This window comes from Nocardioides zeae, from assembly GCF_030818655.1.
GTDB lineage: Bacteria > Actinomycetota > Actinomycetes > Propionibacteriales > Nocardioidaceae > Nocardioides > Nocardioides zeae_A.
In genome coordinates this window covers 2113248-2169341 of the sequence record NZ_JAUTAN010000001.1, presented here as the reverse complement: position 1 = coordinate 2169341, position 56094 = coordinate 2113248, and the positions used below count along the sequence as shown (strand labels likewise).

The 56094-nt window shown below is 74.9% G+C and carries 56 protein-coding genes and 3 riboswitches (2 of these 59 running past the window's edge); of the genes, 26 read left to right on the top strand and 30 right to left on the bottom strand.

Annotation, left to right across the window (positions count from 1 at the left end; all coding sequences use genetic code 11):
- Both QE405_RS10350 and QE405_RS10345 read right to left on the bottom strand, forming a co-directional pair.
- On the bottom strand, positions 1-2112 hold the 5' portion of the coding sequence (locus QE405_RS10350; protein ID WP_307200387.1) for a right-handed parallel beta-helix repeat-containing protein. 60 nt of this gene lie to the left of the window's left edge; the window shows 2112 of its 2172 coding nt (coding positions 1-2112); its start codon is at positions 2110-2112; its stop codon lies off the left edge, out of view.
- The gene (locus tag QE405_RS10345; RefSeq protein ID WP_307200385.1) at positions 2109-3323 is read right to left on the bottom strand and encodes a glycosyltransferase; all 1215 of its coding nucleotides are present in this window, start codon (positions 3321-3323) and stop codon (positions 2109-2111) included. Before QE405_RS10345 ends, QE405_RS10350 begins: the two co-directional genes overlap by 4 nt.
- Before the next feature lie 154 nt (positions 3324-3477).
- Between QE405_RS10345 and QE405_RS10340 the strand changes: the two genes are divergently transcribed.
- The 9 genes from QE405_RS10340 (at position 3478) to QE405_RS10300 (ending at position 9365) form a co-directional block, all read left to right on the top strand.
- A complete protein-coding gene (locus QE405_RS10340; RefSeq protein WP_307200382.1) occupies positions 3478-4509 on the top strand; it encodes a right-handed parallel beta-helix repeat-containing protein in 1032 nt (343 codons plus the stop codon).
- Positions 4502-5347 (top strand): response regulator transcription factor, encoded by an 846-nt coding sequence (locus tag QE405_RS10335; RefSeq protein WP_307200380.1) that lies wholly within the window; start codon positions 4502-4504, stop codon positions 5345-5347. The genes QE405_RS10340 and QE405_RS10335 overlap by 8 nt, the downstream gene beginning before the upstream one ends.
- Positions 5348-5413: 66 nt before the next feature.
- Positions 5414-5905, top strand: a complete 492-nt coding sequence (locus QE405_RS10330) for a hypothetical protein (RefSeq protein ID WP_307200378.1) — start codon at positions 5414-5416, stop codon at positions 5903-5905.
- Positions 5902-6426, top strand: a complete 525-nt coding sequence (locus QE405_RS10325; RefSeq protein ID WP_307200376.1) for a hypothetical protein — start codon at positions 5902-5904, stop codon at positions 6424-6426. The genes QE405_RS10330 and QE405_RS10325 overlap by 4 nt, the downstream gene beginning before the upstream one ends.
- A 36-nt stretch (positions 6427-6462) precedes the next feature.
- On the top strand, positions 6463-7158 hold the full coding sequence (locus QE405_RS10320) for a hypothetical protein (protein ID WP_307200375.1): 696 nt from the start codon (positions 6463-6465) through the stop codon (positions 7156-7158).
- Positions 7155-7850, top strand: a complete 696-nt coding sequence (locus QE405_RS10315) for a hypothetical protein (protein WP_307200373.1) — start codon at positions 7155-7157, stop codon at positions 7848-7850. The genes QE405_RS10320 and QE405_RS10315 overlap by 4 nt, the downstream gene beginning before the upstream one ends.
- Complete coding sequence (locus QE405_RS10310; protein ID WP_307200371.1) at positions 7847-8329, top strand: hypothetical protein; 483 nt, start codon at positions 7847-7849, stop codon at positions 8327-8329. Before QE405_RS10315 ends, QE405_RS10310 begins: the two co-directional genes overlap by 4 nt.
- Positions 8326-8805, top strand: a complete 480-nt coding sequence (locus QE405_RS10305; protein WP_307200369.1) for a hypothetical protein — start codon at positions 8326-8328, stop codon at positions 8803-8805. The genes QE405_RS10310 and QE405_RS10305 overlap by 4 nt, the downstream gene beginning before the upstream one ends.
- A 56-nt stretch (positions 8806-8861) precedes the next feature.
- Positions 8862-9365, top strand: coding sequence for a hypothetical protein (locus QE405_RS10300; RefSeq protein WP_307200367.1), 504 nt, complete (start codon positions 8862-8864; stop codon positions 9363-9365).
- A gap of 16 nt (positions 9366-9381) precedes the next feature.
- Here the strand turns inward: QE405_RS10300 and QE405_RS10295 are convergent, their stop codons facing one another.
- Complete coding sequence (locus tag QE405_RS10295; protein ID WP_307200365.1) at positions 9382-10341, bottom strand: glycoside hydrolase family 26 protein; 960 nt, start codon at positions 10339-10341, stop codon at positions 9382-9384.
- A gap of 140 nt (positions 10342-10481) precedes the next feature.
- On the opposite strand from QE405_RS10295, the gene QE405_RS10290 reads away from it, so the two are divergent.
- Positions 10482-10856: a putative quinol monooxygenase gene (locus QE405_RS10290; RefSeq protein WP_307200363.1), complete on the top strand. Its 375-nt coding sequence runs from the start codon at positions 10482-10484 to the stop codon at positions 10854-10856.
- A 3-nt stretch (positions 10857-10859) separates the two neighbouring features.
- On the opposite strand, the gene QE405_RS10285 is transcribed toward QE405_RS10290, so the two are convergent.
- On the bottom strand, positions 10860-11198 hold the full coding sequence (locus tag QE405_RS10285) for a hypothetical protein (RefSeq protein ID WP_307200362.1): 339 nt from the start codon (positions 11196-11198) through the stop codon (positions 10860-10862).
- A gap of 286 nt (positions 11199-11484) precedes the next feature.
- Entirely contained in the window at positions 11485-12243 is a 759-nt protein-coding gene (locus QE405_RS10280; RefSeq protein ID WP_307200360.1) for a VWA domain-containing protein, read from the bottom strand.
- Positions 12244-12410: 167 nt separating this feature from the next.
- Here QE405_RS10280 and QE405_RS10275 point away from each other — a divergent pair, with 167 nt between their 5' ends.
- Complete coding sequence (locus QE405_RS10275; RefSeq protein ID WP_307200358.1) at positions 12411-13532, top strand: hypothetical protein; 1122 nt, start codon at positions 12411-12413, stop codon at positions 13530-13532.
- A gap of 15 nt (positions 13533-13547) precedes the next feature.
- Here the strand turns inward: QE405_RS10275 and QE405_RS10270 are convergent, their stop codons facing one another.
- The 7 genes from QE405_RS10270 to QE405_RS10240 all read right to left on the bottom strand — a co-directional run bounded on the left by QE405_RS10270 (position 13548) and on the right by QE405_RS10240 (position 21406).
- Complete coding sequence (locus QE405_RS10270; protein ID WP_307200356.1) at positions 13548-13967, bottom strand: VOC family protein; 420 nt, start codon at positions 13965-13967, stop codon at positions 13548-13550.
- Between the two features lie 68 nt (positions 13968-14035).
- Entirely contained in the window at positions 14036-14857 is an 822-nt protein-coding gene (locus QE405_RS10265) for an ABC transporter ATP-binding protein (RefSeq protein ID WP_307200354.1), read from the bottom strand.
- Entirely contained in the window at positions 14854-15675 is an 822-nt protein-coding gene (locus QE405_RS10260; RefSeq protein ID WP_307200352.1) for an ABC transporter permease, read from the bottom strand. The genes QE405_RS10265 and QE405_RS10260 overlap by 4 nt, the downstream gene beginning before the upstream one ends.
- The gene (locus tag QE405_RS10255) at positions 15672-16667 is read right to left on the bottom strand and encodes an ABC transporter substrate-binding protein (protein WP_307200350.1); all 996 of its coding nucleotides are present in this window, start codon (positions 16665-16667) and stop codon (positions 15672-15674) included. The genes QE405_RS10260 and QE405_RS10255 overlap by 4 nt, the downstream gene beginning before the upstream one ends.
- Positions 16668-16839: 172 nt before the next feature.
- Positions 16840-17397 (bottom strand): hypothetical protein, encoded by a 558-nt coding sequence (locus QE405_RS10250; RefSeq protein ID WP_307200348.1) that lies wholly within the window; start codon positions 17395-17397, stop codon positions 16840-16842.
- A gap of 46 nt (positions 17398-17443) precedes the next feature.
- On the bottom strand, positions 17444-19096 hold the full coding sequence (locus QE405_RS10245) for a DNA repair helicase XPB (RefSeq protein ID WP_307200346.1): 1653 nt from the start codon (positions 19094-19096) through the stop codon (positions 17444-17446).
- Positions 19097-19120: 24 nt separating this feature from the next.
- Positions 19121-21406 (bottom strand): helicase C-terminal domain-containing protein, encoded by a 2286-nt coding sequence (locus QE405_RS10240; RefSeq protein ID WP_307200345.1) that lies wholly within the window; start codon positions 21404-21406, stop codon positions 19121-19123.
- A 57-nt stretch (positions 21407-21463) separates the two neighbouring features.
- On the opposite strand from QE405_RS10240, the gene QE405_RS10235 reads away from it, so the two are divergent.
- The 5 genes from QE405_RS10235 to QE405_RS10215 are packed head-to-tail and all read left to right on the top strand — an operon-like array spanning position 21464 to position 27693.
- On the top strand, positions 21464-22288 hold the full coding sequence (locus tag QE405_RS10235; RefSeq protein WP_307200343.1) for a PP2C family protein-serine/threonine phosphatase: 825 nt from the start codon (positions 21464-21466) through the stop codon (positions 22286-22288).
- Positions 22285-24135 carry an FHA domain-containing protein gene (locus QE405_RS10230; protein ID WP_307200341.1) on the top strand — a complete coding sequence of 617 codons (1851 nt, stop codon included), beginning with the start codon at positions 22285-22287 and terminating at the stop codon, positions 24133-24135. The genes QE405_RS10235 and QE405_RS10230 overlap by 4 nt, the downstream gene beginning before the upstream one ends.
- Positions 24135-25421: an RDD family protein gene (locus tag QE405_RS10225; RefSeq protein WP_307200339.1), complete on the top strand. Its 1287-nt coding sequence runs from the start codon at positions 24135-24137 to the stop codon at positions 25419-25421. Before QE405_RS10230 ends, QE405_RS10225 begins: the two co-directional genes overlap by 1 nt.
- A gap of 29 nt (positions 25422-25450) precedes the next feature.
- Entirely contained in the window at positions 25451-26956 is a 1506-nt protein-coding gene (locus QE405_RS10220) for a cobyric acid synthase (RefSeq protein WP_307200337.1), read from the top strand.
- Positions 26953-27693 (top strand): cobalt-precorrin-6A reductase, encoded by a 741-nt coding sequence (locus tag QE405_RS10215; protein WP_307200335.1) that lies wholly within the window; start codon positions 26953-26955, stop codon positions 27691-27693. Before QE405_RS10220 ends, QE405_RS10215 begins: the two co-directional genes overlap by 4 nt.
- Before the next feature lie 108 nt (positions 27694-27801).
- On the opposite strand, the gene QE405_RS10210 is transcribed toward QE405_RS10215, so the two are convergent.
- The 6 genes from QE405_RS10210 to QE405_RS10185 all read right to left on the bottom strand — a co-directional run bounded on the left by QE405_RS10210 (position 27802) and on the right by QE405_RS10185 (position 35380).
- Entirely contained in the window at positions 27802-28809 is a 1008-nt protein-coding gene (locus tag QE405_RS10210) for a cobalamin biosynthesis protein (RefSeq protein WP_307200333.1), read from the bottom strand.
- Positions 28809-29705, bottom strand: a complete 897-nt coding sequence (locus QE405_RS10205; RefSeq protein WP_307200331.1) for a CbtA family protein — start codon at positions 29703-29705, stop codon at positions 28809-28811. Before QE405_RS10205 ends, QE405_RS10210 begins: the two co-directional genes overlap by 1 nt.
- Before the next feature lie 14 nt (positions 29706-29719).
- The gene (locus QE405_RS10200; RefSeq protein WP_307200329.1) at positions 29720-29938 is read right to left on the bottom strand and encodes a CbtB domain-containing protein; all 219 of its coding nucleotides are present in this window, start codon (positions 29936-29938) and stop codon (positions 29720-29722) included.
- Positions 29939-30114: 176 nt separating this feature from the next.
- On the bottom strand, positions 30115-32646 hold the full coding sequence (locus tag QE405_RS10195) for a cobyrinate a,c-diamide synthase (protein WP_307200327.1): 2532 nt from the start codon (positions 32644-32646) through the stop codon (positions 30115-30117).
- A complete protein-coding gene (gene cobO, locus QE405_RS10190) occupies positions 32643-33257 on the bottom strand; it encodes a cob(I)yrinic acid a,c-diamide adenosyltransferase (protein WP_307200326.1) in 615 nt (204 codons plus the stop codon). The genes QE405_RS10195 and cobO overlap by 4 nt, the downstream gene beginning before the upstream one ends.
- Positions 33257-35380 carry a magnesium chelatase subunit D family protein gene (locus QE405_RS10185; protein WP_307200324.1) on the bottom strand — a complete coding sequence of 708 codons (2124 nt, stop codon included), beginning with the start codon at positions 35378-35380 and terminating at the stop codon, positions 33257-33259. The genes cobO and QE405_RS10185 overlap by 1 nt, the downstream gene beginning before the upstream one ends.
- 27 nt (positions 35381-35407) lie before the next feature.
- Positions 35408-35579, bottom strand: a riboswitch (cobalamin riboswitch).
- 155 nt (positions 35580-35734) lie between these two features.
- Between QE405_RS10185 and QE405_RS10180 the strand changes: the two genes are divergently transcribed.
- Positions 35735-36151 carry an NUDIX hydrolase gene (locus QE405_RS10180; RefSeq protein ID WP_307200322.1) on the top strand — a complete coding sequence of 139 codons (417 nt, stop codon included), beginning with the start codon at positions 35735-35737 and terminating at the stop codon, positions 36149-36151.
- A gap of 91 nt (positions 36152-36242) precedes the next feature.
- Here QE405_RS10180 and QE405_RS10175 read toward each other — a convergent pair whose 3' ends face one another.
- From QE405_RS10175 to QE405_RS10140, 8 genes are all read right to left on the bottom strand, one after another.
- Positions 36243-37712 (bottom strand): HNH endonuclease signature motif containing protein, encoded by a 1470-nt coding sequence (locus QE405_RS10175; protein ID WP_307200320.1) that lies wholly within the window; start codon positions 37710-37712, stop codon positions 36243-36245.
- A 268-nt stretch (positions 37713-37980) separates the two neighbouring features.
- Complete coding sequence (locus QE405_RS10170; protein WP_307200318.1) at positions 37981-39243, bottom strand: glycosyltransferase; 1263 nt, start codon at positions 39241-39243, stop codon at positions 37981-37983.
- Positions 39240-39809 carry a hypothetical protein gene (locus QE405_RS10165; protein ID WP_307200316.1) on the bottom strand — a complete coding sequence of 190 codons (570 nt, stop codon included), beginning with the start codon at positions 39807-39809 and terminating at the stop codon, positions 39240-39242. Before QE405_RS10165 ends, QE405_RS10170 begins: the two co-directional genes overlap by 4 nt.
- The gene (locus QE405_RS10160; protein ID WP_307200314.1) at positions 39806-40954 is read right to left on the bottom strand and encodes a glycosyltransferase; all 1149 of its coding nucleotides are present in this window, start codon (positions 40952-40954) and stop codon (positions 39806-39808) included. Before QE405_RS10160 ends, QE405_RS10165 begins: the two co-directional genes overlap by 4 nt.
- Positions 40951-41931: an NAD-dependent epimerase/dehydratase family protein gene (locus tag QE405_RS10155; protein ID WP_307200312.1), complete on the bottom strand. Its 981-nt coding sequence runs from the start codon at positions 41929-41931 to the stop codon at positions 40951-40953. The genes QE405_RS10160 and QE405_RS10155 overlap by 4 nt, the downstream gene beginning before the upstream one ends.
- Positions 41928-43223: a F390 synthetase-related protein gene (locus QE405_RS10150; RefSeq protein WP_307200310.1), complete on the bottom strand. Its 1296-nt coding sequence runs from the start codon at positions 43221-43223 to the stop codon at positions 41928-41930. Before QE405_RS10150 ends, QE405_RS10155 begins: the two co-directional genes overlap by 4 nt.
- Positions 43224-44117, bottom strand: coding sequence for an MBL fold metallo-hydrolase (locus QE405_RS10145; protein ID WP_307200308.1), 894 nt, complete (start codon positions 44115-44117; stop codon positions 43224-43226).
- On the bottom strand, positions 44108-45109 hold the full coding sequence (locus QE405_RS10140) for a 3-oxoacyl-[acyl-carrier-protein] synthase III C-terminal domain-containing protein (RefSeq protein WP_307200307.1): 1002 nt from the start codon (positions 45107-45109) through the stop codon (positions 44108-44110). The genes QE405_RS10145 and QE405_RS10140 overlap by 10 nt, the downstream gene beginning before the upstream one ends.
- A gap of 75 nt (positions 45110-45184) precedes the next feature.
- On the opposite strand from QE405_RS10140, the gene cbiE reads away from it, so the two are divergent.
- Both cbiE and QE405_RS10130 read left to right on the top strand, forming a co-directional pair.
- Positions 45185-46417 carry a precorrin-6y C5,15-methyltransferase (decarboxylating) subunit CbiE gene (cbiE, locus tag QE405_RS10135; RefSeq protein WP_307200305.1) on the top strand — a complete coding sequence of 411 codons (1233 nt, stop codon included), beginning with the start codon at positions 45185-45187 and terminating at the stop codon, positions 46415-46417.
- A complete protein-coding gene (locus tag QE405_RS10130; protein ID WP_307200303.1) occupies positions 46414-47190 on the top strand; it encodes a cobalt-precorrin-4/precorrin-4 C(11)-methyltransferase in 777 nt (258 codons plus the stop codon). The genes cbiE and QE405_RS10130 overlap by 4 nt, the downstream gene beginning before the upstream one ends.
- Before the next feature lie 10 nt (positions 47191-47200).
- Here the strand turns inward: QE405_RS10130 and QE405_RS10125 are convergent, their stop codons facing one another.
- Positions 47201-47803, bottom strand: a complete 603-nt coding sequence (locus QE405_RS10125; RefSeq protein WP_307200301.1) for a TetR/AcrR family transcriptional regulator — start codon at positions 47801-47803, stop codon at positions 47201-47203.
- A 102-nt stretch (positions 47804-47905) separates the two neighbouring features.
- Between QE405_RS10125 and QE405_RS10120 the strand changes: the two genes are divergently transcribed.
- The 4 genes from QE405_RS10120 (at position 47906) to QE405_RS10105 (ending at position 49514) form a co-directional block, all read left to right on the top strand.
- The gene (locus tag QE405_RS10120; protein WP_307200299.1) at positions 47906-48337 is read left to right on the top strand and encodes an organic hydroperoxide resistance protein; all 432 of its coding nucleotides are present in this window, start codon (positions 47906-47908) and stop codon (positions 48335-48337) included.
- A 171-nt stretch (positions 48338-48508) separates the two neighbouring features.
- A complete protein-coding gene (locus QE405_RS10115; protein WP_307200297.1) occupies positions 48509-48763 on the top strand; it encodes a ribbon-helix-helix domain-containing protein in 255 nt (84 codons plus the stop codon).
- Entirely contained in the window at positions 48750-49184 is a 435-nt protein-coding gene (locus QE405_RS10110; protein ID WP_307200295.1) for a TA system VapC family ribonuclease toxin, read from the top strand. Before QE405_RS10115 ends, QE405_RS10110 begins: the two co-directional genes overlap by 14 nt.
- 30 nt (positions 49185-49214) lie before the next feature.
- Positions 49215-49514: a hypothetical protein gene (locus tag QE405_RS10105; RefSeq protein ID WP_307200293.1), complete on the top strand. Its 300-nt coding sequence runs from the start codon at positions 49215-49217 to the stop codon at positions 49512-49514.
- 12 nt (positions 49515-49526) lie between these two features.
- On the opposite strand, the gene QE405_RS10100 is transcribed toward QE405_RS10105, so the two are convergent.
- From QE405_RS10100 to bluB, 3 genes are all read right to left on the bottom strand, one after another.
- On the bottom strand, positions 49527-51077 hold the full coding sequence (locus QE405_RS10100) for a precorrin-2 C(20)-methyltransferase (RefSeq protein WP_307200291.1): 1551 nt from the start codon (positions 51075-51077) through the stop codon (positions 49527-49529).
- The gene (locus QE405_RS21065; RefSeq protein WP_309630604.1) at positions 51074-52639 is read right to left on the bottom strand and encodes a precorrin-8X methylmutase; all 1566 of its coding nucleotides are present in this window, start codon (positions 52637-52639) and stop codon (positions 51074-51076) included. Before QE405_RS21065 ends, QE405_RS10100 begins: the two co-directional genes overlap by 4 nt.
- Before the next feature lie 59 nt (positions 52640-52698).
- Positions 52699-52878: riboswitch (cobalamin riboswitch) on the bottom strand.
- The gene (gene bluB / locus QE405_RS10085; RefSeq protein ID WP_307200289.1) at positions 52874-53551 is read right to left on the bottom strand and encodes a 5,6-dimethylbenzimidazole synthase; all 678 of its coding nucleotides are present in this window, start codon (positions 53549-53551) and stop codon (positions 52874-52876) included. It overlaps the preceding riboswitch by 5 nt.
- An 81-nt stretch (positions 53552-53632) precedes the next feature.
- A riboswitch (cobalamin riboswitch) is annotated at positions 53633-53781 on the top strand.
- 81 nt (positions 53782-53862) lie between these two features.
- Between bluB and QE405_RS10080 the strand changes: the two genes are divergently transcribed.
- The 3 genes in view from QE405_RS10080 to QE405_RS10070 are tightly spaced (each overlapping or abutting the next) and all read left to right on the top strand, a layout consistent with a single transcriptional unit that may run on beyond the window.
- Positions 53863-54960 (top strand): ABC transporter substrate-binding protein, encoded by a 1098-nt coding sequence (locus QE405_RS10080; RefSeq protein WP_307200287.1) that lies wholly within the window; start codon positions 53863-53865, stop codon positions 54958-54960.
- Positions 54957-56012, top strand: coding sequence for a FecCD family ABC transporter permease (locus QE405_RS10075; RefSeq protein WP_307200284.1), 1056 nt, complete (start codon positions 54957-54959; stop codon positions 56010-56012). Before QE405_RS10080 ends, QE405_RS10075 begins: the two co-directional genes overlap by 4 nt.
- On the top strand, positions 56009-56094 hold the 5' portion of the coding sequence (locus QE405_RS10070) for an ABC transporter ATP-binding protein (RefSeq protein WP_307200282.1). 694 nt of this gene lie beyond the right edge of the window; only the first 86 of its 780 coding nucleotides appear in the window; its start codon is at positions 56009-56011; the stop codon falls past the right edge of the window. Before QE405_RS10075 ends, QE405_RS10070 begins: the two co-directional genes overlap by 4 nt.

Below are 56094 nucleotides of genomic sequence, written 5' to 3'. Positions count from 1 at the left end.
GGACCGGGCCACGTCGCTGGCGCGGTAACCCTGCTGGACGACGGCGTCGACGGCCAGCTCCTGCATGCTCGCCGCCGGACCGGCCGGCACGGGGACCCGGACGACGGGCTCCTCCGCCGGGACGGGCTCCACCGCCGGGACGGGGACCGGCCCCGCGGGAGCCGCCTCGACGGTCGCGGGCTCCGCCGTCGCGGCGGCGACGGCCTGGACAGGCTCGGCGGCCTGGACGGGCTCGGCGGGCCGGACAGGCTCGACGGCCTGGACAGGCTCGGCGGGCCGGTCCTCGACGACAGCGGTCACGGGCCCGTAGGACGGGGCGGACTCGACCGCCCAGGTCGGGACCGGCGGCACGTCGGGCACGAGCACGGGCTGCGGCGCCGGATCCGCGGGGCTCACCGGTGGCCTCGCGGGCTGCTCCTCGGCGTACTCCGTCAGCCGGGCGCGACCGAGACGGGTCATCTCGTCGGCGAACAGCCGACGCAGCTCGCGCTGGCTGCGGCGCCGCCGCACGATGAACAGGAGCCCGAGCAGGGGCACGGGGAGCAGCAGGAGCAGCAGCAGCGCGTGCACGTTGCCGAGGGCCCACGACACGAGCACGGGGCGGTAGGTCCAGTCGGCGGCATCGACGTCCGCGTCGGTCGCCTCGGCGCCCGACCGGGCGACGACGGCGCCGGGTCCGAGCCCGACGACGGAGCCCCCGGTGACCGCGAGGGTCGTGTCGGCGCCCTGGGCCACGGCGGCGTGGCCCTCGTCGACGGTCATGGTCGATCCGTCGACCTCCACCTCCGCGCCCTGCTCCGCGAGCACCGCGGTCGCCGGGGCCGACGCCGTCACGTCGGTGACCCGCACGTCGGTGGCGGCGGCCACCCGGAGCGCCCGCGTCCCGCCGACGAGGTCGGAGTCCGCGACCGTGGTGCCGGTGGAGCCCCCGCGGAGGTCGAGCGCGGTGCCCGGGGCGTCGACGTCGAGGTGCGCGAGGGCGACGTCGTCCATCCCGTCGATCCGCAGCCCGCCGCGGGTCGCGTCGCGCACGCTGAACCCGTCGACGTCGAGACCGGCGTAGTGGTCGGTGCTCCAGCCCGCCGAGTTCGGGCCGTCCGCGAGGGGGGCGCCGTCGACGCGCGCGCCGTACCCCGCAGCGCCGTCCACCGTCACGTCCGTCGCGGTGACGGTCGAGCTGCCGCGGGAGACGAGCACGCCGTCGCGACCGACGTCGGCGAGGCGGACGGAGCGGAGCAGCACGTCGGTGGACCCGCTCGTCACCTCGATGCCGTCCTGCTGCGTGCGGCTGAACGAGCTGCCGTCGACGACGGCCTCGCTGACGCCCGACAGGAAGAGCCCCAGGTGGGTGTCGCTCACGGTCAGGCCGGTCACGAAGGCCCGCGTGAGGGTCTCCGAGGTGCCGGTGAGGGCGATCCCGCCGGTGCGGCCGCTCCAGAAGCCGAGGTGGTTGGCCGCGACGTGGGCGACGTCGAGACGGCCGTCCTTGACCCGGATGTAGGCCCGGCCGTCGCTGGTGGTGCTGTCCGGTGCGACCTCCGTCGGGTCCCAGCCGACGATGCGGAGCGGCTGGCCGGCGGTACCGGCCAGGCGCAGGTCGCCGTCCCAGGCCACGATGCTGACGAACCCGTCGGCGTCGCTGCGCATCCGCAGGGTCCGGCCGGGGGCGATGATGTCGAGGCGGGCGCCGCGGGCGACGACGACGGAGGTCGTGAGGGTCGGCACCAGGGCGCCGCCGGTCACCGCGCCGTAGGCGACGAGGTCGTCGAGCGTGTACGGCGTGGGTCGCGCCAGCAGCACGAGCGTCCCGGCCGGGGGAGCGAGGTCGACCGACGACCGGAGCCGGGCGTCCTCCCGGCGCAGCGCCTCGACCTGGGAGGTGGCGGCGGCCGTGTCGGTGCCGGCCTCCGCGTCGTCGTCCTCGGCGGTGGCGGCCGCGGCTTCCGTGCCCGAGCCGATGCGCTCGCGCAGCGCGTCGTTGCCCCACACGACACCCGCCGTGGCGCCGAGCAGCACGACGAGGACGGCGAGGCGCAGGGCCATCCGCACCCAGCGCGGGACCGTGTCGCCGCGCTCCTCGGCGGAGAACAGGTCGGAGCCGTCGGTGCTCACGCGCTCGCCTCCGTCCGCAGGCTCTTCTCCGTCTGCCCCTCGCCGCCGACCGAGTCGGCGGAGCGCGTCAGCCAGCCCTGCTTGTTCATGGTGAAGAACGCGTAGGTCTTGATCGGCCAGGCCACGAGGACGACCACGGCGGTCACCAGGGGCAGCAGCCACAGGTCCTCGGGTCGGCGCTGCAGGTGGGAGATGCCGCGGATGCCACGTCCCACGACGAACCAGACCACCGCCAGCACGAGCGCCGTCGCCGGGTCGCTGGACCGCAGCGTCAGCGCGATGAAGATGACGGCGGTGCCCATCGTGACCGGGGTGAGGAGGATCTGCATGATCGTGACCTGGGAGATCAGCGGCGCCCGGAACACCCAGCCACGCGCGACGGCGGTCAGGTAGCAGCGGTAGGAGTTGCGGCTCCACCGCACCCGCTGCTTCACGAACGCCCGGAACGTGTCGGGGAACATCGACAGCGCCCGGGCACTGTCCTGGTGGGCGACGCGGAACCCCTGCGACAGCACGAGCCAGGTGAGCCGACCGTCGTCGCCCGCCACGCACTGCCGCCCGAGGAAGACCTCGTGCTCGAGGTCGTGGATCCGGTGCCCGATCACCGACATCCGGTACGCCGCGGTGCGGCCCGACGCGCAGATGACGCCGCCGTACCGGCCCATCGCCGGGGCGTAGTCGTGGTAGCGCAGGTCGATGATCCAGTCGGCCACGCGCCGCCAGATGCTCGACTTCGGCAGGTAGACGTTCTGCCGGGTGCTGACCGCGCCGACGGCGGGGTCGACGAACGGCATCTGGATGGCCTCGTGGAGCCCGGCCTCCCAGGAGGTGTCGGAGTCGACGAGCAGGACGAGCTCGGTGTCGACGAGACGGAGACCAGCGCCGAGGGCGGAGCGCTTGCCCGTGTGCTTGAAGAGCAGCGCCTCGACCGCGGGGTCGTCGAGGGCCTGGATCCGCTCGAACGCCTCCGTGTCGGCGAGGTCGAGGACGACGATGATCCGCGACGGCCCCTGGCGGCGCCAGGTCTCCAGGCACCGCAGCAGGACGTCGGGGTCCTCGCGGTAGGACGGCACCACGACCGTCGTGGTCGTGCGGAAGTCGTTGACGACCGGGCGGGTGATGGCGGACAGCACGCGGCGTACCAGCCACACGCCCCACGAGGCGATGCCGACGAGACCGAACGGCAGCAGCCAGGGCACGTCGAACGGCACCGCTCTGTCTCCTCGTCGGATGCCCGCCCCCGGTGGGCCACGCAGCGGACGTGGCGCTCGGACGTGGGTAGGGTACGGCGCGGCGGAGCCCCGAGGAGGGCGCTGCCGCGCAACCTTGCCCGGCTCGGTGGGCCGATCTGGAGGGTTTCTTGAGATGCCGACCGCGCCCACCGCGCTCGCGCGCCTGAGCGGCCTCCTGGCCTGCGCCGCGGTGGGGTCGTCGGCAGTCGTCGGGTGCGGCCTGCTGGGCGGTGACGGGGCCGGTGACGGGACCGGCGAGGGGGCCGGCTCGCCGACCGCGACCGACGGGTGTCCGGCCGACGCCACCGTGGTCGGCACCGCCGACGAGCTGCGCGACGCGCTCGCTGCGGCGCGGCCGGGGGACACGGTCGCCCTCGCGGACGGCACCTACGCGGGCACGTTCACGGCGACGGCCTCCGGCGCGGTCGACGCGCCGATCACCCTCTGCGGCAGCGCGTCGACGGTGCTCGACGGGGGGAGCGTGGACGGGGGCTACACGCTGCACCTGGACGGGGCGTCGTGGTGGACCGTGAGCGGTGTGACGGTGACGGGAGGCAAGAAGGGCGTCATGCTGAGCGGAGCCAGCGACAACACGCTCCGCGGGATCACGGTGCACGGCACGGGGGACGAGGCCGTCCACCTCCGCCAGGGCTCGTCGCGCAACAGGCTGAGCGGCAGCACGGTCTTCGACACCGGGCTCCGGGAGGCCGACTTCGGCGAGGGGGTCTACGTGGGGAGTGCCGAGAGCAACTGGTGCGACCTCACGGACTGCGATCCCGACCGCAGCGACGACAACGTCATCGAGGGCAACGTCATCCGGGCGACGACGGCCGAGGCGGTCGACGTCAAGGAGGGCACGAGCGGCGGGCGGCTCTCCGGGAACACGTTCGAGGGGCCTGTCGGCGCGGCCGTGGACGCGCTCGTCGACGTCAAGGGCAACGACTGGGTGGTCGACGGCAACACGTTCGAGGCGGACGGGGTCGCCGTGCAGGTGCACGAGGTCGTGGACGGCTGGGGACGGCGAGTGACGGTGCGCGCCAACGTCTTCGACGGCGCCGCCGACCCGGCGGTCGAGGTCGTGGGCGCGGCCCGGGACGGCGGGTCGACGGTCGCGTGCGGACAACAGGTGAGGAGCGGGGAGCTGAGCGATGTGCCCTGTGGGTGAGACAGCGCTGGAGCGGAGCGGGCCGGTCGCCCTCGTCGTCGACCCCGACGTCGAGGACGCCCTCTGGGTGGCCGGCGTGCTCCAGGCGTCGGGCTTCGAGGTGCTGCGCGCGGACGATGCCGTGTCCGCGCTCGTCGTGGCGGAGGCGCACGCCCCCGACCTCGTCATGGTCGACGCCCAGCTCGGGGCCGGTGCCGACGGGATCGAGGTCGCTCGTCGTCTGCGGGCCCGCAGCACCACCTTCATCGTGCTCCACTCGGACCGCGACGACGAGCTGGACATCGTGCGGGGACTCAGCGCCGGCGCCGACGCCTACCTGCTGCGGCCGCTCAGCGGCCGCGAGCTGAAGGTGCGCATCGCCGCCGTCATGCGGCGCCCCGCCGACCGCTTCGTCCGTCCCGCCGTCGACGGCGGCCCCGTGCCGGCGTCCACCGCGGTGGCGGTCCCCCCAGCCCCGTCCGCCGCCCCGTCTGCTGCGGTCCCGGCCGCAGCGGCGGCGGTGCCCGTCGAGCCGGTCGGTGTCGACTACGAGGACGGCTGGGTGGTGTTCGGGCCCCTGCGGGTCCATCCCGACGACGCGGTCGCCGTCGTGGACGACCGTCCCGTCGCGCTCAACCCGCGGGCGTTCGACCTCCTCGAGGTGCTGCTCTACGCCGACGGCCACCCCCGCACCGCGGCCGACCTCTCGATCGCCATCCACGACGACCCGGAACGCGCCGCGGACCTCTCCCGCGTCGAGCTGCTCATGCGGGGCCTCACCCACACGCTCCGAGGCGACGGCAGCGGTCGCCGCTGGATCGAGCACGACGAGCACGGCTACCGGCTCGTGCGGGACTGAGCGGTCCGGCCGACGAGTCGGTGCGAACTGGACCCACGCAATCCGTTGTTTCGCTAGGTTGCTGGCGTGGCGGGGACCAACGAGCACGGCGTGCCGGTGCACCCGTGGTCGTGGGTGCCGTCGCACGCGGGGTTCCTGCTGATCGGCGTGCCGCTCTTCCTCGTCGCGATCGAGGTCGCGGCGTGGCGTTCGCCGTGGGTGCTCGGTGCCATCGCCGGCGGACTGGGGTCGTCGGCGGTGGCCTGGGTGCTCGACCGCGAGTCCTCGCGCCAGACGAGGGTCGTGCGGGCGCACCTGGGGATGCGGTGGGGCGAGACGACGCAGGACTGGAGGGCGCACCGGACGGATGCGCTGTGCTGGACGTTGTCGCTCGCCGCGGCCTGGCCCGCCCATGCCGCCGGTGGGCCATGGTGGGTCGTGGCCTTGATCCTGTTGCTCAATGGGAGGCTGGCTGCGAGCAACGGTGTGAGCGCGCTGCAGGGGTGGCGTCGCGAGCGCGAGGATCGCAGCCTCCCTCCAGCGCCCGCGCCGCTCGTGTCCGGGGAGTCGGTCTCGTGAGGAACCACCTCGGCGTACCGGTGCCCGGGTGGACCGTGCTCGCCACCGGCTTCGGCGGGGCTTTCGTCATGCTGTCGGTGATCGCGGCGGCGGTGGGGGACTACGAGCCGGTCGTCCTGCTCGTGGTGGGACCGGTCGCGCTCCTCGGTGGGGGGCTCGCGGTCCGCGCGTACCTCGCGACCGCGGAGTCGCGACGCCAGACCGCGGTGGTCCGCGCCGTCTTCGGGTACGGCCGCGGTGAGCTGGTCGCGTCGTGGCGGTGGCACGGGTGGCGGATCGCGTTCTTCTCGGTGGCCACAGCCTGGTACGTGGGGCTCGCGCTCACCGACAGCTCCGGCGTTTCCTGGCTGGGCGCCGCGTGCTTCGGCCTCAACTGGCTGGTTTTCACGGTGTCAGCGGTGCAGAAGTGGCGAAACGAGCGTCGACCGCGGGGGATCTACCCCCGCCCCGAGCGCATGACGGTGCCCACCACGACACCGCCGTTGCCAACGCTGCCGCCGAAGCCCGTGCGTGGCGCGTGACGGTGCGTCGTTGGGCAACTTCGCTAGGTTGCTCCGATGGGTGAAGTGACGACGGCGCGGCGCATCGGTGGGCTGGTCCTGTTCGTCCTGGGTTGCGCCGTCGTCACTGGTGCGACGACCCCGGTGGTCGCGGCCTCCGACCGCGGTGACCTCCCTGCGTGGGGGCTCCTCCTGGCCGTCGTGCTGTTCGCCGCGGCGGTGGCGCTGCTCGCGCTGCTGGCGGGTCGGTTGGCTGGCTGGCGGCTGACGAGCAACGCCATGAATCCCTACGGTCTCTCGGAGCACCGGGGACTGGCGCGCGCGGGTGGAGCCTTCTTCGTCGTGACGATGAGCCTGCTGCAACCCCTCATCGTGCTCGACCTCTCGAGCCGGACACGGTGGGCGATCGGCGGGTTGATCGTCGTCGTCTTCGTGGTGTTCGGCGGGGTCGCGTGGCCGGCGGGGCGAGCACGACGACGCCGGGTGCGCGAGGTGCGCAGGGAGCGTGGATACCGCCTCGGTGAGCAGCCGTGGTCGTGGGGGATGCACGTGACGTCCGGCGTCGGCTTCGCCGTGGTCGGCCTGGTCAACCTCGGCAACACACTCACTGCAGATGGCTGGGAATTCTGGGTGTACGGCGCGGGAGCCGCGATCGGTCTCGGCTTCGCCGCTAGCGCGGGCTGGTCGGCCGTGCAGAAGTGGCGCCGCGAGCGCATCCAGCCCCTGCCCCCACCGCGCGAGGAGGCGGCATGACGCCCGAGGTCCGAGCCGCCCGCCGGCGCAAGATCAGGTTCATGGTGGTGGCGGGTGTCGGCGGCGCAGTGCTGGCGGCGCTGGCCGCCGTGGCATCCGACCTCTACGCGGACGACCGCGTTCCGCCGTGGGGCCTCGTCGCGGCCCTCGGCCTCATCGCCCTCGTCGCCGTCGTGCTCGTCGTCGTGGGTGTGCGTGAGTTCGTCGCCGTCATCCAGGGGGAGGTGCTGGCTCCGTACGGGGTCGAGGCGCCGGCACGTGCGGCACCGCTGGCGGTGGCCTCGATCCTCGTCGCCGGTCTGTTCGCGGTGGTGCTCCTCACGGACCTGATCACGGGGTCGGCCCGCTGGATCGTGGCGGCTGTGCTCGCCGTCGTCGTGGGGGTTCTCTACCTCTTCGCCTTTCGCGCAGGGTCCGAGAGCCGCCGACATGTGAAGCAGGCGCGGCGCGACCGTGGCTACCTGCCGGGCGAGCAACCATGGTCGTGGTGGGTCCATGCCGGGTACGGGGCGTTCTTCGCGGTCATGTTCCCTCTGCAGATCGTGAACGCGGTCCGCTCCGAGGCGTCGAGCTGGTTCTTCTGGGCGGGCTCCGCGATGTTCGCCGCGATGCTCATCAGCATCGCGTGGTCGGCGACGCAGAAGTGGCGCCGCGAGCACCGGGGCGTGACGCGCGCGGGGAAGGCGGCATGAAGACGGACCTGGGCGTCGAAATCCCGCGGCGGGTGCACGCCGTGGGCATCGCGGCCGTCGTCCTCATCGCCACGGGCGGCCTCCTCGGCGGTGTGACCACGAGCGGACGCGTCCCGGTCGCTGTCGGCGCACCGGCCACGGTGGCCCTGCTCCTGCTCGGTGTCGTGCTGCTCGTGGTGACCATGCGGCCGGGGGCCGAGCTGCGCCGTACCTCGGCGGTCGAGTTCGAACGGCGGGGCCACGCGCGCGGCGAGATCGTCGCGTCGTGGCGGTTGCACTGGTGGCAGCTCGGCATCGCGGCAGGGGTCATCATCGTCGCCGCGCTCCTGCTCGTGTTCGGTGAGGGTCACTGGGGGAACGTCCTCGTCATCGTGGGGTCCAGCGTCACCTTCACCATGTACGCCCGGTCGGCGTACCTCCGTCGCCGCCGGGAGCAGCGTCAGCGCGCGGGAGGCAGCACGGCGGGGGAGGCGGAGTGAAGACCGAGCACGGGGTACCGATCCCGCGGCGCGCGGCGGTGCCGCGCGTCGCCGGCTACGTCGCCGGCGCAACGGCATGGCTGACCCTCATCTTCGAGCCTGTGCCGCATCGGCCGGTCGTGGTGTCGGTGGCCGCAGGACTCGCCATCGTCCTCTTCGGCATCGCCTACCGACGCATGGGCGAGACCCGCCAGCAGACCCGGGTGCTCCGCGCAGCACTCGGCTACCGACGCGGCGAGCGGCCGTGGACCTGGACCGAGCACTTCGTCCACGGAACTGTCCCTTTCTCCGTCGGGCTCGCCTTGGGCTCGACGCTCGACGGTGCCGACGCACGCATGCTGGTCGTCGGCGGGATCATCCTCGTGTGGGCCGCCGCCGTCGCCGTCTCCGCCCTCCAGAAGCGCCGCCACGAGCGCAGCGATCGGGAGCGGTTCGGGTCGCCCGCGGCGTACGAGGCCGCTCGACGGTTTCACTAGGAGGTCCGCCGGGCAGATCGGGTGCTCCCTGCTCCCGCTCCCCGAGGACCCCTCCCATGGCTCGGTTCAACGCCGTCAAGCTGCTCGATCCACGCACGTTCACCTCTCCGCTCCAGTGGGCCGCGGCCGCCGCGCTGGTCGCGGGCCTCGTCCTCGGTCTGACCGGTTTCCTCGGCGCCTCGTTCCTGCAGGAACGCGCTCTGAGGAACACCCCGATCTGCGGCGAGGGGGAGACCTCGGGCTGCCTCGTGGCGGTCGAGGGCGAGATCGAGCGGCCCACGCGGAACAGCACGACCCGCAACTTCGTGCCGTGGGACGACGGTCGCACTGAGCGCATCAACGGCCTCAGCGACTCCGACCGGCGTGAGCTGGTCGACGGCAAGCGCGTCGACGGTCTCTACGACGGGAGCCGTCTGGTCGGCATCGACGCGTCGGGGCGCACCTACTTCCACACCCGCATCCAGGACGCCGGTACGACGTGGAAGGTGCTCGCCTTCGGTGGTGCCGGTCTGGCGATCGTCGGCGGTGGCGGTCTGTTCCTCACGCGTCGGCGGGACTGACCCAGCAGGTCGTGCGTCAGGCGACGCCGGCGCGGAACGCGTCGAGCGAGGCCTGCGTCGACTCGACGCGCCAGTCGGTCTCCTTCGCCGCGTTGAACCAGGTGAAGCCCCGGATCTCGGGGTGGGCGTCGAGCACGGCGAACATGTCGGCGATCCACGCGGCCTTGTCACCACCGGCCTCGGCGCAGCCCACCTCGCCGAGCACGAGGGGCTTCGCGGTGAACGACCGCAGCTCGCTCACCCCGGCGCCGAAGACGTCGGTGAAGGTGCCCCACTGTGACCACTCCTGGCTGGTGCCCCAGTTGTAGCCGTCGAGGCCGACCACGTCGACGTACGCGTCCCCGGGATAGATCGAGGCGAGCGCAGGCGTGCCGGCGAAGGGGATGTTGGGGCACCACACGAACTGCACGTTGCGCGCGCCCGCCGAGCGGAACAGGTTCACGACGCGGCGCCAGGCCGCGGCGTACTGGCTCGCGGTGGTGCCGTTGACGCCGACGGCCCAGGGGTACCACGACCCGTTCGACTCGTGGGCGAACCGCAGCCGCACCGGCCGACCCCACGCCGCGGCGGCGCGCGCCCACGAGCGGATGTAGGAGTCGTGGCGGCCGGCGGCGATGGAGGCCATGGAGTACGTCGACTGGGCGGTCCCGCGGGCGGGGTCCCAGGGCTCCCAGGTGATCTCCGGCAGGGCACCCAGGCCGGTGACCTCCTGCACCTGGGCGAGCGGGAACGCCGTCTTGGTCGACCACGCGACGTACCAGGTCACGAGCTCCGGCATCCGACCGACGGCGGCACCGGCGGTGCGGACGGCGTCGACGCTGCCGGGGTAGGCGGGCAGGAAGACGCCGTAGCCGCGGTCCGTCGTCGCCGCCGCCGAGGCGGGCGCGGCGAGGACGGGGGCGGCGGCGACAGCGGCGGCCGCGAGGCCGACGGCGCCGAGCAGGGTGCGGCGGGACAGGGAGACGGAGTGGGTCACGGCGACGACCTCTCAGTGGGGCCGTGCGGCTGCGGGGGAGGCGAGGTGCACGGGGGAGTGATGCTGCGGGAGGGGATTCTGCCTCTCTTTCGGCCGGCTTGCGGCAGGCTTGAGCGAATTCACCCCACAGGAGGAACGCCGTGCAGGACTTCTCGACCGACCGCCACGACCAGCTCCTCGGCATCGCGCGCTTCACGTTCGTCGAGGGTGGCGCGGCCACCTTCAAGCGGCTCTCGGCGCGCTGCATGGAGATCGTGCGGACCCAGGACTCGGGCACGCTGCAGTACGACATCTACCTCGACGACGACGAGACCGGCGCCGTGGTGATCGAGCGCTACCGCGACTCGTCCGCGCTCATCGAGCACCTCGAGAACATCGGGCCGGAGCTCATGCAGGAGGTGCTCGCCACGGCCGTGTCGGTCGAGGGCGAGACCCTCGGCCGGCCGAGCGACGAGCTCCGGGCGCGGATGAGCGGGGGCCCGGTGCGCTTGTTCGCGCCGTTCCTGTCGATGTGATGCTCAGAGCCGCGAGGTGAGCTCGTCGAGGGCCTCCGTCGCGATGGACGGCCAGAACAGGGCCGGTGCCACGACGACGATGACGAGGAAGGCGAGGGCGCCGAGGTACGGCCGCCCGCGCAGCACGTGGAGGACGAACCCGACGACGACGGCGGGTACGACGAACACGGCCGCCGTCGGCAGCTGCAGCAGGCACCAGGCGAGGATGCCGCCGTAGATGGGGATGCCCCACAGGCGGGTGAGGACGCGGCGGTTGCTGCGGGACCTCGCCCCCCGTTGGTTGTCGACGACGTCGCGGATCGGGAGGTGGCACGACCGGCACGCCGCCGACGTGGGTGCCACCTCCGATCGGCACACCGGACATGTGAGGGTGGTGATCGCGGCCTGGTGCCCCCGGGTGCTCATGCGCCGTCGATCGGCTAGGTCGGGGAGCACATGAGGTTTTCGGGGTCGGGAAGTGTGCCGTTGGGGTGGGTCCGGCTGCCGGTTGAGCGCCCCAGGTGCACAGTTCCGGGCCCGGTGCGGGCGGGCGCCTCCCTCGATCCCGGGACGTCATGCGGTGCGGTGCCCGGGGCCACCGGGAAGCATGACGTCCGGGGCTGGGGGCTGGTGCTGGGGCCGGGGGCGCTCAGCCCCCCGGCGCCACGATCCCGGCACGCCGCGCGGCCGGCAGCCACGACGTCACGAACTCGCGCAGCACCTCCCCGAACCACGCCTCGTCGGTCGCCGTCTCGCCGTCGAACGCCGTCAGCCCGACGTTGTCGACGACCCGGCCCGGCATCTCGTCGAGCTCCTCGAGGAACGTGGGCTTGAAGCCGTTGACGCCGATGAACTGCCAGAACACCGGCTTGTCAGCCGCCTCCACGAGCAGCTGCTTCACGCGCTGCTTCGTGCCGGAGTCGGGGGCGCCGTCGGTCACGAAGAAGACGAGCGTCGGCATCGCGGCCGGCCCCGAGGAGCCTGACTTCGTGAAGAACCGCGACAGCCCCCGGGCAGGGGATCCGCCTGACGGCACGTCGGCCAGCACCGTCGCGATGGTGTCGGCGTAGTTGGTCGTCCCGTAGTGGCGCCCCTGGTCCCACCGGTCGACGAACCCCGCGTAGTTGCCCTCGTTGACCGTCTCCGCCGGGAACGGCTTGTGGTCGAAGAAGACGACCTGGATGTCGCCGTCGTCGTCGAGACCGGTCAGCGACAGGGCGAGCACCCGCTCGGCGAGATCCTGCACGTGGCCGCTCTTGTAGAGCTTCCGCATCGACCCCGAGTGGTCCATCACCAGCACGCAGGCGGCCGAGACCTCGCCGAGGTCGACACCGTCGTCCTGGGCCTTCTTCATGAGGCTGACGAGCGACGCGGTCGCCGTCTCCGTGCGCTTCGTCAGATCGACCATGGAGGGCCCCGTCCGCTCGCGCGAGCCGTGGTCGGCTCGGTTCTCGGGCGACGATAGCCGCGCCGTACGACGTTCCCCGGCCTGGGGAGAACCACTCGACCCGGGCGAGCGGACGGCCTAGGCTGCGAGAGCGGCTGGCCGTCGGCCGCAGGAACCGGGGGCCCGCGATGACCACGAGCACGTCCACGCTGCGCCGACACGCCCTGGCGGGCGGCCTGGGGCTGGCCGTGGCTGCCAGCCTGCTCGCCACGCCCGTCGCGGGAGCAGCGGAACCGGTGCAGGGGGATCTCACCGCGTCCTACGGACGCATCGACAAGGTGAGCTTCGAGGACGGCGTGCAGGTCGGGATCAGGCACTCAGGTGAGGTCCCACCGGAGCAGGGGGGCGCGCCCGTCCAGGTCGTCGTCGCCCCGGCCGGCCTCGACGACGCGCTCGCCGCGCCCGAGCACCGCCTGCCCGGGCCGCCGGAATGGTCCCAGGGGCGGTACTTCCCGGTCCCCTCCTGCGCCTACACCGACCCCCAGCGCGAGTTCTCGGTGTACGTCGCGCAGCCGGCCAGCCCCGGTGTCGAGGCCTCGCAGGTCGAGCTGGCGCTGCCCGAGGTCGGCGAGACACTGCTGCAGACCACGGAGACGCCGCGCCTCGTGCTGACGGCGGACTCACGCTGGAGCTATCAGCAGAGCGCGGGGCCGGGCACCCTGCCCCGTGTCACGGTCCGTGTCGTGCCGGAGGGCGTCGCGAGCTGGTGCGGCACCGTGACGATGACCGACGACCTCACCGGACGCAGCATCACCAAGGTGCAGCCGGTCCTGCGCGGGCGCGACGAGAACGACATTTTCGAGTCAGGTCTGGTCGGCATCTTCTACGACCCCCACGTCGTCACCGCGGGCTCCCACCAGGCCACGTTCGCCCTCGACACCGACGGTCGGCCGGGCGACGGCCTGACCCTGACCCACCGGATGCAGGTGGATCGCGGCCAGGGCTGGGTCGGGTCGTCCTTCAGGCGACTGCCCAGCCCCACGGTGACGGGCCTCCTGAGAGTCCAGGGCCTCTACACGGCCGGGGAGAGCCCGTTCGGCACTCCCCAGCCCGGCCGCATGACCGTCAAGCTCTACTCCGGCACGCGCGGGGTCTGGTACTCGGGCATCGTGCAGTCCCACCCCCGCACCGTGGACTGGATGTTCCGGCTCCCCAAGCTCCCGCGGGGCACCTACCGCGCGGTCATCGACCACCGCGGCAACAGCAACGTGCTGCCCTCGACGGTGACGCGCACGTTCACCGTGCGCTGAGCCCGGCCAGCGCGCTCACTTCGGCGCCGACAGCTCCAGGGCGATCCCGTCGGGGTCGCGGAACTCGAGGATCCACATGGCGCCGGCGTCCTTGACGTCCTCGCGGGAGGCGCCGATGGTGTCGAGCACCTCGATGGCGCGGTCGAGCTCCGCGCGGGTCGGCACGGCGAAGGCGACGTGGTCGAGTCCGACGCGGTTCTCCGAGAACGTGTCGTCGCCGGGCGCGACGGGACGCAGCCCGAACAGGCCGCCCGGGACCTGGTAGATCACCCCGCCGAACAGGAACCACAGCTGCTCCCGCGTCTCCTCGTCGGCGTCGGCGGGCAGCTCGAAGGCCACCTCCCAGCCGAACACGGCGTCGTAGAAGCGTCGCGACGCCTCGATGTCCCGCACGGTGAGCCGCACGTGGCTGAACCCGGTGGTGGTGATGGCCATGGCCCCGACTGTGACAGGGGGGTGGGTGGCCGACGCCGTACGTCGCAGCGCCGGCCACCCGCCGGGGGTCAGCTCTCGTGCACGAGAGCGCCGATCCGACGCTCGAGGTCGTTGAACGCCGGTCCGTTGACGTCCCGCTCGTCGCCCAGGTCGACGGGCACGATCGCCGCGATGTGGCCGGGCTCGCCGTGGGAGGCGCCGCCGGCCATGACGACGACGCGGTCGGCCAGGTAGACCGCCTCCTCGATCGAGTGCGTCACGAACAGCACCGTCGCGCCGCTCTCGGCACGCAGCCGCTTCAGCTCGTGCTGCATGGTCGTGCGGGTCAGGGCGTCGAGCGCCCCGAACGGCTCGTCCATGAGCAGCAGCGCCGGGTCGGCGGCCAGCACCCGGGCGATGGCTACCCGCTGCTGCATGCCGCCCGACAGCTCGCCGGGGAACCGGTCGGAGAACCGGGTCAGCCCGACGACCTCGATCATCTCGGCGGCGCGCCGCTTGGCCCGCGCGCGCGACCAGCGCTGCTGGCGCAGGCCGAAGCGGACGTTCTCGGCGACGGTCAGCCAGGGGAACAGGCCGTAGTCCTGGAACACGACGCCCCGTGCCGGCCCGGGCCCGCGCACGGGCGACCCGCCGACCTCGACGGCGCCCGAGGTGTGCCCCTCGAAGCCCGCGAGGATCCGGAGCAGCGTCGACTTCCCGCAGCCGCTCGCGCCGACGATCGCGACGAACTCACCGGGGGCGACCTCGAGGTCGACGTCGGCGACGGCGTCGACCGGCCCCCGCTTGGTCTCGTAGCGCTTGCCGACCCCACGCAGCGACACGCGGCCGGACTCGTCGACCACCGGAGCGCCGGCCCGGTCCGCGGCGACCGTCCCGCGCACGCCGCTCATGCCCGCACCAGCGGCCGACGGCCGAACAGTCCCTTGAACCCGAGCACGAGGATCCGGTCGGAGAGGAAGCCGGCGAGACCGATGACGATCATGCCGACGACCACGCGGTCGGTCCGCACCTGTTCGCGGGCCAGCATGATCATGCTGCCGAGGCCGGTGTCGATGCCGTTGGCCTCACCCAGCACGAGGATCACCCAGCCGAGGCCGAGACCGATGCGCAGCCCGCTGACGATGCCGGGCGTCGCCGCAGGCACCACCACCTTCATGAGCACGCCGACGCGCGTCGTACCGAGCATGCGGGCCGCCTCCACGAGCCGCGGCGGCACCTCCCGGGTCGCCGCGATCGTGTTGAGCAGGATCGGGAAGAAGGCCGACAGCGTGATGAGGAAGATCGTGGCCTGGCTGCCGAACCCGATGATGAGCAGCACCAGCGGCACCCACGCGGTGGCAGGCACGGGCCGGAACAGGTTGACGGCGGGGTCCAGTGCCGCGTTCACGAGCGGGAAGCGCCCCATCAGCACGCCGATGGGCACGGCGAGGGCCGCCGCCAGCCCGAACCCGGCGAGCACCCGCAGCGCGCTCGCCCCGAGGTGCTCCAGGAGCGTGCCGGAGTAGGCGTCGTCGTACAGGCCGCCGAAGGCGAAGTCCCACAGCAGCCGGGCGACGACGTCCGGAGCGGGCAGGAAGCCCATCTTGATGTCGAAGAGGAGCACCCACTCGCCGCGGACGCCGAGGTCCCAGAGCAGCAGGAGGAGGGCGACGAAGCCGAGGCCGAGCGCGGTGTGACCGATCCGGCGTCGCCAGAGCGCGGCCCTCACGCGTCCTCCGGCTCGTCACGCGAGGCGAACGAGGTGTCGACCACGTCGTCGATCGCAGGGGCCTGCTCGATCATGCCGAGCCGCTCCATCTGGGCGGCGAGGTTGGCGATCTGCTCCTCGTAGGTGGGGGAGAGGTCGGAGCGCAGCCAGAAGTTGTCGAGCGCGGTGGCGAAGACGGCCTCGTCGCCGCCGTACTCCTCCACCAGCTCCGGCAGCCACTCGTCCTGGTTGTCGACCATGTAGTCGGTGGTCGCGGCGTGGGTGTCGACGACCTCCTGCACCGCCTCGGGGTGCTCGTCGATGAACTCCTGGCTCGCCAGGAGGCCGATGTTGACGCGGCCGATCTCGGTCTCGTACGGCGAGGCCAGCTCCGTGCCGCCCGCACCGAGCGCGAGGGAGACGCCGATCTCGGGCGCGAGAAACGCGTCCACCTGACCGGTGCTGAACGCGTTGAAGAAGTCGGGTGCGGAGAGCGAGACGAGCTCGACGTCGTCCGTGGTCATCCCGGCCTCCTCGAGGAGGAGCTGGAGCACGACGTACTGCGAGCTCGACTCCAGGTAGCCGACCGGCCGTCCCTCGAGGTCGGTGATGTCGTCGATGCCCTCGGTGGCGACGAAGCCGCTGCCGCCGTCGGACGCGGCCGCGACGACCTTGACCTCGCGGCCCTGGGCGGCGCCCGCGATGGTCGCGGTGATCGAGCCGACCGCCATGTCGACGGTGCCGCTCAGCAGGGCGTCGTTGAGGGCGGGCGCCGTGTCGAGGGTGACGACCTCGTAGTCGATGTCGCCGGTGGCGTGGTCCTCGTAGAGGAACGGGGCGTAGAAGTGCGGCTGGCCGCGCAGCGTGCCGATGGTGACGGTGGTGACCTCGTCGTCGTCACCGCCGCCGGTCGAGGTGCAGGCGACGGTGCTGCCGAGGAGGGCGACGAGGGCGGCGGTCGTCCCGACGCGGGCAGGGATGGTGCGGGACCGGGCAGAGGACCGGAGGGGCATCGAGGGCTCCTGAAACGGGGGTCGGGGAGGTCCCCACCCTCTGCGACGTTCGTTTCACGCTCGTTGCGCCGACGTTGTGGCAGGTGCACGCTGCGGGCCGCTCCGTCACCATCGCGTGACGCCGCCGGGGCGATCGTCGGCAGAACCTGCTGAAGCGGTACGCCGCGGGCCGTCAGTCGGTCGGGAAGGGATCCCCGAACCGCTCGAGCGCCTCGAGGTAGCGCCCCCCGACCTCGATGCGGGTCACGTCCCGGTAGCGCCACCGCTCCGGCTCGCGCGCCCACTCGCCGTCGCGACCGATGTAGTGGATGACGAACCGCTTCCGGCGCAGGTCCAGCAGGCGTCCCAGCGTCATCGGCTCGCCCCGGAGCACCTCGAGGTGGATGGCGACGAGCCGGTCCTCGGCCTGGGCGCGGGCCAGCAGCCCCCGCGCGTCGACGTCAGCCTCGACCTCGTACGTCGCGACCTCCACCCCCAGCGCCGCGAGGGCCCGGCGGTGGTAGGCGTCGTCGTCGCGGAAGAGGACGCGGGAGACGTCCCGCAGGCGGAGCGCGACGAGCCCGTCGAGGTGGACGCCGTCGGCGAGGTCGTGGAGCACGACCCAGTCGTCGGTCAGTGCGACGACGAGGCCGTCCGTGGACGCGATCTCGAACGCGTCGCGCCAGACCGTGGTGATCCGGCCCTCGACGAGCGCGGACTCCAGACGACGACGGACCTTGGCGGGCTTCACGGTCCGGATTGTCCCCGGGCCGGACCCGCGCCGCCTCCGAGTTTTCTCAGACCCCCAGCTCGTCCGCGTCGACGATCCGGTACGCGTACCCCTGCTCCGCCAGGAACCGCTGGCGGTTCGCGGCGAAGTCGGCGTCGACCGTGTCGCGCGAGACGACCGTGTAGAAGCGCGCCACCTTGCGGTCCTCGCCGGGCCGTGGCGTACCGGGGCGGAGCAGGCGGCCGAGGCGCTGGGCCTCCTCCTGGCGCGAGCCGAACGACCCCGACACCTGGATCGCGACCTCCGCGGACGGCAGGTCGATGGAGAAGTTGGCGACCTTGGAGACCACGAGCCGGCTGATCTCGCCGCTGCGGAACGCCTCGAACAGCCGCTGACGCTCCTTCACCGACGTCTCGCCCTTGATGACGGGGGCGTCGAGGGCGGCGGCGAGCTCGTCGAGCTGGTCGATGTACTGCCCGATGACGAGCAGCGGCTGGCCCTCGTGCTGCGCGACGAGGTCCCGGACGACGGCGGTCTTCCGGGAGGTGCAGGCCGCGAGGCGGTAGCGCTCCTCCGGCTCGGCCGTCGCGTAGACCAGCCGCTCGTCCTCGGGCAGGGTCACCCGCACCTCGACGCAGTCGGCGGGCGCGATCCAGCCCTGCGACTCGATGTCCTTCCACGGCGCGTCGTACCGCTTGGGCCCGATGAGCGAGAAGACGTCGCCCTCGCGCCCGTCCTCGCGCACGAGGGTGGCGGTCAGCCCGATGCGGCGCCGTGCCTGCAGGTTCGCCGTCATGCGGAAGATCGGGGCGGGCAGCAGGTGCACCTCGTCGTAGACGATGAGGCCCCAGTCGCGGGCGTCGAGCAGCTCGAGGTGCGGGTAGACGCCCTTCCGCTTAGTCGTCAGCACCTGGTAGGTCGCGATCGTGACGGGCCGGACCTCCTTGGTGGAGCCGGAGTACTCACCGATCTCGTCCTCGGTCAGCGACGTCCGCTTGACGAGCTCGTCCTTCCACTGCCGGGCGCTGACGGTGTTGGTGACGAGGATGAGCGTCGTGGCCTGCGCCTGCGCCATCGAGGCGGCGCCCACGAGCGTCTTGCCGGCGCCGCACGGCAGCACGACCACCCCGGAGCCGCCGTGCCAGAACGACTCGGCCGCCTCCTGCTGGTAGGGCCGCAGCTCCCACCCGTCGGTCACGAGGCTGATGGGGTGGGCCTCGCCGTCGACGTACCCCGCGTAGTCCTCCGCGGGCCACCCGATCTTCAGCAGCGCCTGCTTGAGGTTGCCGCGCTCGGAGGGGTGCACGGCGACGGTGTCGGGGTCGACGCGCTCGCCGAGCATGCCCTGCACCCGCTTCGCGCGCAGCACCTCCTCGAGCACCGGACGGTCGGTGGTCGCCAGCACGAGGCCGTGCACGGGGTGCTTGTCGAGGCGCAGGCGGCCGTAGCGCGCCATCGTCTCGGCGACGTCGACGAGCAGGGCGTGCGGCACGGGGTAGCGGCTGTAGGTGAGCAGCGTGTCCACGACCTGCTCCGCGTCGTGGCCGGCGGCGCGCGCGTTCCACAGGCCCAGCGGGGTGAGCCGGTAGGTGTGGATGTGCTCCGGGCTGCGCTCGAGCTCGGCGAAGGGGGCGATCGCCTTGCGGCACTCGGCCGCCTGCTCGTGGTCGACCTCGAGGAGCAGCGTCTTGTCGGACTGGACGATCAGGGGGCCGTTCACCCGACAAGGGTACGGATGCCCTCCTCAGACCGCGTCCACCGCGGTGATGCGGTGCACCGCGAAGAGCCGCTGTTCCTCGCTGCGGTGGTCCCACGCGGTGAGCTGCCCGCCCTCGACCCGCACGGGGTCGACGACGCGCTCGAGGTAGCTGCCGTGGTTGTCGACGTAGGCGATCCGCACCGTCGCCCGTGCCTCCACCGCCTCCCGCAGCGTGGTCAGCGCGGCGGCGGGGTTCGTCGGACCGGCAGCTGCCCCGGCCCGCTCGCCGGGGGCGGGCGCGGGACGCGAGTCCGCGGCCCGGTCGCCCGCCCGCACCGCGGTGACGACGGCGCTGACCTGCGCGGCCTCGCGGGCGGCGGTCGCCCCGGCGGCGGTACGGCGCGCCCGAGCCGTCCGCGCGCGCAGGACGTCGGGCCGGGCGACGCGCACGGTCCCGTCGGGTGCCTCGACGACGGGTGCGGTGCCGAGGTCGCGGAGGCGGGGGAGCAGCACGTCGAGCGGTGTCGTGCTGATGAGCACCGTCGGCGCGATGCGGCGCAGGCCCAGGGACGCGGCGCGCGGGTCGCGCTCCAGCACGGTGAGGGCGGCCTCGTCGTCGGTGCGGATGAACGCCTCGGCGTGGCCGACCCGCAGCGTGCCGAAGGTGCGGGCCACGTCGTCGACCAGGTAGCTGAGCGGCTGCGGCACCGGGGTCGCCGAGACCTCCGCGACGAACGCGTGCACCTCGGCGGCCGACCAGCCCACGTCGAAGGCGCGCCGGACCGAGCCCTTGGTGAACCGGTAGACCCCCGCGCCGCCCGCCGACTCCAGGTCGGCGACGAGCTGCAGCCGTCGCGCGACCTCCGCCTCGAGCGGCCCCGGTGCCACCGCCGTGAGGTCCGCCTGGAGCAGCACCTTGTCGACCGGGTCGGGGAGCAGCGCGTCGAGCGCGGCCACGGCGCCCGCGGGATCGCCGTCCAGCAGCGTGCGGCCGGCCCGAGTCAGGCCGCCGAGCGCGACGAGGCCGAGCACGGCGGCCTCGTCCAGGGTCCAGGCGACGACGTCGTCCCGCAGGGAGGGGCGACGCGGCCGCAGCCACGCGACGTGGGCGACCAGCGACGGCACACCGGTGCCCGTCGCGAGCACGCGGCCCGCGGGCAGCGAGCCGAGCACCTCCAGCGTCGTGCGGCGCGTCTCCACCGCCACCGGGTGCGTGAGGTCGGGCTCCAGCGCGTTGGGCGCCTTCTTCGAGCGCTCGTCGCGGCGGCCGACGAGACCGACGAGCCGGGGCGAACCGAGCCACGCCTCGACCAGCACGCGCCAGCGCTCCGCGACGGAGCGCGTCGACCACGCGTCGTACGCGTCCGTCGGGACCCACACGGGGTCGCCGTCGCCGTCGGCCCCCTCCGCGAGCAGGCCGGCGGCGTGGACGGTCTCGACGAGGAGCGCGGCCTCGCCCTCGGCGACGCCGAGGAGACCGGCCACGTTGCGCAGGTCGCGCACGCCGAGCCCGCCGCCCCGCAGGAGACCGGGCGGGCGGGTGCCCCAGGTGTCGAGGAGCAGCTCCGCGCGCCGTACCAGCTCGAAGGCCGCGCCCGCGCCCGCACGGTCGACCACCGCCGCCGCGCGCTCGGAGGTGAGGAGCTCCGGCGCCGTCGCCGGGCCGGCGTCGACCCCCAGCACGATCCCGACCTCGCCCGGCACCCGCACCTCGCCCCGTCCCTTCGGCACGAGCAGCCCGGCGGTGACGAGCTCCCCGATCGGGCTGTCGGAGCGGGACGCCGTGGTGGGGTCCTCCTTGGTGGTGCCGCGCCCGCCGTGGGCGTGCACGTGGTCGAGCAGGGCGCGGGCGGGGTCGGACAGCCCGGCGAGCCGGTCCTCGACCTTGGCGCGGTCCCACGCCTCGGCGGTCAACGGCTCGATCGGCACCCGGGTCTCCGGCGGACCGACGGACAACGCGTCGGGGACGGTGGTCACCGGACGCAGCCCGTCGGGCGCCTGCCAGACCAGGGCGAGGTCGACCAGGCGGTCCAGCACCGGGGCCACGTCGGCCGGGTCGACCCCGAGGACGTCGGCCGCCGTCCAGTGCGGGGTTTGTGTCACGAGCGCCTGGGAATGCAGCACCCGCAGCTCGGCCGCGTCCAGCCGGTCGAGCGCACGCAGCACGGAGGCACGGGTAGCGGCTCGGGAGGCGAGCTGCCGGGAGTCGTGGGGAGCAGGAGTGGCGAGGTCAGGGCGCTCACCCAGCAGCCGACCCAGCCGGTCGTCCGACCAGGCGCGGAGCTGGTCGGCGAGGCTGCGGTACGCCGGGGGTGCGGTCTGCGAGGACATCCCCTCCACGCTACTGCTCCGCCCCCGCGCACCACGGTGGAAGGACGGATCCGAGGCGTGAACGAAGTCGAGCTCCACCACGGGTCCGCCTCCGACGTGGGACGGGTCCGGTCGCAGAACCAGGACGCCTTCCTGGCCCAGCCCCCCGTCTTCGTCGTCGCCGACGGGATGGGCGGCCACGCGGACGGCGACGTCGCCAGCCGCCTCGTCATCGACGAGTTCACGCGGCTCGGCAGCCCGAGCTGCAGCTCGCGGGAGGGGGCCGCCCTCGTCATCACGACCCTCCGCGCCTGCCACGACCGCCTCCTCGAGCTGGCCGAGGCCAAGCACGCCGCCGGGGAGACCGACTGGTTCTCCGGCACCACCGCGGTCGTCGCGCTCGTCGTCGAGGACGAGGGCGGGCCGAAGTGGCTGCTCGCCAACCTCGGCGACTCCCGCATCTACAAGCTGAGCGACGGCGAGCTCGACCAGGTGAGCACCGACCACTCCCTCGTGCAGGAGCTCCACGACGCCGGGGAGATCTCCGCGGCCGAGATGCGCACCCACCCCCGACGCAACGTCATCACCCGGGCGCTCGGGGGCGCCAGCTTCGCGCAGCCCGACTTCTTCCTCCTGCCGCTCACCTCCGCCGAGCGGATCGTGCTGTGCAGCGACGGGGTGAACGGGATGATCGACGACGCCGAGATCGAGCAGATCCTCCGCGACGCCACCGACCCCCGCGACGCGGCCGAGCGGGTCGTGCAGGCCGCGGTGGAGGCGGGTGGCGAGGACAACGCCACTGCGGTGGTGGTCGATGTGGTGGGATTGGCGAGGGCCGGGCAGGTCTACGACTCTGAGCAGCAGCGGATGAGTCTCGAGGAGAAGCTGGGAGCACTTCCATGACAGACGACGTCACCACCGGCGCCGCACGGTCCTACCGTCCCGGCGCCTGGTTCGCCGTGTTCGGGACCGGCGCCAGCGTCCTCCTCCCGCCCACCCACAAGCACCGCGTCGCCGCCCTCTGGGAGCTCGTCGACGACGGCGCCGCGTTCGACGAGGTGCTCGACGCCCTCATCGCGTCGGGTCTGCGCGACCTGCCGGCGTTCGTGCTGCTCAGCGACGGCGACGACGGCGAGGTGCGCGTGGTGGTGCGCGGCGCCGCCACCGTGCTGCTGCGCCAGGACGACGACGAGACCGAGGTGTCCGGCACGGCCGGCGGCACCTGGGTCGAGCGCACCGTCTCCTCCGTCACCGCCGTCACCGTGACCGTCGAGCAGCCCGAGGGCGCCGAGGGCGGCGCTGCCGACCTGCCCATCGGGTCCGGTCTCGTGCGTGTCTCCCGGGTCGACGCCCCCGCCGTCGTCGCGCCCGCCGCCGTCGACGACGCGGCACCCGCCGCGCCGGTCGGGGCTCCCGACGCGGGTCCCGTCGCAGCCCCCGTGGACGACGCCGCCCTCGACGAGGTCGACGAGGCACGGAAGGACGGGGCGTACGGCGCGGCCGCCGCCTCCCTGGCCGCCGCCCCCGCCGTGCCCGCCGCCGTGGGGCCGCTCGGCGACACCCCCGACGAGGGCGCCGCCACCGACGAGGCGGCGCTGGTCGAGGCGGAGCCGGAGGTCGAGCTGGAGCCGGAGGTCGAGGCGGAGCCGGAGCCGGTCGAGCTCGTCGCGGAGCCGCAGGAGGAGCCGGCGCCGGAGCCCCCGGCGCACCCTTTCGTCGACGTTCCCGCCGAGGACGCCACGATCGTCTCCCCGCCCCTCCTCGCGCCGCAGGCGCCGGCGGCCCCCTTCGGCGAGGCGGCCGAGAGCGCTGACGAGCTCGAGGCCCCGCCGGTCGAGCCGGACGACGGCACGACGTCGTTCTCGCCCGTGCTGTCCGCGTCGCCGGTCGAGTCGCAGATAGAGGCGCCTCCCGTGGAGCCGGACGACGGCGCGACGTCGTTCTCGCCGGTCCTGCCCGACGCCCGGGTGGCCCCGCCCGCTCCTACCGCTCCGCCGGCCCCGCCGTTCGGCCTGCCCGACGCGGACGCGGACGAGGACGACCGCACGATGGCCGGGTTCCACCTGTCGTCGCGCCCCGGCATGCAGGCGGAGGAGGTGCCGTCGGCGCCGGACTACTCCGGGGACGACCCGTTGGGCGTCGGCCCGTCGCAGCCCGAGCCGGACGACTCCGACACCGGCGCCCTGCCCGCTCCGCCGTCGTGGGCCGCGGCGTCCCCGCCGCCGCCCGCGCCGCCGAGCTGGGCGCCCGCGCCTCCCGCGCCCGCCCCCGACCGTGACGAGGACGCGCAGACCCACGACGGCATGACGCAGGGTGGTGGCGGGGGCTTCGACCCCGGGCAGCTCGCGCCGCCGCGCGGCATCCCGGGCCAGCCGCCCGCGCCCAGCGTGACCGCGCGTCCGGTGGCACGGCTGGTGTTCTCCAGCGGCGAGACGGTCGACGTCGACCGGGCCATCCTCGTCGGGCGTGCCCCCGAGGCGCGGCGCTTCACCTCCGCCGAGCAGCCGCGCCTGGTGACGGTGCCGAGCCCGCAGCAGGAGATCTCCTCGACCCACCTCGAGGTGCGCCCGGGCTCCGGGGTCGACCACGGCAGCGCGATCGTCACCGACATGGGCTCGACCAACGGGACCGTGCTGGTGCAGCCCGGCCTCCCGCCGGAGGACCTCCAGCCCGGCATCGCCGTGCAGCTCATCCCCGGCGCGATCATCGACCTCGGTGACGGACTCACGATCCAGGTGGCCAATCCCTGATGACGACTGCCTCCTCCGACGGCCCCTCGGCTCCCGCAGCCGAGATCGACCGCCGGTTCCTCGCTCTGGCCATCGACCGCCTGCTCGGCTGGGGTCTCATGGCCGGCATCGGCGTGGCGTCGTGGTTCCTCCTCATCGACGCCGGTCAGCCGGTCCTCGGCTGGATCGTCGTCGTGCTCGGCGTGCTCCTCGTGGGGCTGCTCTTCGCGGTGCTCACGGGCCTGCGGGGCCTCACGCCCGGCAAGGCGCTGCTGGGGCTCCGGGTGGTCCACCACGGCACCGGTACGCCGATCGGCATCGGCCCCGCCGTCATGCGGTCCCTCATTGTCGCCGCCGGCACCGTGCCCCTCGGCTTCGGCCTCGTCACGCTGGCGTGGACCGTCGTGACCGACCCCGGTCGCCAGCGCCGGGGCTTCCACGACGTCATCGCCAGCTCGGTCGTGCTCGACGTGCGCCCGCGTGCGATCGAGGAGGAGCCGGACTCCGACGACGGGCCGCGCCACGTCGTCAACCTCACCGCGATGCGCCTGCGCCCGGCCCCGGTCACGCCGCCGCCCAGCCGCCCCGCCGCACCGGCGGGCCAGTCGGGGCAGTCGGGGCAGTCGGGCCAGCGACCCGCGGCCCCGGAGTCGGCCCCGACGCCGGCCCGGCAGCCTGCGGTGGCGCAGCAGCCCGCGCGTCCCGCCCAGCCGCCCGTCCAGCCTCCGCCGCAGCAGCGCCCCCCGGCCCCGCCGCAGCCGGGGCAGCCGGGCCAGCCGGGCCAGCCGGGCCAGCCGGGCCAGCCGGGCCAGCCGGGCCCCGGCGGGGCGCCCGGCGCGCAGCGGCCTCCGCAGCCGGGGCGGCGTCGCCGCGACGTACCCGAGCAGACCGCGCCCCCGCGCCCGCCGCAGGCACCGCCGACGCCGCAGGGTCCGCCGGCCGACCGCGACTCCACGCGGGCGGGGAAGGCGATGACGCGCTGGCGGGTGACGTTCGACAGCGGCGAGAGCTTCGTCGTCGCAGGCCTCGGGCTCGTCGGCCGCAAGCCGGACGCGCGACCGGGGGAGCAGGTCGCGCACCTGGTGCCGTTGCAGTCCACCGACATGTCGCTGTCGAAGACCCACGCGCAGTTCCACCTGTCGCCCGAGGGGTCGCTCGTCGTCATGGACCGCGGGTCGACGAACGGGTCGTTCATCAACCGCGGTGGTGTCGCGCGGGAGCTGACCGCCGGCCGGGCGGCGACGCTGGTCGACGGCGACGTGGTGCGGTTCGGTGATCGCGAGATGCGGGTGACCCGCGAGGGCTGACCCCCGACGGGGGCCGATAGCCTCGCCCGGTGCGAGGGTCGCTGCTGGTCGCCGGGACGACGTCGGACGCCGGGAAGTCGGTCGTCACCACGGGGTTGTGCCGTGCGTTCGCGCGCCGCGGCCTGCGGGTCGCGCCCTTCAAGGCGCAGAACATGTCGAACAACTCGATGGTGTGCGCCCGGGTGCCCGGCGGCGACGAGACCGCCGAGATCGGGCGCGCGCAGTGGACGCAGGCGCTCGCGGCGCGGGCCGAGCCCGAGGCGGCGATGAACCCGGTGCTCCTCAAGCCGGGCGGGGAGCGCCGCAGCCACGTGGTCGTCATGGGTCGTCCCGGCGGCACGGTCTCCTCGGCCGACTGGGAGACGGGCCGGCGGCACCTGGCGGAGGCGGCGCACGCGGCGTACGACGACCTCTCCTCCCGCTACGACGTGGTCGTGGCGGAGGGGGCGGGCAGTCCCGCCGAGATCAACCTGCGGGCGGGCGACTACGTCAACATGGGCCTGGCGCGCCATGCGGGCATGCCCGTGGTCGTGGTCGGCGACATCGACCGCGGCGGGGTCTTCGCCGCGTTCCACGGGACGGTCGCCCTGCTGGAGGCGGCCGACCAGGCCCTCGTGGCCGGTTTCGTCGTCAACAAGTTCCGCGGTGACCCGGCCCTGCTCGCGCCGGGGCTGACGGAGCTGGAGCGGCTGAGCGGGCGGCCGACGTACGGCGTGCTGCCCTGGCGGCCCGACGTCTGGCTCGACTCGGAGGACGCGCTCGACCTCGCCGGCCGCCGGGCGGGCGACGGGCGTGCCGCACTGCGCGTCGCCGTGGTGCGCCTCCCGCGGATCAGCAACTTCACCGACGTCGACGCGCTCGGGCTGGAGCCGGGCGTGGACGTCGTCTTCGCCTCGTCGTCCGCAGCGCTGGCCGACGCCGACCTGGTGGTGCTGCCCGGCACCCGCGCGACGATCGAGGACCTCGCGTGGCTCCGCGAGCGCGGGCTCGACCGGGCGATCGCCGCGCACGCGGCGGAGGGCCGGCCGGTGCTCGGCATCTGCGGCGGCTTCCAGATGCTCGGCACGCGGGTGCGCGACCCCGAGGGGGTCGAGGGCGCGCCCGGGGAGGACGTCGCCGGGCTGGGGCTGCTGGACGTCACGACCACCTTCCACGCGGAGAAGACGCTGCGGCTGCCGCGGGGTACGGCGCTGGGGGAGCCCGCGGCGGGCTACGAGATCCACCACGGGCGGATCTCCCGCGGTGCGGACGAGGAGTTCCTCGGCGGCGCGCGGTCCGGGGCGGTGCTCGGCACGATGTGGCACGGGTCCCTGGAGTCCGACGGCCTGCGGCGGGCACTGCTGCGGGAGGTGGCCGCGGCGGTCGGCGTGGCCTGGACGCCGTCGGACGTCTCGTTCGCGGCCGCGCGGGAGCGCCGGTTCGACCTCCTCGGCGACCTCGTGGAGGAGCACCTCGACGTCGATGCCCTGCTGGACCTCGTGGCCTCCGGGGCACCCGCCGACCTGCGCCTGCTGCCCCCGGGGAGCGCGCGGTGATCCTCGTGCTCGGCGGCACGGCCGAGGCCCGTGACCTGGCGGCCCGGCTCGTCGCCGAGGGCCGGTCCGTCGTGTCGTCCCTGGCCGGACGGGTCGCCCGTCCGCGTCTCCCCGTGGGCGAGGTCCGGGTCGGTGGCTTCGGTGGCGTCGAGGGGCTCGGCCGCTGGCTCGTGGAGCACGAGGTCGCGGCCGTCGTCGACGCGACGCACCCCTTCGCCCGGGTCATCTCGGCGAACGCGGTCGCGGCGTGCGCCGCCCGCGGCGTACCGCTGCTGCGGCTCGAGCGTCCCGGGTGGGCGGCGCTGCCCGGGGCGGACGCGTGGACGTGGGTGGACGACGTGGCCGGTGCCGCGCGGGCGGCGGCGGGGATCGGCGCGCGGCCGTTCCTGACGATCGGCCGGCAGGGGCTGGACGAGTGCGTGGAGCCGCTGCGCGCGGCGGCGGTGCTGGCGCGGGTGGTGGACCCGCCGGAGATCGAGGTGCCGGCGGCCTGGCGCGTGCTGCTCGACCGGGGCCCCTACACGCTGGAGGGGGAGCGGGCGCTGCTGACGGAGCACGCGGCGGACGTGCTGGTGACGAAGGACTCCGGCGGCCCGCTGACGCAGGCGAAGCTGGACGCGGCCCGCGAGCTGGGCCTGCCCGTCGTGGTGGTGCGCCGCCCCAGCGCCCACCACCCCGGCGACCTCGCCCCCGACGTCCCCACCGCCCTCGCCTGGGTCGCGCGCCGCGTCGGCTGAGGCGCGCAGGTTCGGCCGCGTCGAGTTGGGTCGGACGGGCGCGGCGTGCGCATCGAGTTGGGTCGAACGGTCGCGGCGTGCGCATCGAGTTGGGTCGAACGGTCGCGGTCAGTGCGCCGTTCGACCCACCTCGACGAATTTGCCGCGCCGTCCGACCCAACTCGACGCAACAGCCACCGCCACCACCGCCGCGCCGAGGTCGACGAGGCGGGCGAGGTGACGGGCGCGGGCGATGTCGCGGACCTCGACCGCGCGGCCGTCGCCGAGCACCGGACGGTCCTCGACGCGCGCGGGAGCACCAGGAGCGCCGTACACCGTCCGGCCACCCAGCCTGACCCCCAGCGCTCCGGCGAACGACGCCTCGACCGGGCCGGCGTTGGGGGAGGGGTGCGCGCCGGCGTCGCGCCGCCAGGCCCGGAACGCGTCCCGGGGTCGCCCGCCGACCAGCGGCGCGGCGGCCGCGGCCAGCAGCGCGGACAACCGGGCGCCCGGCACATTGAGCACGTCGTCGAGCCGCGCGGAGGCCCAGCCGAAGCGCTCGAACCGAGCGTTGCGGTGCCCGACCATCGCGTCGAGCGTGTTCGCGGCGCGGTAGCCGACGAGTCCCGGCACCCCGGCGACGGCACCCCACACGAGCGGCGCGACGACGGCGTCGGACGTGTTCTCCGCGACCGACTCCGCGACGGCACGGGCGACCTCCTCGGGCGACAGCTCGGCGGTCCGCCGCCCCACGAGGTGCGTCAGTCGCTGCCGCGCCCCCGGCAGGTCGCCGGCGTCCAGCAGCGCCTGGACCGCCGCCGCCTCGCGGTCGAGCGAGCGCGCCCCGAGCACGGCCCAGGTCGCCGCCGCGACGGTGACGGTCTCGAGCGCGGGTGCGCCGCGGCGTACCCGCCGCTCGACGGCCGCCCCGAGCACGGTCGTCGAGCCGACGAGGAGCAGGGAGTACGCCGCGCCCCGCGCCCGGGAGTCGGCGTGCATCCGCTGCTCGAGGGCCCCCGCCACCCGGCCGAAGCCGGCGACGGGGTGACCGCGCCGGGGGTCGCCGACCAGCTGGTCGAGGGCGACCCCCAGCGCGAGCCCCGCGGCCCGTGCCGCACCGCGGGACGGTCGGACCATCAGAGCGAGGCCGCGAGGTCCCGTCGGGCCCGGTCGGCGTCGTCGGCCGCCGCGAGGCGACCCACGAGCGCGCCGAGCACCACGGCGATGCCGGCCCACATCGCGGCCAGCGTGAGCAGCGACGACAGCCGGAACTCCCACAGCACGTCGGCCGGGAAGTCGCCGAGCTCGTTCACCGGCGTCATGACCGCGGCGGCCACGCCGACCACGGCGACGTACGCCAACCCACCGCCGACCACCCCCGCGAACGGGGAGACGGCGCTCCACAGCCGCTGGCCGAGGTACGTCGCGCCGATCGCCGCGAGCACCGACACCAGCAGGAACGCGAAGTAGAGCCCGGTGCGCTCGCCGATCGTGTCGCCGGAGCCCACCGCGGGCGGGGCCGCCGGGTACTTCATCCACGGCACGAGCGCCACCGCCACGAAGCCGAGGACGCTGGCGAGCGCGACGGCCTCCGTGGGACGGATGCGGCGCCCGGGCCGCCCGAGCCGGCCCATGACGGCCGCCGCCACCAGGGCGACGAGGCCGCCGAGCGCGGTGCCGACGACGACGGTGGCGGTCAGCAGCCCCACCGTCTTCTGCGTGGTGCGGCTCGGGCCGGACTCACCGTGGGAGTGGCCCTCGTCCGCGGCCTCGTCGGAGTCGGAGTGCGCGTGCGCCGCCGTGCCCTCCGCGTGGTCGTGGTCCGCGGCGGGCTCGTCGGCCGGGGCGCTGGCGGAGGCCGACTCCTCCAGTGCGATCGCGTCGTCGATGGGCGGCTCGCCGACGGCGAAGCCCACCGCGAAGGCGAGCAGGCCCGCCACGAGCCCGGCGAGCAGTCCGCGCACCAGCAGGGCGCGCGGCGTCAGCAGGGTGCGTCCGCCCGCGGGCGCACGGGTCCCCTGGATCGTCGTCATGGTCGGACCCGCGCTCAGTGGCAGGGGAAGCCGAGCAGGTGCCGGCCGTCGTGGACCCACTCGTGGATCGCCGTGCCGGCCGGGATCGACACGGCGCCCTGGTCGGCGGAGACGAAGAAGAGGGCCAGCAGCGCCAGCAGGCCGAAGAACAGGGCCCAGGGCGCGAGCGCGCGGAGCGGGATCGACGGCGCCTCGAGGTCGGCGGAGGCGGAGATGGGGGCAGAGATCGACATGGTCGTTCCTCCTCAGGGATGCAAGCGTCCCTGGTCGTGGGGATGAAAGCGGACCGTCAGGTCTGGCTCCGTCCCACCTCCGCCGCCAGGGATCGACCTGGTGCAGCGAGGAGGGGCGTCACAGTAGCGCGACTGCGCCGGAATCACACCGGCTTCATCGAGCCCGCAGGGGCACCCTAGAGCATCGGGACGCCGCTCGTCAGCGCTCCCAGCGCAGTGAGCATCGGCCGGGTGCGCTCGGGCGGCCGCACGGCGATCCGCACCCAGCTCGCGTCGAGCCCCGGGAACGTGTCGGCGCGGCGCAGCGCGAACCCGTCGACGCGGAGCGCCTCGCGCACCCCGGCGCCCGGTCGGGCGAGCACGAACGGGGCCGATCCCGGCAGGTGCGGGATGTCGAGGTCGTCGAGGCCGGAGGTGAGGACGCCGCGCCAGGTGACCAGGCGGCGTACCCGGGCCGCCGCCTCCGCCAGCGCCTCCGGCTCCGTGGTGGCGCGCAGCACGGCCAGCGCGGCCGACGAGACCGACCAGGGGGTCTGCACGGCCCGCAGGGCGTCGAGCACGGCCGGCTCGCCGAGCACGTAGCCCGCCCGCACCCCGGGGATGCCCCACAGCTTCGTGAGGCTGCGGAGCACGAGCAGCCCGGGCACGGGGGCGTCGGCGAGGGCGTGCCGCTGGTCCGGTACGGCGTCCATGAACGCCTCGTCGACGACGACCAGGCGCTGCGGGCGCGTGAGCGAGCGCAGCGCCGCCGCGGGGTGCAGACGACCCGTGGGGTTGGTCGGGTTGCCGACGACGACGAGGTCGGCCGCCTCCGGCACCTGGCTCGGGTCGAGCGCGAACCCGTCCTCGGCCCGCGTCACGAGGTGGCGCGCCGGCGTGCCGGCCGCGGCCAGCGCGACGTCGGGCTCCGTGAACTGCGGGTGCACGACGAGCGGGTGCTGCCAGGCGCGGGCGCGCGCCACGAGCGTGAACGCCTCGGCGACGCCGGCGACGGCCAGCACCTCGGCGGGGTCGCGGCCGTGCCGCCGGGCGATCGCGGCCTCGACGGCCCGCACGCGGCGTACGTCGGGGTAGGCGCCCACGTCCTCCAGCGACGCCCGCAGCGCGTCGAGCAGCCAGGGCGGCGGGGGAGCGTCGTAGGTGTTGACCGCGAAGTCGACGAGCGGCGTCCCGTCCGGGGCCGCGGTCTCGACGTCGCCGTGGTGCCGCAGGGGGTCGTGGGGCGCCTCGGACGGCGCCGCGACGACGGGCTCCGGCCCGCGGGGAGCGGTCGCGCGGCCGCCCCGGTGGGGCTCCGCGGCCCGCACCGCGTCGACGAACCGCTGCGCCAGGTGGGGGTGGCCGGCCCAGTGGACGTGCAGGTACGACGCGTGCAGCGTCGCGCTCGCGAAGCCGTCGTCCGTGCGGGGGTGGGCCGCGGTGGGCTCGAGGGTCCAGGCCGGGTCGTGCTCGCCGCCCGTGCCGGCCGGCGGCTCGACGCGCGTGCGGTGGAACTCGTGGCCCGTGACGGTCTCGCCGGGGCGGCCGAGCAGCGTCGGCGTGGCAGAGGTCGCGCTGCGGTAGGCCAGCGACAGCCGGCCCGTCATCGCCGCCGTCGCGGGCAGCGCGCCGACCATGGGGGCGTGGTCGAGGCGGTCGGCGAGGTAGAGCAGCCCCGCGCACTCCGCCACCGTCGGCACGCCGGCGGCGACGGCGGACCGCAGGTCGTCGCGCAGCGCCGCGTTCCGGCTGATCGCCGCGGCGTGCATCTCGGGGAAGCCGCCGCCCAGGTAGATGCCCCGCACGCCCTCGGGCAGCGCCGCGTCGGTCGTCGGGTCGACGACGACGACCTCGCAGCCGGCGGCCTCGAGCAGCTCGGTCGTCTCGGCGTAGGTGAAGGTGAACGCCCGGCCCCCGGCGACGGCGATGCGGGGGCGCTCGGTGGTGTGGGTGGCGCTCGGGGCCGTGACCTCCGCCCGCGGGTCCCACGGCTCCGCGTCGAGGTCGGGGGCGCTGCGGGCGATCTCGAGCACCGCGTCGAGGTCGATCCGCTCGGCCACCTGCGCGGCGAGCCGGTCGAGGGCCGTGGCCGCGTCCCCCCGCTCGGCGGCGGGCACGAGGCCCAGGTGGCGGCTCGGCGCGACGATGGCGTCGTCGCGGCCCAGCACGCCGAGCACCGGGATGCCGACGCCGGCGACCGCCCGGCGTACCTCCTCGGCGTGCCGCGGCGAGCCCGCCTTGTTGAGCACGACGCCCGCGACGCGGACGCCGGGGTCGTACGACGCGAGTCCCGCCAGCACCGCCCCCACGGTCCGCGAGGCGGACGAGATGTCGGTGACCAGCACGACGGGCGCCTGGATGAGCCCCGCGACGTGGGCGGTCGAGGAGAAGCCGTCACCGCCGATCTGACCGTCGAAGAGGCCCATGACGCCCTCGACGACGGCGACGTCGGCGGGCCGCGGCGTGCGCGCGCCGTGGAGCAGCAGCGGGACGATGCGGTGCTCGCCGACGAGGTGGGGGTCGAGGTTGCGACCGACGCGGCCGGTGGCGAGGGCGTGGTAGCCGGGGTCGATGTAGTCAGGACCCACCTTGTGGCCCGAGACCTCGAGCCCGCGGCGGGACAGGGCCGCCATGAGGCCGGCGGTCACGGTCGTCTTGCCGTGGCCCGACGCGGGCGCGGCGACGACCAGGCGGGGGAGCGCGGTGCTCCGGGAGCTCACGGTGCTCACCACTCGATCCCTCGCTGGCCCTTCTGGCCGCGGTCCATCTGGTGCTTGACCTTGCCCATGTCGGTCACGGTGTCGGCGATCTCGACGAGGCGCGGGTGCGCGCGGCGCCCGGTGACGACGACGAACTGCCGCCCGGGGCGGTTCGCCAGCGTCTCGACGACGTCGTCGACGTCGACCCAGCCCCACTCCATGACGTAGGTGAACTCGTCGAGCACGTAGAGGTCGTGCCGCTCCTCGGCGAGGCGGCGCTTGATCTCGGCCCACCCCTCGGCGGCGTCGCGGGCGTGGTCCTCGGCCGAGCCCTCCTTGCGGCTCCACGACCAGCCGGAGCCCATCTTCTGCCAGTCGACGGGACCGCCCTCGCCGGTCTCCTCGTGGAGCCGGCCGAGGCGCTCGAGCACGGTCTGCTCGCCGATGCGCCACTTGGCGGACTTCACGAACTGGAAGATCCCGAGGTCCCAGCCCTGGTTCCAGGCGCGCATCGCGAGCCCGAACGCGGCCGTCGACTTCCCCTTGCCGTCGCCGGTGTTGACCATGAGCAGCGGCAGGTTGCGGCGCTGCGCCGTGGTGAGGCCGTCGTCGGGGACGGTGATCGGGACGCCCTTCGGCATCAGGCCACCCCCCGCTCGCGGCTGCCGGGCGAGGTCGCCGCGCGCGCGACGCCGGCCAGGGCCTCGGCGCTCACCTCGTCGACGGGCAGGTGGGTGGCGCGCAGCTCGACCGCGAGGCGGGCGGCGAGCCCGAGCCGGAACGGTCCGGCCTCACAGTCGACGACCACCGTCTCGATGCCCTGGTCGGCGAGCCACGCGGCGACCTGGCGGGAGCGCGCCACGGGGTCGGCGCCCGCGGTCGCTCGGCCGTCGGTGACGAGCACGAGCAGCGGACGGCGGCGCGGGTCGCGGATGCGCTCCCGCCGGAGCACGTCCGCGGCGACGAGGAGGCCCTCGGCGAGGGGGGTGCGGCCGCCGGCGGGCAGGTCCTCGAGCCGGCGGGCCGCCGCCTCCACGGAGCCGGTCGGCGGGAGGACGAGCTCGGCGTCGAGCCCGCGGAACGTCACGAGCCCGACCTTGTCGCGGCGCTGGTAGGCGTCCATCAGCAGCGACAGGATCGCCGTCTTCACCTGCTGCATGCGCTTGCGCGCGGCCATCGAGCCCGACGCGTCGACGCAGAACAGCACGAGGTTCGACTCCCGCCCCTCCCGCACCGCCCCGCGCAGGTCGCTCGGCCGCAGCACCAGGGCACCGCTCCGCCGGCCGCGGCCGTGCTGGTGGGGCGCCGCGGCGCGGACGGTGCCGGGGAGGTCGATGCCGCCCGCCCCGGTGCCCGGGGTGCTCCCGATGCGACGACCGTTCGACGTGATCGCGCGGGAGCGGCGGCCCGCCTCGCCCTCGCCGGTGCCGGCGACGCGGAGCAGGCGGGGACGGTACGGCGCGCCCGCGCCCACCGTCGTGACCTCGGCGCTGCCCGGGGTGGGGGTGGTGGGCTCGCTGGCCTCGGCGTCGTCCCGGCTGTCCGGGCCGTCGGGAGCAGCGTCGGTGGCGTGCGGTGTCTCGCTCGACGGGCCGTCGGTGCTCGGCGGGCCGTCGGTGCTCGGCGGGGGCGTGTCGCCCGGGGAGTCGGGGCTGTCCTCGGTCGGTCGGTCCTCGGGTCCCGGCTGGTCCTCGGGTCCCGGCTGGTCCGGCTGGTCCGGCTGGTCCGGCTGCCGGGGCGGCTCGGGGTCGGGCTCGTCGTCCCCGAGGATCCGGTCGAGCAGCTCCTCGTCGATGCCCGGGGCGTCGAAGGGGTTGCGGCGTCGACGGTGCGGGAGCGCCAGCAGGGCCGCCGCGCGGATGTCCTCGCGGAGCACGTGGCGACGACCGTGCCAGGCGGCATGGGCGATCGCCGTGCGGGCCGTGACGATGTCGGCGCGCAGGCCGTCGACGTCGAACGCCGCGCACACCTCGGCGATCTTCGCCAGGGCGCCGTCGCCCAGCGCCACCTCGGTCACCAGCACCTGCGCGGCGGCGATGCGCTCGCGCAGGCTGGTCTCGCTCGCGTCGTACCGCTCCGCGAAGGCGGCGGGATCGGCGTCGAAGGCGAGGCGGCGGCGTACGACCTCCGTGCGCAGCGCGGGCTCCCGCGGCGCCGCGACCTCCACGGTCAGGCCGAAGCGGTCGAGGAGCTGCGGGCGCAGCTCGCCCTCCTCGGGGTTCATGGTGCCGACGAGCACGAAGCGGGCGGCGTGGACGACGGAGACGCCGTCGCGCTCGACGGTCGCGCGGCCCATCGCCGCGGCGTCGAGCAGGAGGTCGACGAGGTGGTCGTGGAGGAGGTTGACCTCGTCGACGTAGAGGATGCCGCGGTGGGCGCGGGCGAGGAGGCCGGGCTCGTACTCCGCCACGCCCGCCGACAGCGCCTTCTCCAGGTGCAGGGAGCCGAGGAGGCGGTCCTCGGTGGCACCGACGGGCAGCTCGACGAGCCGCACCGGGCGGGTCTCCACGCCGGCGTCGGCCGCGAACGGGGCATCCGGCGACAGGGGGCTCGGGTCGGCCGGGTCGGAGGAGAACCGGTCGCCGGCGACCACGTCGATCGGGGGGAGGACGGCGGCGAGCGCGCGCACCGCGGTGGACTTGGCCGTGCCCTTCTCGCCGCGGACGAGGACGCCGCCGATCTCAGGACTGACCGTCGTCAGCAGCAGCGCGAGGATCATGTCGTCGGAGCCGACGACGGCCGTGAAGGGGTAGTGCTGTGGCATGTGGGGCTCCCGCTCGCTCTGCCATCGGATGGATGCGTCGCGAGGCCGGTCTTCGGACTTCCGCCGTCCTGCGCGAACAGGCGACGGTCACCGCAGCGGGCCCTGTGCCGGACTCTCACCGGCTTCCCAGATTCTCCCCGCACGCTCCGGTTGTCTCTCCGGACCGTGCTCGCGGGGCACCTCACGAACGCCGCTCACCCTAGTCGGGCCGGTGCGCGGCCGGTCGTGGTGGTCGCGCCGCGCTGCGTGCTCGGTCGTCGTGTCGTCCTGGGAGTCCGGCGGTCGTCCCGCTCGGCCAGGACGCCGTCGTCGTCGGGCGCCGCACCTTCGCCCCCACGCGCTAGCCTGCCGGTCGTGCCCGCCCAGCCGCTCCACTTCGTCGTCGCCGCCGTCTGCCTCCGCGACGACCGGGGGCGGCTGTTGAGCGTGCGCAAGGAGGGTACGGCGCGGTTCATGCTCCCCGGCGGCAAGCTCGAGCCGGGGGAGACCGCGCGCGACGCCGCCATCCGGGAGATCCGCGAGGAGGTCGGCGTCGAGCTGGCCGACGTCGAGCTGCTCGGGGAGTTCCACGGCGCCGCCGCCAACGAGCCCGGGGCGACGCTGGAGTCGACCGTGTTCACCGCCCGCGCCCTGGGCGAGCCCGTCGCGTGCGCCGAGATCGCCGAGGTGCGGTGGGTGGACCCCGAGGACCTGCCCGACGACCTGCCGCTGGCGCCTTTGCTGGAGCACCAGGTCGTACCCGTGCTGCTGGGGCGGACGCCGGAGGCCTGAGCGCTCATCGGGGTCGGGGTCGGGGCATGCTGCGCCGCCCGGCCACGGATGGGGACGGGCGGCTTGCTGGTGCGGTGGCGGCGGGGTGGCGCTAGGTCGTTGTTGGTGGCCAGACGCGGGTGCCGTCGCGGTCGACGAGGTAGCGCAGGCCCGTCGGGCTGGTCCAGATGAGTGCGCTGGGTGGTTCGCCGTTGTCTGGGTGGGTGGGGCGGTAGGTCCACTTGTTGCCGGTGGTCATCTCGCGGTGGGTCTTCATGCGGTGGTGGCGTCGGCAGAGCGGGAAGAGGTTGGTCGTCGAGGTCTGGCCGGGTGGGCCGTTGTCGTCGTAGGCGCGGCAGTGGTCGAGGTCGGCGGTTCTCGATGAGCGGGTGCAGTATGGGAAGACGCATCTCGGCCAGCGGGCTCTGACGTGGTCGGCGATCCGGTCCGGTGGGCTGTAGCCGTTCCCGGCGTCGTCGAGGTTGAGGTCGATGACCGGCTTGATCGTGACGGTGGTGTCGGGGCTGGCGCACCAGGCCTGGACCTGCTCGGCCGTGACGACCCCTCGCGGTGCGCCGGGGGTGTCGAGGCGGGCGAGGTCGATGCCGGTCGCGCCCGTGCAGGCGTCGATCCCGGGGCCGAATCCGTTGAGGGTGCCGGTGATGGCGGCCTGGTCGAGGTGCACGAACAGCACCACCTCCCGCCGTGTCCGCGTCGGCGTGGGCGGCTGCGTGGGCGGCTGGTCCGCGTCGTACTCCAACGTCGCCACCCCGTCGCAGCGCCGGGCGATCTCACCGAGGGCGATGGAGCGGCGGACGTCGAGGTCCTGGTCGCAGCCCAGCTCGGTCAGTTGCCGCGCGACGTGCGCGACCGTGCGTTCCAGGTCGAGCGCGTCGGCGAGGTCGAGGGTCCCGTGGACGTCCACCGTGCCGCGGATGGTCCCGGTCAACGGATCTGCGTAGCCGACGTCGCCCAGCTCGATCGTCAGGTGGCGTCCTCCGTCGGCCTCGGCCCGCTCGGCCTCGGTGGTCTCGGGGTCGAACCGAGCCGCGGCCTCGGCCACGAGCCGGTCGACCTCGGGGCCGGTGGCCTTGTGCGCGACGTACGCGACGTGCCGGTCCACGAACCCCGCCGCCTCGAAGGTCAGCGTGCGCGTGGTCTGGGCGATTCGGCGTCCTCGCCAGACGTCGACTTCGCCCGCGGCGATCCGGGCGTGGACCCGGGGGAGGCGGTAGCGCAGCTCGATCGCGTCGCCGACCAGTCGCCGTGCGGCGTCGAACGAGCACCCCCGAGCAGCGGCGACCTCGCCGATGCAGAACTCCGCCACCACCGGCGCCCCCGGCCCACCCAGCTCGAGGAACTGGTCCCCGGCCAGGGTCTCGGCGTAGGACTCCTCGTGCCACTCACCCAGCACCGTGATCGGATCCCCCACGACCTCCTCAGAGGTGTGCGCAGCCGCCCAGTCACCCACCGCGACGAACGCAGCCGCTTCCGCAAGACGAGCCGCCGTCGCGCGCTCGCGGACCGCGTCGATCAACGCAGTCGCCGCCGTCGCCGCCGTGTGCTGGGTCCCCCGATCCATGACCCCACTCTAGTCGAACACGTGTGCGATGACCACCTCTTGGTGGTGATCTGTGGATGACCGGCACCGGCTGTCGTCGAGTTGTCACGTACGCAGCGACGAGTCCCCGCCCGCACCACGGCGTACAACCCAACTCGACGCTCCCGCCGCGCCGTTCAACCCACCTCGACGCCCCCCGCCGCGCCGTTCAACCCACCTCGACGCCCACGCCGCGCCGTCCGACCCAACTCGACGCCCACGCCGCGCCGTCCAACCCAACTCGACGCGCTCACACCCCCAGCCGCGCGCGTACGGCGGCGGTGATGGTCTCGAGGGCGGGGCGGGCCGCGATGGTGCGAGCGACCGCCCCCGCGGCGTCGCGGCACGACGGGTCCTCCAGCACCCGCACCACCGCCTCCGCCAGCCGCTCCGGGTGCTCCAGCCGCACCGCCACGCCCGCGTCGACCAGGCGCGCCGCGTGGTCGGGCTGGTCGTAGTCGACCGGCCACACGACCGACGGCAGGCCGGCGGCGAGCGTGTGGCCGAGGACGCCGGAGCCGCCGTGGTGGACGACGGCGTCGAAGCGCCCCAGGTCGCGGGTGTAGTCGACGACGTCGTGGACGGCCAGACCGTCGGGAACAGACACGCCCGCAGGCAGTGAGGCCCCCGCCCGCCCCAGGCTCAGGTGCAGCTCCACATCCCGCGCGGCCAGCACCGCCGCCGCCCGGGAAGCAGCCCCGACCAGCGCCTCCCGGTGCCACGCCACGTGCGTCCCGGCCGTCACGAGCACGTGCCGGCACCCAGGGCGCAGCACGAGAGGACGACGGGAGGGCGAGGGCGTGTACAGCACCGGCCCCACGTACCGCACCGCGGCCGGGAGCGCCCGCGGGTACTCGATCGCCCCCGGCACCAGTGCCAGCACCCGCTCGGCGGAGTAGATGGCCTCCGACCCGTCCACGCGGTACAGCGACGACAGCCCGACGTCGTCGAGCCGCGCCCCGGCGAGCCGCGGCGCCACGCTCTTGAAGCCCCGCACGAACCGCCGGCCGGCCGCGTCCCGCGCACGCCCCAGGGGTCCCCGCCCGGGGCGCCACCCGCCGACGTACGACGGCGGGCCGCTCCGCGCCTCGATCGCGCAGGGGGAAGGGTGCGTCGTCCACCAGGGGATCCCGACGGCGTCGGCGGTGGGCCCGACCGCGGCCATCGTGAAGTCGGCGAGCACGAGGTCGGGACGCTCGCCGCGCCACGCCTCCCGCAGCTCCTCCGCGAGCCGCACCTGCAGCGCGGCCGTCGCCCGGAGCTGCCGCACGAGGAGGCGGGGGTTGCTCCCGACGCGGTACGGCGGGTCGACCACCTCCGCGACCACGTCGTCCGCGCCGGCCAGGAGCTCGACCGCGTCGGCTCCCGTCCCCGCGATCGCCGGCAGCGCCGCCGCCGTGCTCAGCACCCGCACCTCGAGGTCCTGCTCCCGCACGAGCCGCGCCGCGATCCCCAGCACCGGGTGGAGGTGACCGGCCATGGGGGGCACGACCAGGTCGACCCGGGCGCTCACCGCGCATCCCCCGAGCGCGGCAGCAGCCCCGCCACCACCTCCCGGCACACGGCCAGGAGCTCGGGCGCGGCGAGGTAGTCGAGGTGTCCCGCCTCCACCTCCACGTCGGCGGCCCACCAGCGGGCCAGCCAGTCGTGGCGGCTCGCCACCCGCACGGTCCGGCAGGCCGGCGGTCGCGTGGCGACGGGCCCGTAGGCCACGACCACGACACGCGCCAGCACGTCGGCGGGGAGCTCGAGCCGACCCAGCAGGTCGAGCCCGATGCTCCCCGCGAGCACGAGCGTCAGGTCGGCCCGTCGCAGCTGCGCCTCGACCCGAGCCCGATGAGCCGACGCCCACCCCGGCAGCCGGATCCGCACCGCCAGCACCAGGTGGCGCAGGCTCGCCAGCCACAGCGGTACGGCGCGGTGCGGCGCCAGGCCCGCGTCGTACGGGAAGTTCATCGGCACCGCCACCCCGTCCGGGAGGTCGAGCGCGTCGAGGAACGCCTGCTGCTCCGGGGACAGCGCGCAGCTGCGGGGGTCGCTCTGCCCCGTGCAGAACAGCACCTGCAGCGAGGCGCTCATGCGTCGCGGAAGTCGTCGTCGGCACGCACCCGGTAGGTGCGCGTGCGCCAGCGGATCGTCGGTCGCACGGCGCCGTGCACGAGGTGCAGCGGCTGCACGAGCTCGGCCACGACGGACGCGACCGGTCGGTGGAGCACCCGTCCGTGGATGCGCCGCTGGAGACGCCGCAGCAGCAGCCCCCGCACCGACAGCACCGCGAGCGCCGCGGACGGCCGGCGCCGCCGCACCGCGTCGCCCAGGACGACCGCCAGCAGCGTCGGGTGCAGCCCGTGGAGCACCGTGATCGCCGCGGCCGTGGACGGCGGCTGCCGACGCAGCAGAAGCGTGGCGAAGAGCATCCACCGGTGCATCAGCGCCACGTAGTGGCGCGGACCGTCGACCGTGGTGGTGATCCACTGCGGCGCCGCCGTCTGGCAGATCGAGCCGCCGCTGCCCAGCACCAGCCGTGCCAGCGCCAGGTCGTCGGTGAGCGCGTGCGCGATGGGCGCGAACCCACCCAGCGACCGCAGCTCGCCGGCGCGCATCGCCCACGTCATCCCGTTGATGGTGACGGGCGGCAGCGTGAGGTAGGTCGTCGCGGCGTTGGCGTCGACGAACTGGTCGACGAGCGCCGCCCACGGCGTCGCGCCCCGCAGGTAGCCCGGCAGCCCCGTCGCGATCGTGGCCCGCTCCAGTCCGTCGAGGAGCGCCCCGAGGCTCGCGGCCGGCAGCCGGGTGTCGTCGTCGAGGGCGAGGAGCACGTCGTCGTCGGCGCACCCGTCGAGCGCCACCTGCAGCTTGGTGAGCTTGGGGTTGGTGCCCTCGGGCGTGACCGGGCACACGACCACGTCGATGCGCGGTGCACCCGCAGGACCCGACCGAGCCGCCTGCACCGCCAGCCGCTCCGCGACCGCCTGACCCTCCGGGTCGTCCTCGTCAACCAGCCACACGAACCGCACGCCGTCGAGCGCGAGCAGGTTGTCCCGCAGCGCGTCCTCCAGCCCGGGGTCGCCCGAGAGGATCGGCTGCGCCACCACGACGCGGGCTGCCTCGGTCGGCGCGGGCGTCCGCGGGCCCGGAACGGCCCGCGCCGTGCGCAGCGCCCACGCGGCCTTGCCGCCCTGGAGGGCCAGGTAGCCGATCGCCGCCGCGGTCCCGACCCTCACGCGCCCTCCCGTTCCCACTCCGCGCGCTGCCACGCGACGAACTCCTCGATGCCCGCGGCCACCGACACCGACGGCGGGCCGAGGTCGCGCAGCATCTTGTCGGGCACGAACGTCTTCGACCAGGTGAGCACCCCGACGCCGTACGGCGTGATCGGTGGCTCGCCGGGCAACCGGGCCACCCGCCAGAGCGTCTCGAGCACCCGGGCGGCGCGCATCGCGGAGCGGATGCTCACGCGGCGGGTCGGTGGCTCCAGCCCGAGGCGCTCGACGACCTCGGTGAGCACGGCCTGCATCTCGACCGGCTCGGCGTTCGTCAGGTGGTAGACGCCGCCCAGGTCGTCGCGCTCGGCGAGCTCGAGGAGGTAGTCCGCGAGGTTGTCGACGTAGACCACGTCGCCCACCGCGGGCGTCTCCCGGCCGGTCAGCAGCGGCAGCCGCCCCGCCCTCGCCGCCGCCAGGATGCGGGGGAACAGCACCGTGTCGCCCGGTCCGAACACGGCACGGGGGCGGGCGACGACCCACGACCCCTCGTACTCCGCCACGACCTCCTCCGACACCGCCTTGGTGCGGGCGTAGTCGTTGGCGAACGGCGGCCCGACGGGCGCGTCCTCGGTGAGGTCGAGCTGGTCGCCGTCGCGGTAGAGAACCGAGCTCGACGACACGTGCACCAGCCGCGGCCGCCCCCAACGCCGGGCGCACCAGTCGACGACGGTGCGGGTCGCGGTGATGTTGTCGGCCTCGAACTCCCGCCGTCGGGCGTACGGCGTGGCCCGCGCCGCGCAGTGGACCACGGCCTCCGGGCGCCAGGGGAGGGGCGGGGGCTCCTCGCCGTGCGCGCGTCCCAGGTCGACGCTCAGGTAGCCCTCCGCGTCGAGCCGGCGTCGGCCGATCCCGACCACGTCGTGCCCCGCCGCGCGGGCCCGCTCGACCAGCCGTCCGCCGACGAAGCCCGAGGCCCCCGTCACCACGATCCTCATCCGTCTCCCTCGCTCACGCGCCTGATCCGTCGCCGCTTCGCCGTCGGGTCCTCGGCCGGCCACGGCATCGCGACGACCTCCGGCACCCGACCCCCCAGCCGCTCCGCCAACCGACCCACCTCGGCCACCACCGCCGGCAACCGCTCCGGTCGCCGCAGCGCCACCCGCCACTGCCGTCCGTGCTGCTCCACCCGGTGGTCGCCGAGGTCGCCGGCGAGGGCGAGCGCGTGGCGCAGCACGTCGGGATACACCGGTACGGCGCGGGGCCCGGCCCCGCCGTCGTCCCCGGCCGCGCGCAGCACCAGCACGTCGTCCGCCCGGCCGAGCACCTCGCTGATCGTCCGTCCCGGACGGCCGCACGGGCACGGCCCGGGCGCGGCGACGAGCACGTCGTCGAGCCGGTGCCGCACCACGAGCTGCGTCGTGCGGGTGAAGTCGGTGACGATCGGGTGGAACAACCGGTGGTCGAGCCATTCCGGCTCGACGTGCACGTGACCCTCGTTGAGGTGGAGCCGACCGGCGCGGCAGCTCGTGGCCAGCAGGCCCTCGGTGGCCTGGTAGATCTGCTCGACCGGCCGCCCGAAGGTCGCGCGCACGACGGCCTCGTCCTCCGGGTCGAGCGTCTCGGCGACGGAGACGACCTGCAGTGGGGCGACGCCCTCGGTCGGGCCCGTCCGCTCGGCGATCGCCCGCAGCACGCTGGCCGGCGCCACGAGCACGTCGACGCCGACCAGGGCGGGCAGGTGCTCCTCCAGGGGCGCCCGCAGGTCGTGCCAGGAGAAGTGGACCCGCCGGCTGGCGAGCGTCTGGTAGAGGTTCGAGTCGGCCCGCAGGAACAGCGCCACCCGCAGCGGCCGACGCGCGATCGTGCGCAGCGACGCCGGGGCGAGCACCTGGCCCATGAGGATGCCCGCCCACAGCTGCCGCTCGGCCGGGGAGACGAGGAAGACCCCCCGCGTGCCCGACGTCCCCGAGGACAGCCCCACGGTGACGTCGTGCGGCAGGGTCGGGGCGAAGTCGCGCGACCGCTCGGCGGCCTCGGCCACCTCCAGCGCGGCCTCCAGGGTGATCCCGTGGCGGTTGAACGCCGCGAAGTCGGCGAGCACGTCGGCCTTCGTGACGACGGGCAGCTCGGCGAGGGGCCGACCGGCCCAGGCCCGGTAGAACGACGCCCGGGGCAGGTCACGTCGCAGGAAGGTCGCCAGGCCCCGGGCCCGGGCGGCGTCGTGGTGACGGGGCAGCCACCACCGCTCGCGCGCCAGGGCCGCGAGCGTCGTCGGCGACGCGCCCACCTAGCCGGCGCTCCGGTCGACGCGGGCCGTCCACGCGGCGTACCCGTCCGCGCAGTGCGCCGGGAGCACCAGCAGCCCGGCGTCGGCGTGGGCGCGGTGCAGGCGGTGCAGGTCGCCCAGGGTGCCGAGGGCGGCGGTCCAGTCGTCGAACGCCGCGCCCGCGAGCCGGGAGGGCGGCACGTCCTCGACCACCGCACGGATGGACCACGCGGCGTCGCCCGCCAGCAGCACCGGGGAGCCGTCCTGGGTCGTCAGCAGCACCCCGACGTGGCCCGGCATGTGGCCGGGCAGGTCGACCGCGACGAGGCTGCGGTCACCGAGGAGGTCCCAGCCGCGCAGGGTCGCGGCCCCCTCGAGCACGAGCGGCGTCGCCGACTCGACGGTCACGACGCGGTCGTCCGCGTCGTCGGGCAGGAGCCCGGGCAGCAGGCCGTGCCGCGTCGCCGCCAACCGCGAGAGCGACCGCACCTGCCGGTAGCCCGCCGCCCCGCAGTGGATGCGGGCGGCCGGGTAGTCGCGGAGCCCGGCGACGTGGTCGCCGTGGAAGTGGGTCACCACGACCCGGCGGACGTCGCCGGGGTCGATCCCGCGCGCGGCGAGCTGGCGGGGGAGCTCCTCCTCGGGCGGCAGCGTGACCGGCAGCAGCGCGCCGTACAGCCGCTCGGGGAGCCGCGCCGTCGCGGTGCGGAAGTGCGACGCGTAGCCCGTGTCGACGAGGGTCCAGCCGCGCTCGGGTCGATCCGGGTGCCGGACCAGTGCCGCGTAGGACGGGAACTCGATCATCCGCCGCTGCCCGTCACGGTGCGCGAGCGCGTCGAGCTGGCGGCAGTGCCCGACGCGCAGGAGGTGCAGCTCGACCCGCGGCTGGTCGGCGAGCAGGTCCGTCAGTAGCACAGCAGCACGCCGCCCATGCTGATCCCGGCGCCCGTGCCCAGCAGCAGCGCGTGGTCGCCCCGCTGCAGCCGCCCCGTCGCGACCGCGGTGTGCAGGGCGAACGGCAGGGAGGCGCCGACCTGGTTGCCGTGCTCCGCGTAGACGTCGACCAGCTGGTCGTCGCCCAGCGCGAGGGCGTGGCGCAGCCACGCGAGGCCGAGGTGGCTGGCCTGGTGGGGCACGACGACGGTGTCCGCGACGGGCACGCCGGCTGCGGCCGTGAGCCGCTCGACGAGCGGCGGCAGGTGGCGTACGGCGAGGCGCAGCGCCGCGCCGCCGTCCATGCGGAAGCGGCACCAGTCGGCGTAGTCGCCCTCGCCGGCCACCCGGTCGGGCGCGAAGCGGGACCCGCCGCCCTTGATCTCGCAGGCGTGCGCGCCCGAGCTGTGGGTCTCGAACCCGGCGGCCAGCACCGCCGAGCCGGTGTCGCCGGACGGACCGAGCACGGCGGCCGCAGCGCCGTCGCCGAAGATCCCCGACGCGCCGAGGTCGCTGAAGTCGAGGCCGACCGAGGCCAGGTCGCTCGAGACGACGAGCACGCGCTCGTAGCGCCCGGCGTCCACGAGCGTCGCGACCAGGTCGACGGCCGTCAGGAAGCTCAGGCAGCTGGCCCCGACGTCGAAGGAGGGGAGCGGCCGTGCGGGGGCGAGCTCCTCGTGGAGCAGCGCCGCGTTGTAGGGCAGCGGCTGGTCGGGGGTGCCGCTGGCCGCCACCACGAGGTCGACGTCGTCGAGCGTCAGGTCGGCGGCGGCCAGCGCCTGCCGGGCGGCGCGCGCGCCGAGGGCAGCGGCCGAGCCCTTCTCGACGTACCGGACCCGCACGCCCGTCGTCGACTCCACCGTGCCCGGCGCGAGGCCGAGGCGGTCGTCGAGCTGGGCGCTGGTCACCGCGTCGGCCGGCAGCGCGGCGCCCGTGCCCAGGATGCGGAGCGAGCGTGGTCCGAGAGCCGGCACGAGTGCCTCCGTTGCGTCGTCGTGGACGGTGGGTGCTCGCGACCCTAACCTCTCCTTGGCCTAGCCTTCGGGACCGTGAACGCCTCCCGCCCCGTCGTCACCGTCGTCGGGATCGGGGCGGACGGCTGGCCCGGGGTGCCCGAGCGGCTGCGCCGGATCGTCGTCGCCGCGGAGGTCCTGCTGGGCGGCGAGCGGCACCTCGCGCTCGTGCCACCGGTCGACGCCCAGGTCCGCACGCCCTGGCCGCGCCCCCTGCGTGCCGGGCTGCCGGACCTCCTCGCGGACCACGCCGGACGGCGTGTCGTCGCGCTCGCCTCCGGCGACCCGCTCGTCTCCGGGATCGGTACGACGCTCGTCGACCTGCTCGGGGCCGACGCCGTCCGCGTCGAGCCCGCCGTCTCCTCGGTCGCGCTCGCGCACGCCCGGCTCGGCTGGGCCGCCGAGAGCACGGTGGTCGTGAGTGCCGTCGCCCGCGACGTACGGCGTGTCCTGCGCGAGCTGGCCCCCGGACGTCGCGTCGTGGTGCTGTCGTCGGACGCGTCGACGCCCGCCGACCTCGCCGCGCTGCTGACGATGGGCGGGTGGGGCCCGTCGCGGATGACGGTGCTGGGCGACCTCGGGGCTGCCGAGGAGTCGCGGCTGGAGGGCACGGCGGCAGTGTGGGCCGACGAGCCGCCTGCCTTCCCGGCCCTCACCATCGTCGCCGTCGAGGCCTGGCCCGACGGGGCAGGCTCCGTCGTGAGCTGGTCCGCGGGCCTGCCCGACGACGCGTTCGAGCACGACGGCCAGCTCACCAAGCGCGACCTGCGGGCCGCGGCGCTCGCTCGCCTGGCGCCCGCGCCCGGGGGCCTGCTCTGGGACGTCGGCGCCGGTGCTGGCAGCGTCGGCATCGAGTGGATGCGGGCCCACGCCACCTGTCGCACGGTCGCCGTCGAGGCGGACCCCACCCGGGCCGGCCGCGTGCGGCGCAACGCCGGCCGTCTCGGCGTGCCGGACCTCCAGGTCGTCACCGGTCGTGCCCCCGACGCGCTCGTCGGCCTGCCGGCCCCGGACGCGGTCTTCGTCGGCGGCGGTGCGACCCGGCCCGGCGTGCTCGAGGCCTGCGCGTCCGCGCTGCGGCCGGGCGGTCGCCTCGTCGTCCACGGGGTGACCGTGGAGACGGAGGCGCTCCTCGCGCGCTGGTACGGCGAGCGTGGGGGCGAGCTGACCCGCACCAGCGTCGAGACCGCCACCCCCATCGGCTCGTTCAGCGGTTTCACCCCCGCCCGTGCCGTCACCCAGTGGGCCTGGCAGAAGGAGTCCTCGTGACCGTCCACTTCGTCGGTGCCGGCCCCGGCGCTGCCGACCTCCTCACCCTCCGTGCCGTGCGGATGCTGGCGGCGGCCGACGTGGTGCTCTACCCGGGCACCTACCTCGACACCGCCGTGCTCGGCCACTGCCGGCCGGAGGCGCGTCTCGTCGACACCCAGGACCTCGACCTCGACGCCATCACCGCCGCCCTCGTGGACGCCGACCGCGACGGCGCCGACGTCGTGCGCCTGACCTCCGGTGACCCGTCGCTCTACTCCGCGCTCTTCGAGCAGACCCGCCGCCTCGACGCGGCGGGCGTGGCCTGGGACGTGACGCCCGGGGTCCCGGCGTACGCCGCCGCCGCGGCCCGCGTCGGCCGCGAGCTCACGGTGCCCCTCGTCGCGCAGTCCGTCGTGCTGACCCGCACCCAGGCGCGCTCGACGGCCATGCCGGAGGGGGAACGGCTGGAGGCCTTCGCCGCGACCGGCGCCACCCTCGTGCTCCACCTCGCGGTGACCCGCACCCGCGCCCTCGCCGCGGACCTGAGCGCGTCGTACGGCGCGGACTGCCCCGTCGCGGTGGTCTACCGCGCCTCGCAGCCGGGGGAGCAGGTGCTCACCGGCACGCTCGGCGACATCGCCGACGCGGTCGAGGCGGCGGGGCTGCGCCAGGCCGCCGTGATCCTCGTCGGCCGCGCCCTCGCGGGACCGACGGCGACGGGCGCGGGGGAGTCGTACCTCTACGATGCCGGGCGCGACCGGTCGCTCAAGCGGACGGGGCCGGGGGCGTAGTCGGGCCCGGTCAGTCCCGCAGCGCGTCCCGCAGGACGGACTCGCCCGCGTCGACGAGCCGCTGGGCGACGCGCGCCGGCTCCGTGTCGAGCGTGCCGGCCACCATGGCGCCGTCGCGGAGCATCTGCAGCTGCACCGCGGCCTCCTCGACCCGGGAGGGCGTGACGCCCAGGTCGACGAGGATGCGGGACAGCTCCTCCCGCAGCCACGTGCGGTGGGTCGCGACGACCGTGCGCACCGGGTGGGTCGCGTCGGCGTACTCCGCCGCGGCGTTGAGGAACGCGCACCCGCGGAAGCCCTCCGTGCAGGTCAGGGCCCCTACCCGCCGGGCGTAGGTGCGCAGCACCTCCGCCGGGTCGTCCGGGTGGGCGCAGCGGGCCTCGGCCAGGGCCGCCCGCTCCTCCGCGACGACCTCGCTGAGGTAGGCGACGACGAGGTCGTCCTTGCTGCGGAAGTGCCGGTAGAACGTCATCTTCGAGACCTCGGCGTCCGCGATGAGGCGGTCGGCGCTCACCGTGCGGATGCCGTCGCGGTAGAAGCGGCGACGCGCGGCGTCGAGGATCCGTCGCCGGACGGCGCTCGGTCGCGCCGTCGTCGTCGCCGTGTCCGTCATGGCGGTCGTCCTTCCGGGAACCGGGGCTTGTGTCCGGGGTCCGGACCTGTCAACCTGATGTAGACGTACTAGTCACTCTACCTCTCCCGGAAGGAGATCGCGATGCCCACCTCGATCGCGTACACCGCCTCTGCCACGGCCACCGGCGACGGCCGCAACGGTCACGCGCGCACCTCGGACGGCCAGATCGACGTCGAGCTCGTCGTGCCCAAGGAGATGGGCGGCGCGGGCGGCGGCACCAACCCGGAGCAGCTCTTCGCGACGGGCTACGCCGCGTGCTTCCTCGGCGCGCTCAAGGCCGGCGCCAAGCAGCACGGCATCGAGCTCCAGGACGTCGCCATCACCGCCGAGGTCGGCATCGGCCCGCGCGAGGACAACGGCTTCGGCCTGGCGGTGAAGCTCATCGCCGAGTTCGGCGGCGGCGTCTCGCAGGAGGACGCGGAGAAGGCGGTCGAGGTCGGCCACTCGATCTGCCCCTACACCCACGCCACCAAGGGCAACGTCGACGTCGTCACCGAGGTCGAGGTCGCCTGACCTCCCCGGCCTCACGACGCCTGACGACGCCCGACGGCGTCTGCCGTCACCCAGCGTCACCAGCGCCCGCCCCCGCCACCCCCTCGGTGGCGCGGGCGGGCGTTGTCATGCAGTGGTCGCGCCCGCACGTGTGCACTGTGATGACAGGTGCGTGATGTTATGATGCGCAGCATGCGCACGACAGTGAACATCGACGCCGAGCTGCTGGGTCGGGCGAAGGAGCTGGCGGCCCGCTCGCACCGCACGATCGGGTCCGTGCTCGAGGAGGCTCTGCGTCGCCACCTCTCCGAGGACGGCGCCACGCAGGAGACCACCGTCCTGCCTGACTTCGGCTACGTGGGAGGACTGCAGCCGGGCGTGGACCTGTACGACCGCGAGGTCATGGCGACGCTCCTCCACGACGACGACCGCCATGCTCTTTCTTGACGTCAACGTCGTCGTCGGCGCCCAGCGCAACGACGACAGCCCGCATGCCCGCGCCATGCGACGCTGGCTGGACGGCGCGCTCCGTGGCCACGAAGCAGTCGGCGTCGCCGAGCAGGTCCTCGCGTCGATGGTCCGCGTCGTCACCCACCCCCGCGTCTTCGTCTCCCCGTCCGCGCCCGCCCACGCGACCGAGTTCGCCGACGCGCTGCTCGGCTCACCTGCGGTGTCCGTCGTGAGACCCGGTCCGCGGCACTGGACGATCTTCGCCGACCTCGTCTCGACCCACCGACTCCGTGGCAACGACGTCCCCGACGCCTATCTCGCCGCGATCGCCCTCGAGGTGGGGGCGACGATGGTGACGGCTGACCGCGGGTTCACGCGCTTCGGCGTTGCGGTCCTCGACCCGACGCGAGACGCCTGAGCGACGGGCACGCCCACTACGCTGCCGCCCATGTCCTCGGGAACGCCGGTGCTGGCCGCTGACGTCTACACCCTCGAGCTCGTCGCGGTCCGCCGCTCGTGGCGCTACCGCCTGGGCTTCGTCCTCTACGCGGTCCTCGGCGGCCTGCTCGGCGAGACGCCCCTGCAGAGCCGCGGCGACATCGTGGTCCGGCGGCGCGACGACGGCAGCGAGGCGCTGCGGATGGACGCCGGCGCCGACCCCGAGGCGGAGCGGCTGCTGCAGCACGTTCACGACCACCTGCACCACCTCGACGCCCCGACGTTCGAGGAGTCGTGGGGCATCCGCTGAGGCGGGACCGGCTCAGCCCACCGTCCGCGGCGTCCAGACGCGGCCGTGGTCGACCCGGGTCGACGTCGCCCCGACGATGAGCAGGCACTTCATGTCGACGGTCGTCGGGTCGAGCTCGCCGAGCGTCGTCACGCGCAGCTCCTCCTCGTCGCGGCCGACGTCGCGGCCGACGACCACGACCGTGGCGGGGTCGCGCACCTCGAGCAGCACCTTGAGCGCGTCGCCCAGCTGGTCGGGACGGCTCGCCGAGCGCGGGTTGTAGATACCGAGCACCAGGTCCGCCTCCGCGACCGCGCGCAGCCGCCGCTCGAGCACCTCCCACGGCTTCAGCCGGTCCGACAGGCTGACGACGGCGAAGTCGCCGCCGATCGGCGCCCCCGCGCGGGCCGCCACGGCCTGCACCGCCGAGACCCCCGGGACGACGCGGACGGGCACCGCGGCGTACGTCGCGTCCTCGGCCGCCGCCGCGACCTGCGCCTCGAGCACGGCGGTCGCCATGCCGAAGACCCCGGCGTCCCCGCCCGAGACGACGGCGACGCGCTCGCCGCGGCGCGCCAGGTCCAGCGCGAGGCGGCCGCGATCGACCTCGACGGTGTTGCCGCTCGCGTGCCGGGTGAGGCCCTCGCGGTGGGGGACCCGCTTGACGTACGGCGCGTACCCGACCACGTGGTCCACTTCGGCGAGCACGGCGGAGGCCTCGGGCGTCAGCCAGTGCGCGGGGCCGGGGCCGAGGCCGACGACGACGACCTCGGCGGGCGCGTCCACCGGGACCGCCTCTGCCGACGGCGAGGCCGTCGCCGCCTCGCCCGTCCGGCGTCCGACCCCCTGCAGGGAGTCGCCCGCGACGACGATGAGCGAGAAGTACGGCACGCTGTCGGGGTCGACGTCCGCGACCCGGAGGTGGCGCTCGGTGTCCATGGAGGCCCGCTCGACGTAGACCGCGTGCTCCAGCCGCCCCGCCGTCGCCAGTGCCCGCCGCACGGTCGGGAACCGCCGACCGAGCTTCATGATGATCGCCCCGTCGGTGTCGGCGAGGCGCCGCGCGAGCTCCGTCTCGGGCAGCGTGCCCGGGAGGATCGTCAGCACGTCGGTCTGCCGCACCAGGGGCGAGGCGATCGTGGCCGTGGCGGCGGCGAAGGCCGGCACGCCGGCGACGACCTCGGTCTCGAAGCGCTCCGACAGGGCGTCGTGCATGTACATGTACGACCCGTAGAACATCGGGTCGCCCTCGGCCAGCAGCACGACGTCGCGACCGGCCTCGAGGTGGGCGGCCAGGCGCGCCGCTGACTCCAGGTAGAAGTCGGCCATCGCCCCGGCGTACCCGCCCGGGTGGTCGGTGCCGCCCGTCGTGACCGGGTAGACGAGCTCCTCCTCGACGGCGGTCGGCGGGATCAGCCCCGCGGCGATGCGCCGCGCGTTGGACTGCTTGCCGCGGCCCGCGTGGAAGGCGACGACGTCGGCCGCGCCGATGAGCCGGGCGGCCTTGAGGGTCACGAGCTCGGGGTCGCCGGGACCGACGCCGACGCCGTAGAAGCGACCGGAGGTGGGGGCCGGGGTGCTCACTCCGCCTCCTGGGCGATCGCGTTGAGGGCCGACGCGGTCATGGCGGAGCCACCGCGACGGCCGTGGACGGTGAGGAACGGGATGCCGTGGGCCGCGGCGTACTCCGCCAGCGCCTCCTTCGACTCCGCCGCGCCGATGAAGCCGACGGGGCAGCCGACGATCGCGGCCGGGGGAGCGCAGCCGTCGGCCAGCATCTCGAGCAGGTGGAACAGCGCCGTCGGTGCGTTGCCGATCGCGACGACCGAACCGGGGATGCGGTCGGCGAGCACGGACAGCGCCGCGGCGGACCGGGTCGTGCCCCACGCCCGGGCCAGGCCCGGCACCCGCGGGTCGTGCAGCGCGCACAGCACCTCGTTGTCCGCCGGCAGACGGCGGCGGGTGACGCCGGAGGCGACCATGTGGGCGTCCGCGACGATCGGCGCGCCGGCGGCGAGGGCGCGGCGGGCGGCACCGACGAGGTCGGGGGAGACCACGACCATCGGGGCGAGGTCGGTCTGGCCCGTGCCGTGCACCATGCGCACGACGACGCGCTCGGCGTCGGACGGCACGTGGGAGAGGTCGGCCTCGGCGCGGATCGTGGCGAACGAGTCGACGTAGATCGCCTGTCCGTCGCCCTCGTAGGGATAGCGACGCGTGGGCCGCACCGGCTCCTCCGGCTCGTCCGCGTCCGGCACGACGGGCGCACCCGCACCGGGCAGGAGCAGCGAGCGCCACGGCGTCACCACGACGCGGGCGTCGTCGGCCAGGCCGTCGAGCAGGATCGCGAGGGTCCCCGGCTCGAGGCGCCCGTCGGGCACCTCGACGTGCCGGTGGAGACCGGCGGGGGTGTCGAGCTCGCCGTACGCCGGCGGTTCCGTCGCCGCCGGGAGCCGCGGGTCGGGCGGGGATGCCGGGAGCCCCGGCACGACGAGGGCCGCGGGCAGCTCGTCGACGTGCCACGGCGCCTCGGTGCCGAGGTCGAGCGCGGCGCGCGCGGCGCGGAACGCGTGGGCCACCCGGACCATCGCGGGCACCGCGTCGCCGACCGGGACCACCGGGCCCCACGTCGTGCCCCAGCGCAGCTGGACGGTGTCGCCCCCGAGGGCCACGAGGCCGACGTCGGCGCCGCGGGCCAGCACGTCCCCCCGGCCGTCGTCGAGCACGAAGAGGAAGCGCGCCGAGAGGTCGGCGAGGTCGGCGTCGGCGCGGACGGCGGCGTCGAGGTCGGCCGCCACCCCGCGGAGGTCGGCGCGTCCACCGACGAGCCCGGTGAGGGGCGAGACCAGGACGTTGCGGACCAGCTCGTGGCTGGGCGAGGGCAGCAGCCCGGTCGCTGCGAGCGCGCTGACCACGTCGGCGGGCAGCACGTCGCCGACCAGGGGCAGCGCCCGCACCTGCACGTTGGCGCGGCGGGTCAGGTGGAGGTCCCCGTCGCCGTACGTCGCGGAGACCGCCGCCAGTGCGCGCAGCTGCCCGACGGTCACGGCCCCGCCCACGAGGCGCAGGCGCACGAGCCCACCGTCCTCGGCGGGCCAGGGACGGGAGACGCCGGGACACAGGTCGGTGCGGGTGCGCGTGGTCATGCGGGTCCTCGCTGGTCAGCGGGCCCGTGCGCGAAGCCCGTCGTCCTCGACCGGGTGGCGGCTGCCGCCCGGTGCCAGCAGGTCTTCGGACTCGGGGTCGTCCGAGCGGAGCGCCTTCCCGGAGGACCCTCCAGTGGCTGCGTGCCCCGCCCGTCGCCCACACCGCTGCGCGTCAGTCCCGGACTCCCACCGGGTTCCCTGCCCCCTCGCGGGGGTCGACTGGCGGCGGTGACCTTACCAACCGTCCTCGGTGACGAAGTCGGCGAGCGGTCGCGCGATGGTCCACCCGTCGAGCTCGAGGGCCGGCCGGTCGGGGAACGCGGGCACCGGACCGAGGCACAGCACCGCCACCGGCTCGGCCCCGGCGGGCATGCCGACCAGCTCCGCCAGGGCATCGGGCTCGAACAGCGAGACCCACCCCATGCCGAGACCCTCGGCGCGGGCGGCGAGCCACAGGTTCTGGATCGCGCAGGAGACCGACGCGAGGTCCATGTGGGGCATGGTGCGCCGGCCGAACACGTGCGGCTCGCGGCCCTCGCGCAGCGCCACGACGAGCAGCTCCGCGCACTCCCGGATCCCCTCGACCTTGAGCCGCAGGAACTCCGCCGCGCGCTCGTCCAGGGCCGCGGCGGTGGCGCGGCGCTCCTCGTCCACGAGGGCGTGGATGCCGCTCCGCAGCTCCGGCGAGGTGATGCGCACGAAGCGCCACGGCTGCATGAGACCGACGCTCGGCCCGGCGTGCGCGGCGGCCAGGAGGCGGGCGAGCACCTCGGCGGGCACCGTCGCCCCGGGCAGGAACCGGCGCATGTCGCGCCGCTCGCCGATGACGCGGTAGACCGCCGCACGCTCGTCGGCGGTGAAGGCGTGGGGCGAGACCGGCGCCGGTGCGGGGGTGGGGTCCGAGGGCGTCACGGCGGGCGAGGCTAGCCGCTGGCCGTCGTGCGACGTACGCCACACGACCCACGACGGCCGCGTGCTGCTAGGTTCCGGAGCGCCAGTCGTGCTCACGCAGAGCCAGGGAACCCGGTGCGAATCCGGGACTGACGCGCAGCGGTGAGGGTGACGGGCGGGACACGCGCCACTGGGCCCCGGCCTGGGAAGGCGTCCCGTCCGGACGAGCCCGAGTCCGAAGACCTGCTGGCCGCGGCGTCCGCGTTCCGAGCGGGCCGTCGCGTCACCTGTCCTCCTGGCTCCGCGACCGAGCCACGACACGAAGGATGGCCATGCCCACCCCTGCCCGCACCCTGCCCACCCGCACCCTGCCCACCCGCGCCCTGCCGGCGCTCGTCGCGACCCTCGTCGCCGCCCCGCTCGTCCTCACCGGGTGCGCGGCCTCGGAGGCCGAGGACGCGTCCGGCTCGGTGACCCTGGAGAACTGCGGCGAGGAGGCGTCCTACGACGCGCCCGTCGAGCGGATCGTGGCGACGAGCAACTCCGCCAACGTCGGGACCCTCCTCCGCGTCGGAGCGATCGACCGGATAGCGGCGATGTCGCTCAGCGCCGGCAACGACGCGCTCATGGACGCCCTCTTCGACGTCGAGGTCGGCGACGTGCCGCGGCTGGTCAGCCCGATCTCGATGGAGGCGGTCGTGGGCGCGGAGCCCGACCTGCTCGTCGGGTCCTACTCGGGCCTCTTCTCGGGCTCGTCCGGTGTCACCCGCGAGGACGCCGCGGAGCGCGGCATCCCGACCTACGTCATCTCCGACTCCTGTCGGCAGGACCCCGCGGCGGGCGCCTCCTCGGCCCTCGGCACGATGGATCCCTGGGACGCCGTGCGCGCGGACCTCGAGAACTACGGCGCGCTCACCGGCAACGAGGACGAGGCCGCCGCGGCCCGTGCGGAGCTCGACGAGCGCCTCGCCGCCCTGGCCGACGCCCCGCGCGGCGACGCCCCGCCGAGCGTCCTGCTCTTCGACTCCGGCGAGACGGACCTCTACACGTCGGGTCGCAACGGCCCGCCCCAGGGGATCATCGAGGCAGCCGGCGCGACCAACGTCTTCGACGACGAGGACACGACGTGGTTCCGTGCCTCGTGGGAGGCGGTCGCCGAGCGCCAGCCCGACGTCATCGTGGTCATGGACTACCGCAGCGACGCGGCCGACGAGGTCGAGCAGAAGATCGCGACGATCCGGGACCAGGCGGCGCTCGCCGGTTCCGCCGCGGTCGCGGAGGACCGCATCATCGTGCTTCCGCTGGCGCTCTTCACGAGCGGCTACGGCAACGTCGAGGCGGCGGAGCAGCTGCGGGCCGGCCTCGAGCGGCTCGGCCTGCTCCCCGACTCCGGGATCACGGGCACGATCGACCTCGACGCCCTCCCGTGACGGGCGCGGCGACCGAGGTCGCCCGCCGTGTCCCCACCGGGCCGCTCCTGGTCGTCGCCGGTGCGGCGCTGCTCGTCAGCCTGCCGGTCGCGACGGTGTGGGGCACGACGACCCTCGACCTCGGCGTGGTGGTGGACGTGTGGCGGGCCCGGCTCGGCGGCGCGCCGCTCGCGTCGTCGGCGGACACGATCGTCTGGAACATCCGGGCGCCCCGGGTGGTGCTCGCCGCCCTCGTCGGCGCCGCCCTGGCGGTGGCCGGGACGGTGGTGCAGACCCTCGTGCGCAACCCGCTGGCCGACCCCTACCTCCTGGGTGTCTCCGCCGGGGCGAGCGTCGGGGCGACCGCCGTGCTCACCCTCGGCGTCCTCAGCGTGCTGGGCACGTGGGCGCTCACCGCGGGCGCGATGACCGGCGCGGTGCTCGCCGCCGTCGTGGTCTTCGGGGTCACGCTCGCCCAGGGCGGGCTGACCCCGCTCCGGCTCGTGCTGACCGGCACGGTGCTGGCGTCCGCGTTCTCCGCGACGGCGAGCTACCTGGTGTTCCGCAGCGACGAGCCGCAGGTCGCGCAGGGCGTGCTGTTCTGGCTGCTCGGCTCGCTGGCGCGGGCGGCGTGGGACCAGCTGCTGCTCCCGGCGGTCGCGCTCGTCCTGGCCGTCGTCGTCCTCGTGGCCGTGCGCGGCTGGCTCGACGGGTTGCTCGCCGGGGCGGACGTCGCCCGTGCGCTCGGGGTGCCGGTACGCCGGCTCCGCGTGGTGCTCTTCGTCCTGCAGGCCCTCCTGGTCGGGGTGACGGTCGCGGTCGCCGGGGGGATCGGCTTCGTGGGGCTCGTGGTGCCGCACCTCGCCCGCATGCTCGTCGGCCCCCTGCACGGGAGGGTGCTGCCGGTCGCCGCCGTGCTCGGGGCCCTGTTCCTCGTCTGGGTCGACGTGGCCGCGCGCGTGCTGGCGCCCCCGCAGGAGATCCCGCTGGGCGTGGTGACCGGCATCGTGGGGGCGCCCGTCTTCCTGCTCCTGCTCGGGCGTCGTCGCTACCGGTTCGGGGGCGAGTCGTGAACGCCCCCGTCCTGGCGGCCCGCGGCATCGCGTGCGGGCGGGGACGACGCCCCGTCCTGACCGACGTCCACCTGCCGGTACG

What these genes read in the sequence shown, in the direction of transcription:
- QE405_RS10340 (WP_307200382.1), top strand. Translation starts at nt 3,478, where the DNA reads ATGCCGACCGCGCCCACCGCGCTCGCGCGCCTGAGCGGCCTCCTGGCC.
- QE405_RS10320 (WP_307200375.1), top strand. Translation starts at nt 6,463, where the DNA reads ATGGGTGAAGTGACGACGGCGCGGCGCATCGGTGGGCTGGTCCTGTTC.
- QE405_RS10315 (WP_307200373.1), top strand. Translation starts at nt 7,155, where the DNA reads ATGACGCCCGAGGTCCGAGCCGCCCGCCGGCGCAAGATCAGGTTCATG.
- QE405_RS10310 (WP_307200371.1), top strand. Translation starts at nt 7,847, where the DNA reads ATGAAGACGGACCTGGGCGTCGAAATCCCGCGGCGGGTGCACGCCGTG.
- QE405_RS10300 (WP_307200367.1), top strand. Translation starts at nt 8,862, where the DNA reads ATGGCTCGGTTCAACGCCGTCAAGCTGCTCGATCCACGCACGTTCACC.
- QE405_RS10280 (WP_307200360.1), bottom strand. Translation starts at nt 12,243, where the DNA reads ATGGTCGATCTGACGAAGCGCACGGAGACGGCGACCGCGTCGCTCGTC.
- QE405_RS10275 (WP_307200358.1), top strand. Translation starts at nt 12,411, where the DNA reads ATGACCACGAGCACGTCCACGCTGCGCCGACACGCCCTGGCGGGCGGC.
- QE405_RS10270 (WP_307200356.1), bottom strand. Translation starts at nt 13,967, where the DNA reads ATGGCCATCACCACCACCGGGTTCAGCCACGTGCGGCTCACCGTGCGG.
- QE405_RS10265 (WP_307200354.1), bottom strand. Translation starts at nt 14,857, where the DNA reads ATGAGCGGCGTGCGCGGGACGGTCGCCGCGGACCGGGCCGGCGCTCCG.
- QE405_RS10255 (WP_307200350.1), bottom strand. Translation starts at nt 16,667, where the DNA reads ATGCCCCTCCGGTCCTCTGCCCGGTCCCGCACCATCCCTGCCCGCGTC.
- QE405_RS10240 (WP_307200345.1), bottom strand. Translation starts at nt 21,406, where the DNA reads ATGTCCTCGCAGACCGCACCCCCGGCGTACCGCAGCCTCGCCGACCAG.
- QE405_RS10230 (WP_307200341.1), top strand. Translation starts at nt 22,285, where the DNA reads ATGACAGACGACGTCACCACCGGCGCCGCACGGTCCTACCGTCCCGGC.
- QE405_RS10225 (WP_307200339.1), top strand. Translation starts at nt 24,135, where the DNA reads ATGACGACTGCCTCCTCCGACGGCCCCTCGGCTCCCGCAGCCGAGATC.
- QE405_RS10210 (WP_307200333.1), bottom strand. Translation starts at nt 28,809, where the DNA reads ATGGTCCGACCGTCCCGCGGTGCGGCACGGGCCGCGGGGCTCGCGCTG.
- QE405_RS10205 (WP_307200331.1), bottom strand. Translation starts at nt 29,705, where the DNA reads ATGACGACGATCCAGGGGACCCGTGCGCCCGCGGGCGGACGCACCCTG.
- QE405_RS10200 (WP_307200329.1), bottom strand. Translation starts at nt 29,938, where the DNA reads ATGTCGATCTCTGCCCCCATCTCCGCCTCCGCCGACCTCGAGGCGCCG.
- cobO (WP_307200326.1), bottom strand. Translation starts at nt 33,257, where the DNA reads ATGCCGAAGGGCGTCCCGATCACCGTCCCCGACGACGGCCTCACCACG.
- QE405_RS10185 (WP_307200324.1), bottom strand. Translation starts at nt 35,380, where the DNA reads ATGCCACAGCACTACCCCTTCACGGCCGTCGTCGGCTCCGACGACATG.
- QE405_RS10175 (WP_307200320.1), bottom strand. Translation starts at nt 37,712, where the DNA reads ATGGATCGGGGGACCCAGCACACGGCGGCGACGGCGGCGACTGCGTTG.
- QE405_RS10165 (WP_307200316.1), bottom strand. Translation starts at nt 39,809, where the DNA reads ATGAGCGCCTCGCTGCAGGTGCTGTTCTGCACGGGGCAGAGCGACCCC.
- QE405_RS10155 (WP_307200312.1), bottom strand. Translation starts at nt 41,931, where the DNA reads ATGAGGATCGTGGTGACGGGGGCCTCGGGCTTCGTCGGCGGACGGCTG.
- QE405_RS10125 (WP_307200301.1), bottom strand. Translation starts at nt 47,803, where the DNA reads ATGACGGACACGGCGACGACGACGGCGCGACCGAGCGCCGTCCGGCGA.
- QE405_RS10120 (WP_307200299.1), top strand. Translation starts at nt 47,906, where the DNA reads ATGCCCACCTCGATCGCGTACACCGCCTCTGCCACGGCCACCGGCGAC.
- QE405_RS10115 (WP_307200297.1), top strand. Translation starts at nt 48,509, where the DNA reads ATGCGCACGACAGTGAACATCGACGCCGAGCTGCTGGGTCGGGCGAAG.
- QE405_RS10110 (WP_307200295.1), top strand. Translation starts at nt 48,750, where the DNA reads ATGCTCTTTCTTGACGTCAACGTCGTCGTCGGCGCCCAGCGCAACGAC.
- QE405_RS10105 (WP_307200293.1), top strand. Translation starts at nt 49,215, where the DNA reads ATGTCCTCGGGAACGCCGGTGCTGGCCGCTGACGTCTACACCCTCGAG.
- QE405_RS21065 (WP_309630604.1), bottom strand. Translation starts at nt 52,639, where the DNA reads ATGACCACGCGCACCCGCACCGACCTGTGTCCCGGCGTCTCCCGTCCC.
- QE405_RS10080 (WP_307200287.1), top strand. Translation starts at nt 53,863, where the DNA reads ATGCCCACCCCTGCCCGCACCCTGCCCACCCGCACCCTGCCCACCCGC.